Source organism: Pseudoalteromonas issachenkonii (assembly GCF_002310795.1).
GTDB classification, from domain to species: domain Bacteria; phylum Pseudomonadota; class Gammaproteobacteria; order Enterobacterales; family Alteromonadaceae; genus Pseudoalteromonas; species Pseudoalteromonas tetraodonis.
The window spans coordinates 346,029-403,699 of record NZ_CP011030.1; the positions used below are offsets into that span (position 1 = coordinate 346,029).

Sequence of the window (57,671 nt, forward strand, 5' to 3'; positions counted from 1 at the left end):
TTTTAATCAGGCTGATTATAAAACAGTGATTGATGAGATGCGTCAGCAATTAGAAAGTGTTAAATAATGAAATATGATGCAGCGTTTTTTGACTTAGACGGCACCCTAGTTGATAGCGTATACGACTTGTATATGGCTTTAAATTTAACACTTACCGATTTAGCGTTTCCAATTGTCAGTCAGCGATTAGTTGAAAGCTGGGTAGGTAATGGCATTGAGGTGTTAGTGAAACGAGCCCTTTGCGGCGATATGCAAATTAGTGAGCACCTCGATGAGGCTTTAAGCGAACGAGCTATCAATCTGTTTTATCAACATTACAGTGAGCAGGTCGGTGAATACAGTGTGTTATATCAGCATGTTGAAACTGGTCTTGCTGCTCTCAGTGGTATGCCTAAAGCACTTATTACTAATAAAGCACGCCGCTTTACTGAAATGCTTTTAGATAAGCTCGCTATTCGCAGTCATTTTGAAGTGATTGTTTGCGGTGACGACATGGCAAAAAAACCGTCACCTGAGCCGCTATTATTTGCTTGCGATGCATTAAATATAACGCCTGATAAAGCGATTATGATTGGTGATTCAAAGAGTGACATACTCGCAGCGCAAGCCGCTAACATTGACGTGATAGCGCTTACTTATGGGTATCACCAGGGAGAGCAGTTAGCGGATTATAATCCGCAGTACCTATGCGATAACTTCTTAGCTATAATACCGACACTAACACAGCGTTAAGCATTTTTAATTAAGTAAAAATAAAGGAAAATCATGAGTAAACCAGTAGTATTAAGTGGCATGCAGCCAACCGGTGGTATGACAATAGGCAACTATGTTGGCGCTATTAACCAGTGGGTTAAGCTACAGGAAGAATATGATAGCTACTTTATGCTTGCAGACTTGCATGCAATTACCGTACGCCAAGACCCTGAATTATTGCGTGATCGTGTACTCGATGGCGTTGCGTTATATACGGCATGCGGTATTAACCCAGAAAAAGCGGCGTTATTTGTACAATCTCAGGTACCTGAGCATGCGCAACTTGGCTGGGTATTAAACTGTTATGCGCAAATGGGCGAGCTTAATCGCATGACCCAGTTTAAAGATAAGTCGGCAACGCATGCTAATAATATTAATGTGGGTTTATTTGCTTATCCAGCTTTGCAAGCAGCTGACATTTTATTATACCAAGCTGATAAAGTGCCTGTTGGCGAAGATCAAAAGCAGCACCTTGAGTTAACGCGTGATATTGCTAATCGTTTTAACAATGTATACGGCGAGATTTTTACGCTGCCAGAACCTTATATTCCTGAGTTTGGTGCGCGAGTAATGAGCCTACAAGATCCACTGAAAAAAATGTCTAAGTCTGATGAAAACCCCAATGGCTTTATTATGATGTTAGACGAGCCTAAAAAGATTGAGAAAAAGCTTAAAAAAGCGGTTACTGATTCAGACGAGCAAGCACGCATTTATTTTGATCGAAGTGAAAAACCAGGCGTTTCTAACTTACTTACGTTATTAAGTGTTGCAACTAAGCGTCCAATCGAAGAGTTAGTACCTGAATACGAAGATAAAATGTATGGCCACTTGAAAAAAGATACCGCAGCAGCTGTTGTCAGCATGATAGAGCCAATTCAGGCTCGCTTTAAAGAAATACGTGAAGACCAAACATTATTAAATAACATCATGAAAATGGGGGCCGAGAAAGCCAGTGCCCGTGCTGAGAAAACATTAAAAGCAGTTTATGATGCGGTTGGATTTATTCCACGCCCATAAGCTTGTTTATTTGCAGATACAAAAATGCCGCTAATTTAGCGGCATTTTTTATATCACGCTGATTAACATTAAAAAGCCAAATATAAATAGAAGTGACATTGCTTGCTTGTCTGTTTTATCCATCAATCGGCCTCAGCAGTTGTTTTGGAAGTTGTATTGTTAATATCAACTAAAGATACTTGGTAGCCTTTATTCTCAAGTAATGTCAGTAAGCTATCTTCTCCGGCGAGGTGTCCTGCGCCCACAAGTACAAATTCACTTTTATCGTTTTTAAACATTTGTTCTACTTTAACTAGCCAGTTATTGTTTCTATCGGTCATTAATTGTTTATAAGTTGCAGGATCATTTTTTTGCATCGGTTCAAGTGCTACTGTATAGAGCGATTGTGTATCACCCTCACGCCAAGCTGAGAGTAATTTTTTAAACATCACACCGTAATTATCAAACCCAGCTAAATTATTTTTGATAAAGTCATTTTCGTTATGTTCACCCATAGTCTTAAATAACTCTAACTGAAATGCCATCGTCTCTAAGTGTTGTTGTTCTTTATTATCTAATGTCGCTTTTTTAGTAAAGTAAGCGTCAACGCCTTCACCCATTAAATTTTGTTTTTGCAACTCCATCGACATCAGCACAATACTAACCATTGCTGGGCGAAAGTTATCTAATTTAGTCAGATTTGCACCAAATTCAGCCAGCTTGTTTTCTAATGCGAGCTTTACCTCTGGAGTTAGCTTTTGGCTCAATGTTTCATTATTTTTATAGGATAGTGCGCTCAACATTTTCATTTGTGCTTGTGCATCGCTAGGATCAGGTATTGGTGCTTCTAATACAATAGTATCTGCTTGTTGATAGGCGTGGTTAAACTCCACTGGTAGAGGCATTTCTGATTTCGGTAAAATGTGTACTGTGCCGCCAATAAATAATGAGTCATTTCCTTTGCTTACCTGCCACACTGAGCTTTGTGCTTGCACAGTCGTTGCTAATAAGCAGCTACTCAATAATACAGTTGCTGAAAATACTTTTTTAGTAAATGCGTTCATAACACTTCCTTAATGAAATTTTATTTATTATTGATTGGTTAAAATAGTGCTTATATAAGTTGTTAGTGATGACGTTATTTTCGAAAGGTTGCTATCAATTTTTGCGTTCATCTTGTTTATAGAAGATTCAAAGTCGGCCGTTATTTGATTCTCTATACTAGTAAATAATGTTTCAGTGTTTACTTCATGCTTAATGAGTGAATCGGTGTTTGTAGCATAAATTATTTGATTGCTATTGGTGACTATTTCACCGGCTGCACATTGCCCTGAATTAGCTAATAGCGTGTTGCTTTTGCTTTCTGTAGCAACTGCAGAGGCTGTACTAAATACTGTTGCTAATATAATTACGGGTAATACTTTTTTAGTTGCGTTATTCATAATGAAACCTTTTTTATGTTTAAAAGTCAGCTTAATTAACATTTAAAAGTCGTGTTCAGTAAGCTGCTTGTTGATGACGTTTTAAAGAATATCGCTGAATTTACCGAGAGTCGCTTATCTAGTTGTGAGTGATTTATTTATAAGAATTTTTATTGTTTTTATTGTTTTAAATTAAAGTGTTAGCCTTAAACCTTATCTGCAGAAATAAGGTTTCTAATTCACCTAACTATATTAAAAAGTGTACCTGTGATAGGGTTAGTGAAAAATAAAAATACGTAAACACTATGAATTATCAAATCGGACCTTGGCAATTTATTAGTAATCGCTGTGTGATTACTTCAAACAACATGGAAAGGGAATTAGACCCACTTTTAGTAAAGCTATTACTGTATTTTATAGATAAGCCTCAACAAATCGTTTCCCGTCAAGCGCTAATAGAGAGTGTGTGGCAGCAAAGCTTTGTAGACGACAATGCCATTAATCGTGCTATTTCAGAGTTAAGAAAGCAGCTTGCTCACCCCATTGAAAAAGCGCCGCTTTTGAAAACGCATTACCGTAAAGGGTACAGTCTAACCGTCATACCAGAGCGCTTAACGCAAGCAAGCGTTTTTGAAGAGCCTGCAAACTTTTTGCCTGACTCACCGGATATTTCTGCAAAAAATGAAGAGGTAGTGACTGCAACTACTTCTCAACCGGTTCAAAGAACGAATAGTAAAAAGTTTTTGATCTATTCTTTAGTCGTCATTATTTTTATATGCTTTTTAGTATGGTTTGGGTTGTTTTTTATTAATGCACCTTCTAGCGAAAAGATTAAACAGATCACGGTAAATAAGGTAGCAAGTACGTGGAATATTGGCAGCGAGGTTCACCCCGAGGTATCTTCTGATAAACAGTTTTTAGCTTACACTAATATAGAACCTGAAAATGACGTAATGCATGCATTTGTTAAGCGTCTTTCAGATCAGCGAGAGATTGAAATTACCTATCCAGGCTTTCAGGTGTCTATTTTATCATGGCAGTTAAACCAGCACTCAGTGCTATTACAAGCTACCAATTTAAAGCAGCAAAAGTGCGAAATGGTACTTGTTGATTTAAGCCAGTTTCCTGTTATTGGGGAGGCTACCTCTATTAAAAAGTGTGACCTTAGATATACAGGTTATGCGCAAGTAGACGAAAGTGGTGAACATATTTATTACACCGAATATAAAAATGAGCATGAAGGTTCAGGTTTATATAAATTTGATTTAGAACTTAAAAAAGAATTCATAGTGATCCCACCACCAGGGGTAATGTATGGCGTAATCATGCCGCGTTTATCTCATTCTGGTAATAAAATAGCATATATACTTAGTCAAAAGGGTAAGCCTTTTTCTGTATTTAGTTATAACTTTGAGACCCATGAAACCAAGCGGTTATTTAAAGCAGAAAAAAGCACGATTAGCTTTGCATTTGATTGGCTTGCTGACGATAAAGGCGTGATTGTATTTGAAGGTTCTGAGCTTTCAACCATTATGTTTGATGAAAAAAACATTGTTAAACATACGCTAACAGTAACCCCAAAGATAAATCCTTATTATATAGCGGTTCACTCTGCCAATAGTCTTTTTTATTCAGAGAATAAAACCCAATCATACTCGCTAATTAAAGCAACAGACCCTTTTGGCGATACACCTAAGTATGAAACACTCTATAAAAGTGATAAAGACGACTACAACATTATTGAAATAGTTAATAAAGAAGGGCCTGCGCATGTTTTCGTATCTGAGCGTTCTGGCAGCAGTCAATTATGGCTCTCTCAAAATGGTTTTACAAAGCAACTTAGCTTTTTTAATTATGATGATGCCCCTTCGATTTTTGCATTAGGAATGCTCAGAGCTTCTCCCAATAAGCAGCGCATAATGTTCATAAAAAATAAAAGCTATTCACTTTATGACGTAAACGCTCAAAAATTTTATCCGTTAGAAGAATTTAATAAGCATAAAATAATAAGCTATATTTGGTCAAAAAATAACGAAAGCATTATTTATATTAAGCGACTTGGTTCAAAAAATATATTGGCAGAATTTAATTTACTCACCCGCGATACACGCGTGATAGAAGGAATAAAAGCGAATAAACTCATTTCAGATAGTAAAGGTAACGGATACGTAACTAATGATAATCAATTAATTCGCCTTTCAGATAGGCAAAGCTGGGAATTACCTAAAAATGCCAAAAAGTCAGTTGCATATGGCATTAGCAAAAACTATTTCTATTATTCAGATTCTATTTCTAGAATCGCTAGGCTAAATTTACAAGATCAAACCATACAAGATACACACGTGGACTTTCGACCTATTGGTTTTGAGGTAAACGAAAGCAATGAAATATTGTTTACGGGATCTAAGTATAAAGATATGCAAATAGTACAAATTAGTTGGGGCGAATAGCGCTATTCATTATGCCGAAAAAGCCAGCGCGCGTGCAGAAACTACATTAAAAGCAGTTTATGATGCGGTTGGGTTTATTCCACGCCCATAAGCGCGTTTATTTGCAGATACAAAAATGCCGCTAATTTAGCGGCATTTTTTATATTTTAATGTTTTGTAGCAGAAATACCGGCAGACTCACAGGCTCTAACTATAAATTGATAACCGTAAGGCATGCTTTGATCAGGCGTTATTTCAATAATTTCGTAATCATTGAGCTCGATTGACTTACTCTCTGTTGATTTCTTACAACGTGAATAACTGTCTGCTTCATAACTATAGGCAAACATGGCAATTAAGCGCTTACTACGTTCAAAGTAGCCTTTAGTATCTAAAAACTGCCTAACCGTTTGAGTGTTCTCATCTTCGCCTTCTAAGCGAATACCAAATGTTTTTGTCTGAGCGCCGTCATTGTCTGAAGAGGGGAGTTTTTTCTCTATTTGCTCACTCAATTTTTCTATGGCTTGCTCTTGCTCAGCGGGGGATTTATTTGCGAGCGATTGGCTATTTTCAAAGCTATTTACTATATCGTTTAATACTTTTTCAGGCGGTTTTTCATCAATAAATGCAATCAGACTTACAAACACTACCGTCGCTAAAAAAAAGCGGGTTAATGCAGTTAGAAGTGGTGAGTAGCTTTGGCTAATAAACTTTATGCGATCAGATCCAAATGGCTTGATTAGTAATAACACTATGATGTAAAAAGGCAAAATAAGTTGTAAGCCGAGCAGTGTTGCCAGAGTTATTCCTAGTGTCCAAGGCGGTAAATATAATAAAGTGGCAAAGTTATGAGTGTAATTAAAGTGATTAGCTGATACCTGAGTGACTTCATTTACAATGCCACTAGCACTTGCTAAAACAAAGTTAGCAATACTGGCATAAAATACCAAAATAAGTGCTTTACCGGCGAGTGAATTCCATAGTTGATTAAACTTAGGCCAAAATTCTATGATCAGCGCAATAATAGTAATAGTGGCACATAGCCACGTTATCTTAAAAATGGCTAGAGTTATAAACGCAAGCAGATAAAGTTTTTGCGCGGTGTTAAGGTTAAACCATATGCTTTTTATATGGCTAAGCAGTTTAACTTGGTGTGGTTGCCAGCTTTTTTGCTGTTGCTTAAACTGCTTATTAGCACGCCATTTTGCAATTTTTAAATACCTTAACACCGACTTTCCTTATCTAAAGCGTATTACCGTTATTTATTTAATAACGGTTTTAAGTAGTGCCCAGTATGAGAGCGCTGGCATTCAGCCACTTCTTCTGGTGTACCTGCAATCAGTATTTCACCGCCGCCAGCACCACCTTCAGGGCCTAAATCAACGATCCAGTCGGCTGTTTTGATGACATCTAAATTGTGCTCAATCACTACAATGGTATTGCCATGATCGCGCAGACGATGCAGTACTACTAATAACTGCTCTATATCTGCAAAGTGCAGGCCTGTTGTTGGCTCATCTAATATGTATAGCGTTTTACCGGTATCACGCTTAGAAAGCTCACGTGCTAACTTAATTCGCTGTGCTTCACCACCAGAAAGTGTTGTAGCGGCTTGGCCTAAGCGGATATAAGAAAGTCCAACATCCATTAGGGTTTTAAGTTTGCGTGCTATGGCCGGTATTTTATCAAAGTAGTCATGGGCATCTTCAACGGTCATATCGAGCACTTGGTTGATGTTTTTGCCTTTATATTGTACTTCTAAGGTTTCGCGGTTATAACGTTTACCTTTACATACATCACACGGCACATATACGTCAGGTAAAAAGTGCATTTCTACTTTAATAACGCCATCACCTTGGCATGCCTCACAACGCCCACCTTTAACATTAAAGCTAAAGCGACCTACTTTGTAACCACGTGAACGGGCTTCTTGAGTACCCGCAAACAGTTCACGAATACCGGTGAAAATACCGGTATAAGTTGCAGGATTTGAACGCGGTGTGCGGCCAATAGGACTTTGGTCAATATCAATCACTTTATCAAAGTGCTCAAGGCCTGCAATTGACTTGTAAGGGGCCGCTTCTGCAGTTGTGGCGCCATTAAGCTCAGTGTGAGCGAGTTTAAATAAGGTGTCGTTAATGAGTGTAGATTTACCTGAGCCCGATACACCGGTAATACAGGTCATTAAGCCAAAGGGTATTTTTAAATCAACATTTTTTAAGTTATTACCGGTAGCGCCAAACAGCTCTAACCATTTATCGTTAGTAGCATGGCGCTCTTTAGGTACTTCAATTTTACGCACCCCCGATAAAAACTGACCGGTAACCGAGTCTTTGCTCGCTAAAATATCATCGCGTGTACCTTGAGCAATAACATGGCCGCCATGGACACCAGCACCCGGACCAATATCAATAATATGATCTGCCGCGCGGATCGCGTCTTCATCATGCTCTACAACAATAACGGTGTTACCTAAATCACGTAAATGCACTAAGGTTTTTAATAAACGGTCGTTATCACGTTGGTGTAAACCAATAGATGGTTCATCTAAAACATACATTACACCTACTAATCCAGCGCCAATTTGACTCGCTAAACGAATACGCTGTGCTTCACCGCCAGAGAGCGTGTCGGCGCTGCGCTCAAGTGATAAGTAATTTAGGCCAACATTTATTAAGAAAGATAAACGATCGCGAATTTCTTTTAAAATCTTCTCCGCAATTTGGCCTTTTTGCCCAGTCAAATGCAAGCCTTCAAAAAAGCTCATTGCCTCACCAATACTCATATGTGTGATGGTTGGTAAGTTAGTTTGACCAATAAATACGTTACGTGCTTCTTGGCGAAGGCGCGAACCTTTACAACTAGGGCACGCTTGACTAGTTTGATACTTAGCTAGCTCTTCACGCACAGAGTTTGATTCAGTTTCGCGGTAGCGGCGGTTCATATTATTTAACACGCCTTCAAATACATGATTACGTGTAATTAAATCACCGCGGTCATTACGGTAATTAAATGCAATTTTAGTATCACCCGAGCCATCTAGAATAATTTTCTTATGTTCTTTAGCTAGTTCCTGATAAGGCACATCTAAATCAAAGTCGTAATGTTGTGCAACTGCTTGCAACATTTGATAGTAGTAAAAGCTGCGTTTGTCCCAACCTTTAATTGCACCGCCAGCTAAACTTATCTCAGGGTTATGAACCACGCGATTAGGGTCAAAGTATTGCCTTACACCTAAACCGTCACAGCTTTGACAAGCCCCGGCTGGGTTGTTGAACGAAAATAGACGCGGTTCAAGCTCTGTCATCGCATAGCCACAGGTTGGACAGGCAAAATTTGCTGAAAACAGCATTTCTTCAGCATTGCTATCGTCCATAAACGCAATGTTGGCAACGCCGCCTGACATTTCAAGTGCTGTTTCGAATGATTCCGCGAGACGTTGTTGCTGGCCGTCTTTGACTTTAAAGCGATCAACCACGACTTCAATTGTGTGCTTTTTATGTAGATCTAGTGGTGGTGGATCAGATAGGTCGCACACTTCGCCATCAATACGTGCGCGAATGTAGCCTTGGCTTGCAAGCTGCTCTAATAGCTTTACATGTTCGCCTTTACGGTCTTTAACAACAGGCGCCAAGAGCATTAACTTTGTGCCTTCAGGCAGCGCCAGTGCGGTATCGACCATTTGGCTGATTGTTTGCGCCGCGAGCGGTAAATCATGAGTCGGACAGCGAGGTTCGCCAACGCGTGCAAACATCAAGCGTAAATAATCGTAGATTTCAGTAATAGTTCCCACGGTTGAACGTGGGTTATGCGAGGTTGATTTTTGTTCTATAGAAATAGCAGGAGAAAGGCCTTCAATATGATCTACATCGGGCTTTTCCATTAATGACAAAAACTGCCTTGCATAAGCAGAGAGTGATTCAACATACCGGCGTTGCCCTTCTGCATACAGCGTATCAAATGCAAGTGATGACTTTCCTGAACCAGATAAGCCAGTAATAACAATTAGTTTATCACGTGGGATGGTTAGGCTGATGTCTTTTAAATTGTGCGTGCGGGCGCCTCGGACTTCAATGTTTTCCATGCTATCTCGTTTATTGCCAAAATTATTTGTTCAGTATCGCATAATACGCTGCAATATTAATCCTTGATCATCGAAAAAATCCTTAGTTATAGACGATTAATTATTGCCAAGCTTGTGATAGAATCCTTGCCTAATTTTTTAACACAGTAAGATCACGCATATAATGACCGCATCTTCACTTAATTCACGAGAAAAACGCGCTGCCGTATCGTTAGCGAGTGTGTTTGCATTTAGAATGCTCGGCTTGTTTATGCTGATGCCTGTTTTAGCTATTTATGGTCAAGAGCTTGAAGGCTTTTCACCTATCTGGATTGGTTTTGCAATTGGTGCGTATGGTTTAACTCAGGCCGTATTACAAATCCCAATGGGGAGACTTTCCGATAAAATAGGTCGTAAAAAAGTCATAGTCGGTGGTTTGGCGGTGTTTGCTTTAGGTTCGGTAATTGCCGCTTTGGCAGAGTCTATTCAAATGGTGACGGTAGGGCGTGCGTTACAAGGCATGGGAGCTATAGCCAGCGCATTATTAGCGTTTGCATCAGATTTAAGCCGTGATGAACAGCGCCCCAAAGTTATGGCGGTGATTGGCATGAGCATCGGCATGAGCTTTGCGTTTGCGATGTTATTAGGGCCGATAGTGGCAGCTTCATGGGGCATTGCAGGCGTATTTTGGCTAACGGCTATTTTGGCTGTGTGTGGTATTTTTATAGTCACTATGCTCGTTCCCAGTGCAATAAATAAAGCCCCTAAAGGCGATACGCTTGCCAGTTTTAGTGACATCAAAAAATTGATTAAACACCCACAGCTGGCACGTTTAAATGCAGGCGTATTATTGCTGCATCTAACATTAACGACTATTTTTGTAGTATTACCAAGCCAATTAATTAAAGATGGCTTAGTAGCCGAAAACCATTGGCAGCTTTATATTCCGGTTTTATTTTTGGCGTTTTTTTTAATGGTGCCCGTGATGATAGTGGCAATTAAAAAAGAGAAAGAAAAACAAGCCTTTATTGGTTCTGTTATGGTTTTAATAGTCAGCATGTTAAGTATGTCTATGTGGGCAAACAGCGTTGTTGGTATTGCGGTTTGTATGCTGTTATATTTTGTTGCGTTTAACTTTTTAGAAGCCACTATGCCGGCTCTTGTGTCGCGTATTGCTCCAGCAAGCCAAAAAGGCTCAGCCATGGGGGGGTATTCATCGAGCCAGTTTTTAGGCGCTTTTTTAGGCGGCATGCTTGGCGGGTATGTAGCACAAACAACTAGTACGCAAGCTGTGTTTGCGGCGGCGGCACTTGTTGGGGTAATATGGCTTATTATTGCGTGGAAAATGCAAGTCCCACCGAAAAGCAAAGTTATTAGTTTAATGACCCAATTAGATTCTGAAGAGCAGGCACAAACACTGGCTTCTCAGTTAGTTGCTTTACCCGGCGTAATAGAAGCAACCGTAGTTCGCGATGAAAGTCGTAGCTACTTAAAGATTAATGATAAAGAATTTGACCTAGACCAAGCCCGAAGAGTGGCTGGTTTAATCTAACGTTTATAGGAGATGGTTCCATGGCACGCGGTGTGAACAAAGTAATTTTGGTTGGTAATTTAGGGCAAGATCCTGAAGTTCGTTACATGCCTAATGGTAATGGTGTAGCAAATATTACCTTAGCAACTTCAGATAGCTATAAAGATAAAAACACTGGCCAAATGGTTGATAAAACTGAGTGGCACCGTGTGGTATTTTTTGGCAAGTTAGCTGAAATTGTGGGTGAATACTGCCGCAAGGGATCACAAATTTACGTAGAAGGTAAACTTCAAACCCGTAAATGGACTGATCAACAAGGCCAAGAAAAATACACCACAGAAATCGTTGTCGATGGCTTTACGGGTCAAATGCAAATGCTAGGTGCACGCGGTGGCGACCAACAAAGTGGTGGCTATCAAGGTAACCAAGGTGGTCAACAAATTAGTGGCTATCAAGGAAACCAAGGCGGGCAACAAAGCGGTGGTTATGGTCAAAATAACCAAGGCCAAAATAGCCAGCAAGGCAGTTATGCTCCACAGCAGCAATCTGCACCTGCTCAGCAGCCAGCACCGCAGCAAAACAACCAATACCAGCCACAGCAGCAAGGTGGTTTTGCACCACAACAAAATAGTGCACCACAACAGCAAGGCGGGTTTGCACCTAAGCCACAAAATGCACCGCAAGGTGGCGCATCAAACCCTATGGAACCAACAATCGACTTTGATGACGATATCCCGTTCTAATTTCTGATAAAACTGTTTTTGTAGATTTAAAATAGTTAAGAATCCCATAGCTCCTTATAAATATTAGCTTTCGCTATTTTTATAATGAAAAATGGGATTTTTTTTGTATATTAAAAAGTTGCCAATCGACTAAGTTATGCTAATATAAATTTTGTATGGTATAGGAGTGGTCGATGCGAGTTACAGACGAAATACTTTCAGATGGAGAGCGAAGGCCTCTTATCATTCACGATGACGGAACAGTCGATTTCTGGTCAACGCTTTACGTTACAGTAGAACTGCGTGCAGACGGTAAGCAAAACACGATAAAAAAAGAGTTATACAACATTGTCCTTTTGCATAAATGGCAGCACTCTACAGGGAGAAACCTACTCGCAGAATTCCGTAGACAAAAACTCCTAGATAAAGAAACTATACAGTCCATCAAGAATTTTTGTCGATTGTCAGCTAAGCAACAAAATCGCAAAACTGAAAAAGTAGTTCACTTTACACGTCTCGCTAGATCCGAATCACCGCTCAGTGTTGTTGATAAAAATTATCAACATCAGCGTATGACAGGCATTAATCGATATTTAAAGTTTTGTGCTTGGGAAATTTGCAAATTTAAACCCAATGCTAGTGACTTAGTGGAGCGAATCGATAAGATGGAGGCGCTTTTCAAAAGCCACTACCCAAAAGGACTGAGCAACCTCTCAAAGGTAACGCATGCAGAGGCCGCTGTTTTTGAAAAATTTCGACAAGTAATAAGAACTGATCACCCTGACAATCCATTTAAAAATTTTGATACACGATTGCGTAACTATCTGTTACTCGAGGTCTTATACTGGACTGGCTGTCGGCCATCAGAAGTTTTGTCATTAACACTCGACGACATTAATCATGACATAGAGATCCCGCAGTTGAAGTTCAAAAGGCGGCATGACGACCCAAGTGATCCTAGAAAAGTCCAGCCAACTCTTAAAACACAGGAACGCGATATTGAAATTCCCCCGGCCTTATACACAGATCTTGAGTATTACATCAGAAAAGTTAGACCAGCTTATAAATTAGCTAAGAGCCATCCATACATTTTTGTATCCCATAAGGGTGAAAGCTCTGGTTCTGCGATGAGTGACAAAAACTTTTCCTCGGGAGTAATAACGCCACTAAAACGCGTAGATGAAAGCTTTACAAATATTCAACGTAGAGGCTTCCGAATCTATTTCAACGAACGCTTTTCAGATCGCATTGATGAACATAACTCAAAAATATCACAGCAAATTCAAGAGGCTGAGTCGCGAGGTGAGGTCGAGACAGTAAAACGCTTGCGTCAACAGATAATTAAAGATGGGCACGAGATCGATACTCGGATGAGACTTATGGGACACTCAGATCCTAAAAGTGCTCGACCTTATTTGGATCGGCGTGTTACGAAGATCGCAAACAAAATCCACAAGCAAATGATGCATGAAACAAGCGCAACAGTTAAGGACATAGTAAATGCTAGACAAAAAGGTTAGCTTCCCCCTCGCCGAAGAAAAAAAAAGAACGAGTAAGATGGGATACGACTTTGATGTAACCCAGAGGACTTGGAAACTTGACACCTCGATCACTCTAAACTGGGGGCTTCTTCCTAACGAGTGTGTTTTGAGCTTTGTAGTTGGTTACAAAGAGCAAATGGCAGACTATGCATGTGAATTATCAGCAAGCAGCTGTTCGATTATTTTTAATGAAATACTCGCGATGCTTCGCAAAACTAAAAGCGCCGTCTTAGACCTCAGCACAGTCCAAAACTATTTAGGACAGCTAGATTCCACCAACGAATATAAACTCGGCGCGATAAGAGCCTTTTTGCTGAATTGGCATGATAAAGAAATTAATGGCATTGACGATAAACTCGCACCTTGGCTAGAGCAAATAACATTAAAAGGTATGGAGAAAGGTGTCCCAGTTGCCAAAGGTTGTCCCCACACTGGCGCATACAGTTTGCAAGAACAACAAGCGATACTTTTTTGGGGAGTGAATGCCTTTTTTGACGATCGGATGTCGCTTCGTGATTACACATGGCTTTTGTTAAATGTGTACCTAGGTGCTAGGCCAACTCAGTTTTGTCAGCTCATAGCTGGCGACCTAATAAAAATATCGAAAAATGGTACCACAGAGTACAAGTTAAACCTTCCGCAAGCCAAAAAGAACGGATCTACAAACTTTAGGGAGGTAATGAAAGAATGTGATATTGATGAAGATCTGGCGCTATTGTTTAGTAATCAAGCTAGTCGAACTTTGGAAATGATAGAGGCGCAACTAGGCAAACTGCCAGAAGAGCTAAGAGCAAAGATGCCATTGTTCGGTTTTCCAAAAGCAATTAAAAACCTATCCTCTGTAAGCGAACTTATTGAAGTAATGAACAAAACCCCAGATGCAATTCACTTGCCACGAAATGGTGCTACAAAAATTCTATTTCAAATTAGCAAAAAATGCATGGCCAAATCTGAGCGTTTAGATGGAGAGTTTGTCCACTTAACAGCAAGACGATTTCGCTACACAATGGGAACAAATGCAGCTCGCAGAGGGCTTAGTGCTTTCGCAATTGCTAAAATATTAGGGCACGGCGACATTCAAAATGTGAAAGTTTATACCGAGAACGTTAAGGAACTGACCGAGGAGATAAACGAGGCACTTGCGCCAGTATTAGCGCCATTAGCTCAAGCATTTGCAGGGACACTGATTGCAAATGAGGCCGAAGCGCTGAGGGCAAATGATCCTCACTCACGCATTCGCAATCAAGAAGGAGGTGGCGTTGGCAACTGCGGTACTTATGGTTTTTGCGCGAAAGGCGGTAGAGCATGCTACACATGTGTAAAGTTCCAGCCTTGGATTACTGGTCGCCATCAAGTTATGTTGAATGGAGTGTTAGAAGAACGTAAAAGGCTTAGCGAGAGAGGGGCTAGTAAATTTGTTATTCAATCGACTGATAGACTTGTGCTAGCTATCACCGAAGTTATACAACTCTGCGCCGAAGTTGAACCAAACGGAGTAGTCGGTGATGAGTAATGTAATCAAGATTTGGGAAGCCAAACAACAGCAGGATGGTAAGAAGAACCTTGAAGAATTTGTAAGGTTTGCAAAGGACGACTTGACGATTTATCAAGACCAAGGGTGGGACGTTGAAAAATGGAAGCCTAACAAAGGACAAACACTCGTTTTTGGCTTTCAAGCGGGTAACTATGCGTCAATTGAACCATTTGATAAGCCCTTTATGACCTTTGCTAAAGCGTTTATAAGGCAGCAGATGACTATCAAGGAGATCTCTTCCGCCCATTTGTGGATTGCAACGCTTCGTAAACTGTATCAAGTACTGCAAGAACAATATGTCGATTTGCCACCATGCATACTGAATGTTAATAACCAAACGATTAAGGGCGTTGAGCAAAAAATTAGAGACGATAATGTTGTTCCAATGCGTAAATATCATCTTGGCGGCAAGCTACAAGCACTTGTAACCTGGCTTTTAAAAAATAAAATTTTGCTAACGTTGCCAATATACAAGAGTCCATTCAAGAAACCTGCCAATACATCAGAGCAATTAGGGGAGGAAGGCGATAAGTTTCGAGAAGAACGCTGTCCCTCAATGCATGAAATGCTCTGTTTAGCCGATTGCTTCGCTAGAGCTAAAACTGTTGCAGATAAATACTATACAAGTGCATTAGTCTTACTTTGTTTTGCGCCCGCCAGATTTAATGAACTTGGAGGGCTTACCATTCATTCACTTCAGCAAGGCGATGAGGGTGATTGGTATGTAGTTTGGTTCGGTTCTAAAGAGTACCGTGATCACCGCAAGGGTGTGCCATCGTTAATGTTAGACACTGTCAAGTCAGCTTTTAAGAGATTAACTGATATAAGCGAACCCGCTAGAAAGGCTGCAAAGTGGGCGCATGATCATCCAGAAACTTTCTTTCGTCACAAACACTGCAAGACAGCGCCGAAGCATTTAGAGGATGCGCAGCTGTCACATAGTGAGTTTGCTTATGCAATGAATGTAGTTGGATCATTGCATCATACTGATAAAGATAAGTTAAACACCCCCACAAAATGGATTAATCAGCTTTTAGAAGATAATAGTTTAACCTATCGACGCCTGAATTCACTTGTGCACGAGAAGTACAAGAAAAAGGGATGGCCAAATAACCCTAAAAGTGACAGGCCTATTTGGGAAAACCTTTTACTTATTCGAGACCTTGAACTTAAACCAGCTTCGGCAACGAAGGATTTTAGTTGGGTGATGCCTTCCGTTGATACATTTAACGTTCAGACTACTCGAAAAGATAAAAAAATGAGTAATCTTTGGGAGCGATTTGAAATGATCAATGAAAATGGCAAGCCGTTATCATTAACGACTCATCAGTTCCGAGTTTGGTTAAATACTCATGCAAAAATAGGTGGTGTTGATGACTGGAAAATTGCGCAATGGTCTGGTAGGGCCGATTTAACGCAGAACGTTGCATATGATTTGAGAACCCTTGAACAAAAGGATCTTCTAAAAACAGAACTCATGGTAGCGAGCTATGAAGACAGCCCTAGTGCATTAGTGTTGCGAAAAGCAAGGTTACCCGTGCCGTTAAAATCTATTGGAGTTGATCGAGAAGGTGTCGCTGATTTTACTGGTATCGGATTTTGCGTTCATGATTTTGCTAGAACACCCTGTACTAAAGCTGGGGAGTGTGTGACCTGCAAAGAACATGTTTGTATAAAAGGTATACCAGAAACCCTTGAGGAGTTGGAGTTATTAGAAACAAATATAGCGGCTCAATTAGACCATGCGTTGAAGGAGGCAGCTGATGACACATTCGGTGCCGATCGTTGGGTAACACATTTGGGTTGGAAATTAGCGCATATTCGCACGCTTATTAAAACTAAAACAGATGATAATGTATTAGATGGGACCGTCATCAGAATTCCTGTGGAGCATGATCCATCACCAACTCGTTTAGCTTTAGCAGACAAGGGACTAAATACTGATCTTGATGGGAAACAATCTGAGAAAAAGGAAGATAAACTTTCCTCTAATATTAGTATGAGACAGCTTTTGGGGTTCAGCTAATGCCAAAAATAGTTATCAGTGACGATGTCCACAAATCGATACTTACTTTGCTTTCCTCGTGGAAAGGCAAGCTAACATGGAAACTGTTGTGCGAACGAATTACTAGAGAGTTAGGGCTAGAAAAAGAAGTGTCAAGGCATACTTTGTTGGCCTACAAAGACATAGAGATCGCATTCAATACCCGCAAAGCCATGTTGAAAGAAGCTCCTCAAAAGTATCATGGAACTGAAGATGATCAGCTAAAAAACGCATATAAGCGAATAGACGAGTTGGAAACAAACAACAAAAGGCTGCATAGCGAAGTTAGTGCTATGCGAGAACAAATTATTAGATGGATGTACAACCTTTATCAAATGGGGCACAACATGGATGAGATGAACGCAAAAATCCCAGAGAATGTTGACATTGAAGAGCTAAAAGACAGAGCATTGCCACGTAATGTAGATCCTGAAAGTTTAAACCGACCATTACCAAAGATAACACGAGCAGATGATAGAAAACGTAAACGAAGTCGCGACGATTAAGCTTAATTAGGCCGCAAATTGAAACTCTCTAGATGTTGTGGACTTAAAGGAATTAGTTTAAAGCGGCGTATATAAAACGACCGTTTAATTGGCGCACGATATTCAAAGCAAGCTATACCTTGCTGTTTAGTCGTTAGCTCTACTTAGAGCTGATAAAGAAGTTAAATATACGATCAGAATGAAGGCTTAATTCTAGTATTAAGATCAGAATAAAGGCTTCATCATGATCTTTCTTTACGAACTCGTCGAAGTAAATCTGACAAAGTCATTTCGACCGTTTAATTGGCGCACGATATTCAAAGCCAGTTATACCTTGCTGTTTAGCCGTTAGCTCTACTTAGAGCTGATAAAGAAGTTAAATATACGATCAGGATGAAGGCTTAATTCTAGTATTAAGATCAGAATCAAGGCTTCATCATGATCTTTCTTTACGAACTCGTCGAAGTAAATCTGACAAAGTCATTTCGACCGTTCAATTGGCGCACGATATTCAAAGCCAGCTATACCTTGCTGTTTAGTCGTTAGCTCTACTTAGAGCTGAAAAAGAAGTTAAATGTACGATCAGAATGAAGGCTTAATTCTAGTATTAAGATCAGAATCAAGGCTTCATCATGATCTTTCTTTACGAACTCGTCGAAGTAAATCTGGCAAAGCCATTTCGACCGTTTGTTTTACGCCTCCATTGCTTCATCGAAACTAATAAATAATATTGATTTAATGTAAAGTAGCTCGTAAAGTTATCTATGTAAATAAAACGTACCTTTTATTCTGGTGGTGGTTATGAAAATTGGCTATGCAAGGGTCAGTACAGATGAACAATCCGATGATCCGCAATTGGATGCATTGAATGAAGCTGGGTGCGAGCGAATATTTCGTGAAAAAATAAGTAGTAAGTCAAAGCTCCGTCCTGAACTTGCACGTATGAACGATACATTACGCTCTGGCGATATCGTTGTGGTTGAACGTCTTGATAGGCTTGGTCGTAGTCTAAAAGACCTAATTGAGCTTTTAGATGGCTTTAAATCGCAGCAGGTGAAGTTTATAAGTCTAAATGAGAGCATTGACACCACGACTGCCGTTGGTGAGTTAGCGTTTAATATGATCGGTTCTATTGCACAATTTGAACGCCGATTGATTTCCGAAAGAACAAAAGCAGGTTTAGATGCAGCAAGAGCTAGAGGTCGTAAAGGTGGGCGTCGGGTAAAACTATCGCCGTCAGATATTAAAAAAGCACAGGCAATGCTACTTGACCCTACCGTCACAAAAAGCGAAGTCGCAGAGCATTTTGGTGTGAGCCGGCCAACGCTTAATAAATCCCTGAGCACTGCACCTCCTCCTCAAGAACGCTCGTTATTTGAAAAGTGAACCTAATTACTTTTCAAAGGATAATTTTTAGGGCAAAGTTAGTTAACTTTGTTACTCAGTAGTATTAACAATTAATTGGGTTATTGACATAGATGTTTGAACAAACTTTTAAAAATATTGACGACATACTTCACAAGGACGCTGGCTGTTCAAGCGAACTAGATTATACAGAGCAAACATCATGGATGCTGTTCTTAAAGTATTTGGATGACTTAGAATTTGCCAAGTCGCAAGAAGCTGAATTAATGGAGCAGGAATATAGCTACATCATTGACGAAGCGCACCGCTGGAGCAAGTGGGCAGCACCTAAAAAAGTCGATGGCAGCTTTGATCATGACAATGCTTTAACCGGTGATGACTTGATGGAATATGTCGACGGCGAATTATTCCCTTACCTTAAAGGTTTTAAGCAACGGGCAGAAAGCCCCAATACCATTGAATATAAAATTGGTGAAATCTTTGGCGAGATAAAAAACAAAATTCAAAGTGGTTACTCGCTGCGTGATGCGCTGGAAAAAGTCGACGAGCTGCAATTTCGCTCTCAAGAAGCCAAGCACGAGTTATCACACCTGTATGAAGTGAAAATTAAAAATATGGGTAATGCTGGGCGTAACGGCGGTGAATACTATATAATGTCATCTACGTTTTTATCGAGCAAATGCCACCTAAAAACCGCCGCCTAAACTGTTACCTATATTTGGCTAAGAACTACCGTTAATATCATCTCAGTAAATCACTTTTCGAGTACGTTGAAGAATTAGCGGATCTCCCTTGCTAAAATTGAGGCTGCCTTTAACAATACTTCTCGCTCCTCAGATATTTCTTCCAACCTAGATTCCAGCTTTTTCATTAAGAACTTACTCTTTGAGTTGTTTTTCTCCTCCCTTTTTAACTTTATCCACCGATACAGAGTGCTTGAGGAAATACCCAGTTCTCTAGCTACTTCAGGAACTCTTTGTTCACGGTTCATTATTTTTTTAATCGCCAGATCTTTTGTATCTTGCGCATATGGCTTATTCACAGAGTGTTACTCATTATTAAACTTAGTATTCCTAAGTATACATGATAGGATAAAACTTAGAGAATCTAAGTATTATAAATTTACTTATGAATATTCATTGGAATTCATTAACCCATTGCCATACAGGCTTAAAGAAGCTCGGCTACGATCAAAACTTTCTCAGAAGTCGCTGGGAATTAAGATTGGTCTTGAGCCCAGTTCGGCGAGTGGACGTATGAACCATTATGAAAAAGGTAGGCATACTCCGGATTTACAAACTTTAAAACGAATAGCTGAAGAGCTGGATGTGCCGCTTAATTATTTCTTTTGCGAAACGGAGGAAATGGCCAATTTTGTGGTTATGTTGCATCAATTACCAAAAGAAAAAAGAGATAAGATCCTTGCAATAATGAGTGAAGAAATTGACTCGAAAGTCTAATCTAGTTTAGCGTTGCCCGCGCATCACTCATTCAAATACATTTCCGCCATATCATCTAATTTGGCTTTTACTTCTTTCCAATTCGGCATTACTTGGGTTAACAAACGCCAGAATCTTTCGCTGTGATTGTGCTCAGCTATATGGCAAAGCTCATGTAATATCACGTAATCAATGCATTCTTTAGGCGCTTTAACAAGGTGAGGATTGAGCATCAGGTTGCCTTTGGTTGAGCAGCTTCCCCATTGCTTTTTCATTGCCATCACACGAAAAGATGGAACGCCTGTTACCCAAGTAGCTTTCGGAAGTAATTCAGCTAGTCGCTCGTGGAAAATGGCTTTTGCTTTGTGTTGATACCATTTGTCGATTAGCGGTTTAATTTTCACCAACCGAACATCAATGTTTTTACTTACTTCATGCTTGATTGTGACGTTCAATTTGCCACGGCTTAGCTTTACGTTAGGTACTTGCACGGCATCAACAATTACCTTGAGTACATAGCGCTTACCTAAGTAAAACTGGGTTTCGCCACTCACGTAGCGCTTAGGTAAGACCGTAGTTTTTTGCTTAGCAAATTCATCAATGCTTTGCCAAATCCATCTTGCACGCTTATGCATAGCATCTTGAATCGCATCATCACTTGCATCATGTGGCACTGTAGCCACAACACGCTGATCAGGGTGAACCTTAATAATTACCTTGCGTGCTGTTTTTCTAGCATTATCAGCAGGCTTGGTTTTACGAATAACATCATAGTGAATGGTGTCGTTACCATAGGTAAAAACACCTCGCTCACTGGTTGTTGTTCTGATCTCAGCAGCAACGACTTGTTTACTCACTCTCTTTAGCCCCTTGCTAAGCCTAGTCGAGTGATCTTGAGCACTTCTTCAATCAACTTTTGAGCGTTATCAAGGCCAAGATCAGCAAATAACATAGGTAATAACTTCATGTGGATTGCATTTTCAATTTCCGCATGATTAATGGAATACTCAGCAACAGCCGTATTGACTACATCATCAATACTAAATGCCAAGGCAACCAACTTATCATTGTCCAATGATTTTTCATTTAAGAAGTTAGCATCAAATAGGTGCTTGAATAAGCCAAAGTAAGCTTGGGCATGTTTATTCAACTTGCCTGAGTCATCCACAAACTCATCAGGCATATCTACAATCTGTCGCTCTTTTACTTCCTGTTCAAAATCCGCGAAGAGGATGTATTGCTTAACAGGCGCATCAAACATTGCTTTGGCATCTTCAATCGCCTTTTTAAGCATATTAGAGAAATATTCTTGAGCATAAGGATCATCAGCTAAGTCTTGCTCGATCATCTTAGTGATTCGGCCTGTAATTTTGTCCGTTTGGTTACGAGCTTCGTCATCGCTCATATCCTGTGGCTTAACGTCTTTTCCTAAGTTACCAACTAAATAGGCACCATCAGGCTCTTTTACTTCAATACCAGCAATGTGCTTGTCTAGAAGGCTGCGAATATCTTCAGCATATTCATCGTAATTAATGGTTTCGTCAGCATCTTCACGCACTTGTTTACGTAAATCGACAAAGGCTTTTAGGTCACGTTTGTACAAGTCACGTTTGTTATCTAATGACTTATCTTCAAAGTAGGTTGCTGATTGCAATGCTACTTTCATACAGTTTGAAAATGCGGTCAGTACCGAATAAAAGTCATCACGCTTTTTAAGATTGGTATCGACAAGCTTGCCATCGACATCTTGCACCTTTGGTGCTAACGCTTGGCGAAGTGCTGGACCATCTTGCTTGTTTTTAACACCTTCAAATATCGCCCACAAATCAATGTGCAGCCCCGGAAGCTTTTTGTATTCCGTATCCATTCGGTTATACAAACCTTTTAGGTCATCAATATCAAAGCCGCCTTGGGTACGTTCTGCAAGGTCTTGATACTTTTCAATGGTGGTATCAAGCTCTTTTAAAATGCCTCGGTAATCGATTAAGTAACCGAACTGCTTTTTACTGTGCAGTCGGTTAACACGGGCGATAGCTTGTATTAGGTTATGCTCTTTTAGAGGCTTATCGATATAAAGTACAGTGTTCTTTGGCTCGTCAAAGCCTGTCAGAAGCTTATCTACAACGATCATGATATCTGGGCCATCATCTCTGCCGTAGTCTTCAATAATGGCTTTGGTGTAGGCTTTTTCATCCATTTTATTAACATTAGCCTTCCACCAATTTTGCACGATATCTTTACTCTCTTGATCAACAGCTTCGTGACCCTCACGAGTATCTGGAGCCGACATCGCCACAACGGATGTTACCGTACCAATTTTGTCCAATGCCTTCTTATAACGAATTGCAGAGGCTTTGGAATCACAAGCTAGCTGACCTTTTAAGCCCTGCTGTTTAAAGTTCTGGAAGTGGTCCGCAATATCGTATGCGATTAATTCAATGCGACCTTCGGTTTGGTAGATCTGACCTTTTTGAGAAAACTTCTTCTTTAAATCCGTTTTTTGCTTATCAGTTAATTTACTGGTACTGCGTTCAAACCATGCATCAATAGCTTTATCGTTAACGTTCAGCTCTGGAATGCGTTCTTCGTATAACAGAGGGGTAACAGTTTTATCTTCAACCGCTTGCTGCATGGTGTAAGAGTGAATGATCTTACCGAATTTGTTTTCGGTCTTATCGTCTTTTAACAGTGGCGTACCTGTAAAAGCAATATAGGCCGCTTTAGGCAGCGTCTGCTGCATACGGATATTATTTTCACCGTTCTGACTACGGTGGCCTTCATCCACTAAAACGATAATATTAGGACTGTCGTTGTAGCATTCTTTGTATTTAATCGCTGAGCCAAACTTATTAATGATCGAGAAGATAACTCGCTCATTCCCTTTACCGATTTGTTCAGCTAAACGCTTACCTGTAGTCGCCATTGCATCTTTTTTATCTCGGTCAGTTAATACACCGCCAGATGCAAAGGTACGGCTTAATTGATCTTCCAAGTCCACACGGTCTGTCACTATGATCACTCGGCATTGCGCCAATTCTTCTAGCCAAATAAGTGCTTTGGATAAAAACACCATAGTAAAAGACTTACCGCTACCTGTGGTGTGCCAAATAACACCGCCTTCACGAGCACCTGAATCATCAAACGTGTTAATTCGTTCAATAAGAGCTTTTATGCCAAATACTTGTTGATATCGAGCGACAATCTTTCCAGCTTTTTTATCAAACAAGGTAAACAGGCGAGTCATATCAAGCAAGCGCTCAGGGCGGAGTAAGCTGACTATAAGCCTATCTTGGTCGGTAACAGTTAAGTCGCCTGCTGCAAGCAATGAAAGGTAGTCATCTTTCGCTTTGACAGGGCGATGATTAAACAGCTTATTTAATTGTTCATCGCTAAGTTTATGATTTTTTAACCTGACAAATTCCGCTTCAAGTATTTGCTCCTCTTTCCACTTCGCCCAAAACTTATCTATTGTGCCGCAGGTAGCGTACAGACCTTCATGCCCATTTATCGCTAAGAGCAATTGGCTAAATGCATACAAGTGAGGAATTTCAGCCTGACCTTGATTGCGAATGTGCTGAGAAATCGCTTCAGCGTTGGTCGATTTACCTTCTTTATTTGAATCTGGCCGTTTCGCCTCAATCACTACTAATGGTAAGCCATTCACAAAGCACACAATATCGGGAATGCGATTGCCAGTGCCTTCGGCATTTTGAACCACTAACTCTTCAGTAAAATGGAATTGGTTATTATCAATATTATGCCAATCAATGAGTTTAATGGTGGGCGAGGCTTTTTTGCCATCTATGAATTCGGTAACGCTCACGCCATACATAAGCGCATTGTAGATTTTCTCATTAGCTGCTTTTAAACCTAAGTTCATAGCAGGGTTTAGTTCATGCATGACTTTATCAATAGCAGCTTCTGATAGTGTATGTTGCTTACCTGCAAATGAGAACGTCTGTTTCGCTAAGAAGGCACGCATTACAGGGAGTAAAATAACTTGATGGGTGCTTTTCTTTTCAATTGCAAGAGTGTTGCCACGTAGCGCTTCGCATTCACTTGGTGGAATAAAGGTGTAACCCAAGTTGGTTAACAATGTCAGTGCGGGTATTTTTGCGCTGAATTCTTCTTGAAATTTAACCGTTGTCATTGTGTTTAATCATCCTTAATGGGTTATCCCACGCTACTCGTGATTTGCATATCGCTGTGCGTATTACTTTGCTCAGAGGCAGACTCTAGCGTACGACCTTGGTGATCGTGCAGCGTTACCCCTTGTTCTGTTTTCCATTCAACCCAACCGTTAGATGAGCCTAGTAACAAAAAGCATGACGCACCGCTTGGCGTAGGGAATAAATAATCACGCTGAAATACAAAGCGACCACCTTGCTCTGCGATTACACCTTTAGCGAGTAGCTGGTCACGCTTATCATAAAACCGTTGTTCTGTTTTACGCTTAGTGGTCATAGGAGCGGAAGAGCTTTTTAATACCACCATGCCTTCGTTGGTATAAATGCCCTTAGCATCGACACCTGTGCGGCTGCAAGAAAATACCTGTTCAGCTTTAGTAGGTGATGTTTCTGTCAGTGGTTCAAAAATAGGATAGCCAAGGGTGGCCAATAACAAGCTACCAATTTCATGAATTTCATCGCAATCGGCCTTAAGTGGAACAGGTGTATGTGGCTTTTGCCCACCATTACCATTGAGTAGTTCATAACGCTGGCAATACTTTGCTTTTTCTATCGACAGTGATTCTAAATACAGCACATGGGTTTGGGTTAAGTTATTGGTGAGTGACACCAATACCAGTGCTCGCTCCCAATCTTTCTTTTCGTCTTTATAGTGCTGCATCAATCGGCTGCCAACATCACCCGACTGACCAATATACAATTCATCTTTGCTATCACCAGAAACCAAGAAATAAAGCCCAACCTGCTTGGCTTCTGGCATTTTTACAAATTCAGCAATATCACTGCGAGGCACTTCAATTAAACGGATAATCGACGTGGTTTGCTCGGCAATACGAATACCCGCAGGGTCACCCGTAGGTAAAAATATCTGAATAGTACGAGGTCGTTTTTGTGTGATCATGCGACCTCCTTGTCATCCAATTTAACCCTGCGCTTGCCTGTTAACAATTGCTGCATCAACGCTTTCTTTTCTTGTTTTAAGTCAGCAAGCTGTTGTTCTAATAGCTCTACTTCTCTATCTGAATTTGTTAGTACGGCAGCTATTCTTTGTTGTTCCTCTAATGGTGGGAGTGTGAAGTGAGCTTTATTTATTCCACCAATAGATAAACCAAATCGTGTTGCTCCTGTAGCTAAAGTAAAGAAATAGTATCGTGTTTTTTGCATCGAAAATAAGTAATTGAGGTACGCCCCCTCAACTAATTGACTGTTTGGGCGGATAATTGCCAAATGATATCCACAAACAGTACCACCTAAATCTTCACTTACTAGAGCTGGTATTGCTATGTCTCCCGGAGTTTCGGAGTCTTTAGTAATGATGACATCGTTAACTTGCAATGTGTATTTATCTATCTCAGACTGTTTAGCTGTAGCCTTCATAAACTCTATTGAGTTAGTAATTCTAGTGTTGTAGTAAACGTCAGTGTAATTGCACAATTCAACTGGAATTTCACCTTCTACAATCTTCTTATCAACAGGACTAACTATTATTTTTGCAATATCGTGAAGGTAAAGGTCTTCCCACTCACCCTCAAATGGTTTACCTGAATCATCAAGTAGGCGTTTTTTGCCAGTGAGCAGTTGTTGCATAAGGGCTTTTTTCTGCTGCTTGCTGTTGTCGATTATGCGCTCGGTGGTGCTAATCGCTTTATCCCATGTGGATATGATTTTGGCTATTTTGCGTTGTTCTGGGAGTGGGGGCGTTAGCACTTTATATGCATTGAAATAATCAGCAGTGACACGCCTATGACCTGCTGAACCTTGCATATTATTTTCACCTCTGACTCTAAGTTCCTTAGCTCTGGTAAGGTAATATATAAATTCAGGGGATGTGTTTTCCTTAGCTCTCAGCACATGAAATTCAGTGCTCCCAAAGCCTACACCGTTAGTAAGCCCATGAACTAGCGCCCCTTTTCCATTTTCAAAACAGGGCGTGATCTTAGCAACCAATACATCGCCATCCTTAAACGAGGTAAACCCCTTAGATACTTCTTCATATTCTCTCGGTAAATGAGAAATTAGCTGGCCTTCCTCTGATAATTGGTTCATGGCAATAAAAGAAACTTTGCCATTTTCAGGCTTCTTTATCTTTTTAGGATTGATATCGCATAACTTTCCTAAGCTTGTTAATGTCCATCCATTAGGCACCATAACCCAACTCCTTTAAGTAACTTTCCATTTCCGTTTCAAGGGTTTGCAGTTCATTCTTCAGTTGAACACGCTCAGTGCGTACTGCCACTAAATCAATCTCTGCTTCTTCTTCAAAGGTATCAACATAGCGTGGAATGTTTAGGTTAAAGTCGTTTTCTTTGATTTCATCAAAACTGGCTAGATATGCGTATTTATCAACGCTTTCACGAGCCTTGTAGGTGTCGATGATCTTTTGAATGTTTTCTTCGGTTAATTGGTTTTGGTTTTTGCCTGATTTGAAATCACGGCTGGCATCAATGAACAACACATTGTTGTCTGTTTTGTGCTTTTTAAATATCAAGATGGCGGCTGGAATACCCGTACCAAAGAACAACTTTTCTGGCAGGCCAATAACGGTATCTAGCAAGTTTTCTTCAATCAGTTGTTGACGAATTTTGCCTTCACTAGATGCTCTAAATAACACGCCATGCGGCACGACCACGCCCATGCGACCTGTTTCGGGTTTTAGCGTTTCAATCATGTGACTGATAAACGCATAGTCGCCTTTGGTTTTCGGTGGAATACCTCGTCTAAAGCGCCCATATGGGTCGTTGCTGGCATCATCATGTCCCCACTTATCTAATGAAAATGGCGGATTTGCCGTCACTACATCAAAGTGCAATAAGCCGTTACCGTCTTTCTCTTTTAGTAGTGGGTTACGAATGGTGTCGCCCCATTCAATGCGGTGGTTATCTTCACCGTGGAGGAACATGTTCATTTTGGCTAATGCCCATGTTGAACCTATTGCTTCTTGCCCAAATAATGCGTATTTCTTTGAGCCAGAGTTTTTACGCACCATAGCGCCACATTTAAGTAATAATGAGCCACTCCCAGTACATGGGTCGCAGATTTGATCGCCTTCAACTGGCTCTAAAACCGTTGCTAAAAGAGTTGATACCTCTGGCGGGGTATAGTATTCACCAGCGGTAGCGCCACTACCAGCGGCAAAGTGTTTGATAAGGTATTCGTAGGCATTACCGATGATATCTAAGCTACCCACACGCTCTGAGCTCAAATCTAAAATGTCTTTACCAAAATCTTCCAGTAAGTGACGAAGTAAGTCGTTCTTTTGTTTTTCTTGGCCTAATCGATCAGTGTTAAAGCTGATGTCTTGGAATACGTTTTTAAGCTTGCTGCCGTTGGCTTCTTCAATTGCATGTAAGGCTTTATCGATTCGCTCACCATTGCCTGCTTCATAACGCTTTTCATATAGATCCCAAAAGCTTGCGCCCTCTGGCAGTACAAAGCGTTGCTTCGACATCATGGCGTGAATAAGCTCAGGATTATCACCATACTGAGTAACTAGTTTGTTGTATTCATCTTTATACACATCAGAGATGTACTTTAAAAACAGCATGGTCAGGATGAAGTCTTTGTAGGTATCGGCACTGATCACACCACGGAAGGTGTCACAAGCGGCCCATACAGCTTTGTTGATATCGTCCTGATTGATTTGAACATTGTTTTTCATGTGTATCTATTCCCAAATTTTATTTAATTTTTCTTCGGCTATTCAGTAATCAAATGCCTAGCTCTTGCAATGCAATGGCTTCTAATTGTTGTTGCCGATTTTGTATTAACTTTTTCAGTGTCTTTTGCTCTTTTACGCCACATTGATGTAGTGCAGTGAGCCGGTTTTGCTTTTCAATCTCTAGTAGCTTAATTGGTACGCTTTCTAAAACCTGCCTTCGAATACTCAAATACATAGAACCTTCAGCGGTTGTTTTAAAATAGCGCTGTGCAGGTTGTTGATTTAATTGCCAACACAGAAAGTTAGGTGAAATTAAAGCACGATATTCAGGCTTCAATCGCACTAGAAAAAAGTGAGGCGAGCAGACCGTTTGCTCTTTTATATTTTCAACTAGAACACAGTGGTGTTTTGCACCTTTTGCTATAAATAGCACATCTCCGTTTTGTAACCAGTCGGGTTGCTTTTTAGTTTTTAAGTGAGTTTTAACAATACTATCGTGGTTAATTTCGCCCGTTGCCTCGGTATCCCTAACCTGGATGACATTGACTGTCCCATCCGCGTATTGCTTGATTGAGCCTCTGAATGGATGCCCCAAGCGAATATCAGCGAGTTCATGGAGTAGTAAGCTCTGTGCAACGTGCTTTGTTTGCGCTTTCATAAGGTCTCAGTTTTACCTTTACCAACACTTTTTCATCTTCTAAAAGCTTTCAAAAACGCGCGGCTTGATTGTTCTAAGTTGCGCAACTTTTTGTCTCTGATGGAAGCTTCATTCGTCTTGCAATGGTGGATTATCTTAAAGCATACGTCAATTTATTTTTGCAGTAACGGCATACTGCAATTTTGTGTTTGACTAAAGCAAAACTTGCCGCTATATTTTTTGCAGTATTTAAATGGAGCAGTTTATTTGAGTGTAATCTACCCTAATATTGTTAATCGAACCGTTAATCTAGGTAGTCTGCCTTACATTTCTGATGTTAATGAGCAATGTTATCGCGAAGTTTTGTTTCACGAGGACCGTTTTATTGAGCGTTTTCCAAGAGTGTTATCGCTTAATAGGCTACAGGATGCTCTTGAAATAAATTTGTTCCTTGAGCACAGGTATAAAGGTTTATTCATGCCTCCTAAGCGAGGCGGAAACAAGAATCCACTTGGTGGTGTGTCACTTGTAACCGTGCAGTCGTTAGCGAATTCTATGAGTTTATTCTTGCAATGGGTTGAGAAGAATAATGTGGACTGGCAAGAGGTTTATGCTGTGAGTGACAGCGATAAAGCAAAATACTGGTTGCCTGTTTATCGCTATCGCAAGCATCTAATAGAGCAAGTGATTTCAAAGGGTATTGAGCGAGATACTGCAAACCTGTACATCAACCATGTGAGGCAGTTTTACGAGTGGGCAAGAAAGCAAAATAGAATTGATAAAGTGCCATTCAAATACAAAACCAAGATTATTAAGAAAAAGCGTAAGGACGGCGGTTTAGACTTGCTATTTACCGATTACGGTAGCGATGAAAAAGGGTTTACCATTACCACCACTGACTTACTGATCCCTAAAAAGTACAAGCAAAAGAAACCAGGTGATGCGGGTTTATCGCCTTATAGCAAAGAGGAACTTAAGCTGCTCTATGCTAGCAGAGAGCTCGCAAAGCAAGGTGCTAAATTGCGAGTGGATTTAGCAGTGCAATGTGGCTTACGTGCAGAAGAAATAGCGACTTTTAGTGCTAGTCATGTTGTTGATCCTGCCTTGGGTAATAAAGCAATTTATTACTTAACCATAATCGGCAAGTACGATAAGGAGCGATCAATAATGGTGTCAAAAGGATTGATGGCATCACTTTGGCAATATCGTAACGGCAAAGAACATCAAGATAGATTAGCTAAGTGGCAGCTTGAACATGGTAACTGTGATGATGCTCCACTGTTTCTTAATCGCTCTGGTGATTTCATGTCTCGTAAATCTATAGGCAATGTGATCTCAAAAGTGCGTAAGGAATTAGCGCCATTCGGGAAAACACTAAAACGTGATTTTCATGATTTACGCTCAACATTTGCCACCAATCTAGCGGGCTTCCTTATCCACAAAAATTTACCCATTGGATTTGTGCAATACAAGTTAATGCAGTTAATGGGCCATGCAGATTTTTCAACGACTCAAAAGTACATCAATTTCGCTCGTTCATTAACGTTTGATAAGCAAATGGCAAGTTGGGTAGATAAGTTATTTGGAGAACTTGTTGAGCCTTTACAAGAGGCGGCATTTAATCCTGGTTTTTCAGGAGAAGTAAATGCTTAATGGTGTTCTAAACTTTTCTCGCTTAGAAACTCAGTTGAGTGACAATGTGACTGCTGAAAGCAGTAAGCGCGTAAAATTACATATCCAATTTTTTAAACGGATACTGATGCGATATGAAATTTTACATAGTCATTGTCATAGGCTGGTTGAGGACATTAACTCGTTAATCGATAGGGATTATTGGCTCAAGTTAGAGGTAAAGGCAGCTTATCTTGAGCCTAAAGATGACGTCCTATTCAGACGTTGCTTATTTCATTTTGCCAGTACGGTAAGTGAAGTAAAATCCAGACCTAGTAGTGTATTTGTTTTTGATACTAACATTGATCTATTAAATTGGTATCGAAAAAACTTCGAGTTAGGAAGTGAATTACATGAGGCTTTAACTAACTGGAACTTGGAGTCTGGTTTAGCTGGTAGTACAACTAGGTTCAATGCACAGAAAGCGCTGATGTGCTTACATCTCTTGTTTGATAAAGCACCGAAACTAGCTGATTTAATATCAAAGCATGGTTTAAGTTGGTTTAGATCGAGTCAGCACTTTAAAAATGTCTTTCATGAACACCCAATAGAAGATCGGAACAAAGTTCTTCAATCAGCTTTACTTTCAGTGCTTAGAGTAAATTACCCAAAGCGCTTTTCAACAGTCAAAATTGCAATCAACAGAAAGTCTATTGACGTAACTGATTTGGCACAGTCAGAACCGGTTTTAATCAAACAACTTCAGGCCGTTGCAGATTCTGAAAAGTTTAAGGGAGACTTAGAGCATAGCATTGAGGCTATGACCAGGCGGTTTTTAGCTATTGTTACTAGCATCCGTCGGTTTTCTGAGGAAAAACCTGATGCATTCAAAGAGCATGGACTCGATAACTTTAAGGCAAATAATTTTTCGCTATTGAAAGAAGCTAAAGCTGCCTTAAGGAAAGACCAGTTTTCAGAGCTTTTACTGGTGGTAGAGCAACATTTAGGCGAGAAGATACACCGTCATGACTATATCGCTCATTTATTGCCGTTTTATTTTAAACGATACGAAAGTTTCCGATGCATCGACTATAGTGAGGTTGCTTTAACTTGTCCTAGCTTGATGCTCGAAATTGAGCAGTTGCACCGATCAGAAATAGCGTTATTTCCTGAAAAAAATTATAACATCGAAACTCTTCATACTAGATTTTCTAAACTCAAGCGCCTGATAGTTAATTATCTGATTCCAAATTATAAAAAAGAAGTTTTAGAGCATGGGTTTCTATGTTTAGGCATGGACCAGAGTTCTATCCAAAAAGCTATATTTGAGCAACTACAAGGTGCAGTTAAAAGTAAATCTATAAGTATTCGTAGTGGTGCATCATATACGGAAACAATGCGATGGCTTATGACTATTACAGGCCAAGAGACGATAGAAGCTTTTAAAATATCTTACAAAAGGCATCAGCGTCACGCTAGGAGGTTAAGAATTGAAGACTTATACAGCGACAGTGAGTTGAGAGAACTCATATTCTTTATTGAGAAAGGGATTAATGAGGCTCAGAGCTCCAAGCAGTTACTGGCCTTATACTTCGCTCGGATTCAAATTAAAAGCTGCTGGAACACATCGCCAATGGTTGATATTGAATTAAGTGATATTACCGATGTAGCCCTACCGACTGCACAAAAAAGTATAACTTTACTGCTGCAAAAGCCAAGAAAAGGGTATGACATTGATACTTACTCTTTGGATGGACGAGCTGTAAACAGCGTAATGCGTGATATTTTATTTGTTAGAGATACTATTACTAAAGATTACCGAAACCTCGCAGCTCCTGCTGTGCAACCGTTCTTATTCATTACCAAAGAAAAAACAAATGTAAGCCGAATCAAAAGTGGAACCATTGTTTCATACATCAAGGCGTTATTGAAAAGGTTAGGCTGCCGCGTTGCATATAACTCTATGCGGATTCGAAAAAGTGGTGCTAACCATATTTATCGCGATGTGGCTAAGCAAATGCGAGCTTATGAGGCAGTGAATTTGCATACGTTCGATACTTTCATCAAACATTATCAGCGAATTAGTGAGCAAAAGTCTCAAGAAACGTTACACACAGCAGTTGATGTGATGCAACGTTACTTTACTGGCAGAGAAATAGATTCTGAGATCCGAGTGCTAATGGTAGATGATGCTAGCACACAAAAAACACCTTCTGGACAGTGCTCATCGCGTGGTAATGATGAAGAAGCTAAGCAATATAATAAAACGCACCGACATCTTCAGCAGTCAAAAAGCAACGCATGGTGTAGCGACTTTCTAGCTTGCATTTGGTGCAAACACTTTAGAACAGTTGCTGATCCTGAGCATGTATGGCAGCTATTAAGTTATAAAAAATATGTGCTTTCGGAGATGTCCGCCAGTATTTCCGATATTGATAACAACGAATTTCAGCAAGAAGCAATAAACACATTACAACAAAGAGTTGACGACATTCTAGTACAAGTAGCTAAAAGAAGTCAGATTGCACTAAATAAAGGTGAGGAGCTACTGATGAATAAAGGCATGCACCCGTTTTGGGAGTTTGCAATTACATCAGCTAACAGCTTGAGGGGGATAAATGTCTGACACTTTCACTGCTATAAATCATTGTTTGAAAGTTGACGGTCTCATCCACTTACTCCCTTATGATGAGAAGCGGGTAGAATTACTTTCTTCAATATTGCTATGGAGTTTTATACGCCTAAATAAGGAACAAAAAACACTTTTTGGTGACGACTCTTGGCTTTCTGAAGGTAATAAATTGTCGGTTACTTTTAATGGCGTCGGGGCAGAATTTCAATATCAACTGAAAGCTTTAACACTTGGTATGTATACTCAAGGATCAGGGCAAGGAATGGACCCCCTTAGCTGGGAGACTATTCGAAGAAATATCAGTAATTTGAAACGACTTGCTAAATGGCTTGAGGGGTATGGTATTAAGAGTTTTTCTGTATTGGGCTCCCTACCAGAGCTTCGTTTACGCAACATAATTATTGAGCTTGTACGGGTCTCTAACTTGCAGAAGCACCCTTCGTTTGCTCAATCATTGCTAACAGCTCTTTACTGGTTGAAACGATATTCTGTGGTTAAAAATGAGCTGTTTTTTGACTTAACCAATGAATATCTTATGCCATATACGTTGCTTAAAAAACAGCGCAGAAACAAGCATTCTATCATCCCAATACAAGTCATGAAGCAAGCGCTAAAACTATGTGAAGTGCATCTTAATGCCGCTGAGCAAATTATAGATGATTGGTACTTGCTTCAGACCCAACTCAATAATTCTATTTCTACGCTACCAAAAACAGATTTTAAAAAATCTACTCATATAGATGGTCTGAGTAATTATGAATCATCGTGGCTAAACGAAAATCACGAAGCAATAAAAAATCTTCGTAAATATACGTTTGTTCTAGTAATTAGTTATACAGGAATGCGTTATAACGAAGCTTTGGCACTTAACGATGATGCAGCTATTGAGCGTAATGGCAAATATTTCTTAAAGTCCTTTTTATCTAAAACTACTGATGAAATACAATGTTTAGAGTGGATAACCAATGAAGTTACCTACCGCGCTGTAAATCTACTCTCAAAGGTTTGCTCTATCTATCGCCAAAGAGCAGAATTACTTCTTAGGCATCATAGCGATGTGTTACCAACGAAAAGAGCTATTAACCTAGAGTTTGGACTCAAGTCTAAAACTCTATTTGGAACAATACCACACAAAAAAGCGTGTGAATTTTCTTTAAATACTAAATCTGGGAAAAGCTCATTCAATAATTTTAATAAGCTTTTTAGTATACGCCTTAGTCAACAAGATGTTTCAGAGCTGGAGCGTATGGACTGTAATTATCAATCAGTTGGCTCAAACCATAGAAATTTCAAAAAGCCTTATGCAGTGGGTGACTTGTTTAATTTCACCGCTCACCAATTTAGACATACATTCGCTTGGTTTATCGTTGCTAACCGTCTCGGAGATCTAGATGACATTAAATATCAATATAAACACCTCGAAAATATGATGACGTTGGTTTACAGCCAGCGAGGTTATGAGTCTATGGAGGAATTGATTGGACTAACTGATAGTTTCTCAGAATTTATGATTTCACAAGCGATGGAAGATATGGTTATCGCAGCCAATGATGGCAGATTAGCAGGAAAAGGCGGCCAAAATTTTATAGCCAAGTTGTCAGAAATTCTTGCAGATGACCTAACCACTGGGAACGCGCCACACTTTAAAAATATGGAAGAGTTGATCACATTCGCTGCTAAGCATACCAATAATTTCAGGGGTGTATCACATGGGTATTGCACTAAGGGTGGGGAGTGCAAGGTTCGCAATGCCGCAGATCCTAGTCATTGTGTAAATTGTGATAGCTACATAGCAACACCTAGACACTTGCCGCATTGGCTGGTTGTTAAAAAACGATGTGAATCGCAACTAGCTACATTTGAGAGTTTTCCGGGAGAAATAAAGCAAAGGTTTAACGCTTTTAGTACAGCATTAAATGACAATCTTGAAGCTGCCAATGTCATCATTGACCAGTTAAAGATAAAAGTGAAGGAAGCCTAATATGAGTGAATCAGTTGAGATCTCAATGGCTGACAAAATTGATAAGGCCTTGTCGGAAATGACAGCCAATAACGAAAAAATTAATGTTAGCCAAGTAGCGAAAAGATTAGGTGTTTCAAACTCTGCAATCTACAAGTTTAACCCTGAGAAAATCCCAGATATTAAGACTGCGCAAAAGCGTCAGAAACATAAAGCTGAGTCGATTACGTTAGGCACAGAAAATGAAAAGCTTAAGAAAGAAATTAAGTCATTGAAAATTTTAAACAGTCAACACAAAGCATTAGCTGATGAGTACAAAGTTAAGAATGAGTCGTTGTGGGAACATATTCAGCAAATTTATAACATGTACGATGAAGTGTTAGCTGAGCGAAATAATTTTGCAGAAAGGCTTAAGCACATAAACTAACAGTTTAGTTTTTTCAAAATAATCGTAGGATATTAATAATGAGCAAAAACACGAAAAAAACATCAAAAGATGTTGCTTCGAAAGCAGCAAAAGTTCTGACTGATCCAAACGCATCTAAGACTGCAAAAAAATTAGCGGGATCTGCGCTATCTCAGAAAGGGACGACCAAACAAACAGGAGCTGATATGGAAGACTTTGCATCTAAGGTTTTGCAAAGTGATAAGTACAGTTCAAATACAAAAGAGCTTGCCGGATCAGTACTATCACAATCTAATAAAAAGCGGTGACTCCACTTTTTCTGATTGGGGTCCAATGACCTTGAGATTAACAGCAAAATCAACTCGTATGTTGCAGGTAAACTTATTTCGCCTTTTTGATATCCCTGCGAACGTGAGCTTTGCTAAATATAAAAGTGATTTTTATTTTTTAACCCAAGTAAGGAAAGCAGTAATTGGCAAAATTTGACTATTCTGAATTTGATTTGGAAGTAGACGAATGTTTTGATACTAGAAAGGACTTCGATCCTAAGACTACTCCCTATGATATTGAGCAACACATACAAAGAGCAGTGGATGGTATTATAAATGAGTGTCCAGATGTAGATTGGAATGAAAACTTAATTACTTACAAAATAATTGAAAGCGTACGAGATATTCTCTTAAATTATAAGGTCCCTGGCTTGGGGTATGAGTTGTCTGAAAGTAAGTTTAATCTTGAAGCATATAAGCTAACAGGCCGTGCAGAAAGCTTTCATGGCGATATTGCTTTTATTATAACTAGGCGTTTCTCAAAGTATTCTAGGCCAATATCGGGAGTTGCATTTTACGAAGCAAAGGCATCTAGTATTGAAAGGCAAAGTAAAAAGGAATACCCCGCGTTTTGTACTAACCAACTTCGAAGACTAGTAACCCACACGCCAAGGTTAAATTACCTTATTTTAAACAAAGAAGGTTGTCGAATAGGTGGTGATAATTGGCCTGCTATTGATGAGCGTGATCGAGACCCTTGGGATTTTACTCATAAGCGAGTTAATGCTGCTGTGATAGATGCTAATTTTTTAAAGAACAATAGAAATATTGAATTTGCATTGAGGACCATAGGATTATCATTTGGTAGCCACTTTGTACAAAGAGTTCTTTCTGGAAGAGATTTGGACTACTCACGTTCAGTGGATAAGACGATTCGCCGTTGGCTTAAATACACTAGAAAATCTTCCCCATTAATTATCTCAGTATCAATTCTTGACTCATCAGGTGAGCACTTTGACACACAGTTAGAACTTCCTGGCTTTGAAAAAATAGCACTTAAAAACTATGTTAAAGCCTTAGAATAGGATTGTGGCCAGTAACTTTTTGCAGAACTAAGAATTTAAAATAGAGGCAATTAATAAGCAGACTTTCGAAGGATTACTTTGATACAAAGAGTAAGTCGAGAGTCTGTTTATTGCATAGTTCTTAACGCTGATTTTTGACAGTTACCTAATAAACTAATATATAGAATATTAATAAATTAAAGTACATTCGCCGATACTTAAAGGAACTGAAACATATGGATTTGTTTGACATGCTCTCTATTAAATTAACTTTGCCAAAGAGAAGCGCTCCAACAGAAAAAATAGGTGGTAATTCAATTTACAAATTGCTTTTTAGGCAAACTAAAATAAAAGCAACGGTCAAAAAAAGTGAATTCCCTGGATATTTCGAGTTAGAGACGGGATTAACTCCCCCCTTAGACGTTATCTTTTTAAAAGATCCCAATTCTAGGGGGAAATGTCCTAATGACCTCACTTCATTGAAAGCAAAAAAAACTTTTACACTTGCAAGTTGGGATGAAGAAAACGAATTACTCTGGGAGAATTTTCCCGATACGTACTCTTCCACTGACCCAAATGAAATCAACTCTTCATGGCAGGGGCAATTTCTTTTTAAAGAGGAGGACTTCAAAAAAGGGTTAACTGGCTTAAGAAAACCTCAGCTGGGGGCGCTGCATGCATTGTCTGGATATTTTTCTACAGATCAGGCGATCGAGCCTGCCACGGTGGTGCTACCGACTGGTACTGGTAAAACGGAAACTATGCTAGCAACATTGATTTACCAGCGTTGTAACAAAGTTTTAGTAATTGTTCCTTCAGATTCACTTCGAAATCAAATATCAGAGAAGTTTATTGAGTTAGGTTACTTACCAGAGCTTGGGGTGGTTAGTTGTGATATTGCTCTTCCTAAAGTAGCGGTCATTAAAAAGGGACTTCACCTGATTGATGATGTTTACAATATTGCTGCAAAGTCTAATGTGATTATCGCAACGACCAGCGTTCTCTCTGCCTCTTCTGAACTTGCTCTCAATACCCTCTGTGGAAGTTGTTCTCATCTTTTTGTTGATGAGGCGCATCACATTTCAGCTAATTCATGGCAGTCAATTAAACAGAGGTTTGCTGATAAACGTGTGGTTCAATTTACTGCAACACCATTTAGAAATGACAAAAAGTCACTTGGTGGAAAAATTATATACAACTACACAATGGGAGAGGCTCAAAGGGCTGGATATTTCACTAATGTTAATTTACTAGCGGTAGAAGAATATTATGCCGACTTGATGGATAGAGCAATTGCGGGTAAAGCAATAGAGCAGTTAAAATCTGACCTGGATAATAATTTTGACCATCTACTCATGGCGCGGACCAGTAGTAAAATTAGAGCGGAAGAACTCGCGCAAATTTACCAAGAAATAGCATCAGAGTTTCATCCTGTAGTTGTGCATTCGACCTTTTCAAAAACCTTAGTAAGGGAGCGCCTTGGAATGCTTCTTTCTAGAAAATCTAGGATTGTAATTTGTGTTGATATGCTAGGTGAAGGTTACGATCTGCCTAATTTAAAAATTGCAGCTCTGCATGACCACCATAAAAGCTTAGCTGTTACTCTGCAATTCATAGGTCGCTTTACACGAGTCAATCACGCACAAAAATTAGGTAACGCCAGTGTAGTTATGAATGTCGCAGATCCCAATGTAGAAGGCGAACTTCAGCACCTTTATTCTATAGGGGCCGATTGGGACACTGTACTTAGACGCCTTTCTGAAAACCGAATCGCTAAAGAAGTTCGTTTGCAGGAGGTGGTCGATGCACTGAAAAACAAGGGAGATTTACATGATCAAATCTCCCTTTGGAATTTAGAGCCTACTTATACTGCAATGCTATTTAAAACTTCTTGCGAGCAGTGGGAACCCGAACAATATTTAGAAGCCCTTCCTAAATTTGAGGAATCGTGGCATGCAATCGGAGAAGAGGAAAACTTACTTGTTGTACTAGCTATTCAGGCAACTTCTGTACGTTGGGGTAACTATCGAGAGCTGAAAGATACAAACTATAAAATCTTTATTGCTCACTGGGACTCGGAAAGAGCAGCGTTATTTGTATTTTCAAATGATTATAAAACCTTTCGAGTCGATAAATTAGCAAGTGCTATTTGTAATAACCAGTGTGAATTAGTCAGTGGTGACAAAGTATTCAACGTCTTCAATGGTATAGAATATCCACTTGCCAGAAATTTAGGGGCTTCCCAAATTGGAGCTATAAGCTTTACTCAGTATTTTGGACCTAACGTAACCGAAGGTCTAACAAGAATTGAAGAGTCACAATCTCATCTAAGCAATATAGCTGCTCTAGGCTATGAATCTGGAGAGCGCGTCATTTGGGGATGTTCACAGAAAAAAGGCAAAGTTTGGTCTCCTCAGAAGGGTGGCGGTATTACGGATTGGTGTGATTGGGTAAAAAAGGCTTGGGATAAAATATTTAGCTCAGAACCAGATGCAAACAATCTCACACGTAATTTTTTACGACCCGTACCTTTGGTTGAACCTTATCACTCTTACCCAATTTCAGCTCAATGGGGAGAGCATTTACTCACTGCATTTGAAGATAAGATCACTTTTTACTTTGGAGAAATATCAGCCCACCTATACTTGGTTGAAGTGGCTACTGATGGGATTTTTGAGGACCAAAGTGTAAGGCTTATATTCTCCTGTGACCATACAAGCTCAGAATACAAGCTTTGTTTGTCAGCTGAAGATTTACCAAAAGGTTATGCTTACCAACTGATTTCTGGTCCTGAAATATTTATTCAACGCGGTCTAGACGAACCTATAGCTTTAGTGGAGTACATGGAAGTTGACCCTGTGATGATCCACTATGCGGATGGTTCATTTTCATACAATGCGCACATAGTCCATGTTAGCCAAGATATCGGTCTATTTGAAAGGGAAGATATTGTCGGTATTGATTGGACTGGAACAGATATACGTAAAGAATCTATGGGTTACGGCAAAGATCAGGATTCAATACAATGGCGATGGTTTAATGAAATTGAAGATGATTACGATGTCATTATTAATGACGATGGTAAGGGGGAATCGGCGGACTTAATAGGGTTAAAAATTTCAGACAACAGTATTTTTTTGACGTTAATTCACTGTAAGTATTCTGGCTCAGATGAACCAGGCGCCAGGTTAAAAGATTTGTACGAAGTATGTGGACAAGCTCAACGTTGTATTCGATGGAAGCACCTAAACTTGTCCTACTTATATCACCACATAAAACGACGCGAAGAAAAATGGCGTCAAAGAGGTTATTCTCGTTTTCTCAAAGGGAGTATTAGGGACCTAGCTGCAATTAAAGAACGCTCAAGAACCACTCGGACAAGGTTTAATGTTACTATCGTCCAACCAGGGTTAAGCCTTACTCAAGTCAATGATGAGGGCCTAAAACTGTTAGGGAGTACAGCTCTTTTTATTAAAAAAACAACCACCGCCGATTTAGCTGTGTTTGGTTCGGCTTAATAGATGATAGTCAATTTCTTCGTTGTTGATGTGCATCGATTCCGGTAACAAGATTCAATCATCTCGTTTCATTTCACTGCAAATTCAAAGCTCATTTCTTAAAAAACTGTTACCACTTACTAAGCCAGTAAATACTGTGTGGTAACAGTTTTCCTTTTCTTGAAAAAGACATTATTTTCACACCGCGCCCGCTAATCCGCGCCATGATAGACGTGATAAAACCGCAAATTGGTGAAACTATTTACGATCCAGCGGCAGGGTCTGCTGGCTTTTTATGTGAAACCTTTGATTATTTGCGCAAAGGGGGTGCTGAAAAACGCCAACTTAAGTCCAGCGATTTAACTGTACTTCAAGAAAGCACCTTTTACGCAAAAGAGAAAAAGTCTCTGGCTTATGTGATTGCTATAATGAACATGATTTTGCACGGTATCGAAGCGCCAAACGTTATTCACACCAATACCTTAGCTGAAAACCTGCAAGACATTACCCCTAACAGGCAACACGATATCATATTGGCTAACCCGCCATTTGGTGGTAAAGAGCGCCCTGAGGTACAGCAAAACTTCCCGATTAAAACCAGCGAAACCGCCTTCTTGTTTTTGCAGCACTTCATTAAATCGCTTAAACCTGGTGGCCGCGCTGCCATCGTAATTAAAAATACCTTCTTATCTAATACCGACAAAGCGGCCATTGCCTTACGAAAAGAGCTGCTTGAAAACTGTAACTTACATACCATTTTGGATTGCCCCAGCGGAACATTTATTGGAGCAGGCGTTAAAACCGTGGTGTTGTTTTTCACCAAAGGCGAGCCTACTCAAAGCACTTGGTTTTATCAGCTCAATGTCGGACGTAATATGGGCAAAACCAATCCTCTCAATGACAAAGACTTAGCAGAGTTTGTGGAATTACAGGCCAGTTTTGCCGATTCTGAAAACTCATGGAAAGTAGCCACTGACGAGCTGGATAACAGCATTTGGGATTTATCGGTCAAAAACCCTAATGCTAAGCAAGAAGCCCCATTGCGTGAACCAAAAGCCATTATCGAGGAAATCATCGCGCTGGATAAAGAGAGCGAGGCGATTTTGGGTAGTATTCAGGAGCTTCTATGAGCACAGATTGGATTACTGCAAAGTTAAAAGATTGCTTTAACTTAAAAAGTGGTGATGGTTTGACAGCAAAAAAAATGGTGCCGGGTGATTATGATGTTTTCGGTGGTAATGGTGTTGCTGGCAAGCACAATGACTTTAATTTGTCGGGCGACAATGTAATCGTGGGCAGAGTCGGAGCACTGTGCGGTAATGCTAGACATATCACTGAGGATATTTGGCTTACAGATAATGCGTTTAGAATAACTAAACCAATGTTTGAATTTGACAATAAGTTCTTAACGTATTTACTCAACTATAAAAATTTAAGGAGCCTAGCTAGGCATGCTGCTCAGCCAGTAATTTCTAATTCATCACTCGCTGATTTAGAGTTAAGTTTTCCGAATTCTATTGAAGAGCAAAAACGTATTGTTGCCATTCTCGACCAAGCCTTTGCCGATATTGAAAAAGCACGCACTACCGCAGAGACAAATATGAAAAACGGCCGTGAGTTATTTGATAGTTATTTACAAAAAGTTTTCAGTCAAGAAGGTGAAGGTTGGGAAACTATACCACTTCAAAGCTTGTCAAATATTATCAATGGTTATGCGTTTAAAAGCGGAGATTTTTCGCCTCAAAACGAGGCTAAGTCTATAAAAATAACGAATGTGGGCGTTTATGAATTTGTTGAAGAAACGTCCAATTTCCTTCCAAAAGAATTCACAGAAGAGTACAAGCGATACAAAGCATTTGAGGGTGATTTAGTAATAGCCTTGACGCGTACGATTATATCTTCAGGGCTTAAAGTTGCTGTTGTTCCAGCAAGTTATGATGGAGCTTTGGTTAATCAACGTGTTGCTGCCGTGCAAGTCAACGAACAATTATTACCCAAAGAAATCTTGCAAGCATTCCTTTCTACGAAAATTGCAACTGATTATGTTAAGGCTAATGTTAATGAACTGATGCAACCTAACCTATCTATTAAGGACCTAAAAGCATTTCCAGTGCCAGTTCCACCGAAAGGTAGTCTCGAAGAAATATTAAAGGGTATCGTGTTAATAAAAGAGAAAACATCTCGACTTTCAAACGTGTACCTTCGAAAAATTGAAGTATTAGACGAACTAAAAAAATCTATCCTCCAAAAAGCCTTTACCGGCCAATTAACCAAAAGCAAAGGAATTGCCGCGTGACATTAACCTCGAAGACTAAAGCCAATCGCAACGAAGCGGACACCCGTGCCGATTTAATTGATCCTCAATTGAACAATGACGGTTGGGGCCAAGTAGAGAAAAGCTTTATTCGACGGGAAGTGATTTGTCCGGGGCGTATACTTACTGGTGGTAAACGCAGCCAACCTGTAAACAGCGATTATGTATTGGTATACAAAGGTCGCAAACTTGCGGCAGTGGAAGCGAAAAAAGAGGCATTGAGTTATACCGAAGGTGTGCGCCAAGCTAAAGACTATGCAGAGCGCCTGCAATGCCGCCTAGCCTATGCCACTAATGGTCATGACATCTATCAGATTGATATGCTCACCGGTGAAGAAAAGTTGGCTGAGCGGTACTTATCACCTGAAGAACTTTGGTCGCTCACCTTTGCTGAGCAAGACAAGACTGCACCTGATTACAAAAAGATGTGGCGTGAACGTTTTGCAAATATACCCATGGAGTTTAAAGGGGATTGGGCGCCTCGTTATTATCAAGAAAATGCCATTAACAATGCGCTTGAAGCCATTGCCGAGGGTAAACAAAAAGTATTACTTACTTTGGCCACAGGCACAGGTAAAACCTGTATTGCCTTTCAAACAGCGTGGAAGCTATTCCAAAGCCGTTGGAGTTTATCAGCGAAAAAAAGCCCAGACCTAGCCAAACGTCGCCCCCGCATTTTGTTTTTGGCTGACCGTAATATACTAGCAAATCAGGCATTCAATGATTTTGGTCCTTTCGGTGAAGATGCGTTAGTGCGCATTAACCCTAATGAAATTCGTAAAAAAGGTGCAGTGCCGAAAAACGCTAGTGTGTTTTTTACTATATTCCAAACCTTTATGAGCGGCCCAAAAGACGATGAAGGCAATGAAACTCCATACTTCGGTGATTACCCGCCCGACTTCTTCGACTTAATTATTATAGATGAGTGTCATCGTGGCGGCGCGAACGATGAAGGTAACTGGCGTAGAATACTCAAGCATTTTTCGCCTGCGGTTCAGTTAGGCTTAACTGCCACACCAAAGCGCACAGATAACGTAGACACCTATAATTACTTTGGCGAACCAGTTTATAGCTACACCCTTAAGCAAGGCATCAACGATGGTTTTTTAACTCCGTTTAAGGTTTATCCAACTGTCGGTACTATGGACGAGTACGTATACACACCTGGCGATGGAGTAGTGGTGCGCGGTGAGCCTGAGCCTGGCAGAGTTTATACTGAGGGCGACTTCAATCGTATTATTACCATCCCAGAACGTGAACAGAAGCGTGTTCATTACTGGATGGATCTATTTAAACCCAATGAGAAAACCATCGTCTTTTGTGCCACCCAAGAGCACGCTGGCATGGTGCGCGACTTTATCAATCAGTATGCTAGGCAAAAAGGTTGGACGACCAACACTAACTACTGTGTTCGAGTAACTGCCAATGACGGTGCAGCCGGTGAAAACGACCTAAAAACATTTCAAGATAACGAAAAGACTATCCCCACCATTCTCACTACATCACGTAAGCTTTCTACAGGTGTCGACGCCCGTAATGTGCGCAATATTGTGCTAATGCGCCCGTGCAATAACATGATTGAGTTTAAACAGATAGTTGGCCGTGGCACCCGTATGTATGAAGGCAAAGATTACTTCACTATTTATGACTTTGTAAAAGCTCACCACAACTTTGCCGATCCCGAATGGGACGGTGAACCATTACCCCCAGAAAATATTTGTGAGGTCTGCGGTGATTCGCCTTGTAGCTGTTTAAAGGTGCCTTGTGAAGTGTGCGGATTTAGCCCCTGCACTTGCCCTAAAGAGCCTTGCGCTGACTGCGGAAGTGAGCCTTGTATTTGTGAGCAACCGCCTTGTGGTCTCTGTGGCACTTCTCCCTGTGTATGCGAGTCTGTTGAATGTCCAGAGTGCAACAACACGCCATGTATATGCGATAAGTCAGAAAAAATTACGATTAAACTTAGTGATGGTAAAACCCGGCAAATTAAACATATCTCGTCAGTTATGTACTGGTTTGGTGATAAGCCAATTACAGCTAAGGAATTTGTCGAACGGCTTTTTTCAGACCTGCCGCAGTTTTTCAAAGACGAAGACCAACTGCGAGAAATATGGAGCGACCCAACAACCCGAGAACAGTTACTTGAAAGCCTTGCAGAAGCCGGATACGACGAAGACAAGCTCGACGGTATGAAAGAACTAATAGATGCCAAGCAAAGCGACGTGTACGACGTACTGCGATACGTCGCGTACGCAAGAGACGCTATTAGCCGTGAAAATCGAGTAAGCACCACCAAACCAAAAATTAATACCGCCTTTGGTAATTACAAGCAACAAGAATTTATCGCATTCGTTTTAGATAAATACATAGAAGACGGTGCCGGCGAATTAGCCACCAGTAAAATGCGCAGTTTGATTGAGTTGAAATACCACACCATTGGCGATGCAGTGCAAGAGTTCGGTACCACCGCTGCAATTCGAGAGACTTTTGTTGGGTTTCAGAAATATTTATACGAGTAACATTGGAAATAATCTAATAGGGATATGTATGGCATTTAAAAAACGAACGAACAAAGTGACAGCATCTGCAAGTCCAGATCAGCTTTTCAGAGAACTTCCACGACGAAAATATCCTGATGTGCTTCCTCATCAACAATCAATAATGCAGCGCTACGCAGACGAAGCTGTAGACATGCCGGATGTAGCCTTGCAGCTACCAACAGGTAGTGGTAAAACTTTGGTTGGGCTTCTGATAGCTGAATGGCGTAGAAGAAAATACGGTGAAAAAATCGTTTATATTTGCCCTACAAAGCAACTTGTGAATCAAGCAGTTGAACAAGCTGACATGAAGTATGGTTTATCGGTCCTCGGGTTTACAGGTAGTGCTCGAAATTATGATCCAAGCGCAGTTGCAAAATATAAACAGGGTCACTCCGTGGCCGTAACTACCTATAGCAGCATCTTTAATACAAACCCATTTTTCGAAGACCCTGACATTATTATTATTGATGATGCTCATGCTGCTGAAAATTATGTTTCTAAGTTATGGTCTTTGGAAGTTGAAAGGCTTAATCCAAATCATAAGGCTACTTTTGAAGCATTATGTGCTGTGATACGACAATATATTGATGGTACAAATTTTTCTAAATTAACTGGTAACTGGGATAGTCCTGTTGATAGGAGCTGGACCGACAAAATACCGATTCCAGTTTTTCAGCAATTCAAAGATAAATTAGTCAATATTCTTGATGAATACACTCGTGAAAATGACCTAAGGTTTTCTTGGGCTATGTTAAGGGGGCATTTAGATGCCTGTAATATGTATTTGTCATCAAAAGGTGTTCTTATACGACCACTGCTGCCCCCTACATGGGCGCACAGCTCGTTCAGTGATGCCAAGCAGCGAATATTCATGTCCGCAACTCTAGGTGAAGGTGGTGATTTAGAACGTTTAGTAGGACGAAAAAATATTCACCGCTTAGCGACACCTGACGGTTGGGATTCACAGGGAGTTGGCCGTCGATTTTTCATGTTCCCTTCTTTATCACTGAAAGAAGAAGACTGCGTTAATTTTAACATTGAACTATTTAAAAAATCACCAAGAAGTTTAGTGTTAGTCCCAAGTGAATCGTTAGGTACTCTGGTTAAAGATACCGTTACTGAAAAGACCAAACTAGCCGTTTTTAGCGCGGATGATATTGAGGAATCAAAACAAGCGTTTGTAGCAGTAAATGGGGCTGTATCAGTAGTTGCTAACAGGTACGATGGAATTGATTTTCCTGGTGATGAGTGCCGTCTACTTGTTATTGAAGGATTACCAAAGACTGTAAATAGCCAAGAGCAGTTCTTAATGTCAAGAATTGGCGCGAATAATTTGTTTAACGAGCGAATTCAAACAAGAGTGATTCAGGCAATTGGTCGCTGCACAAGGTCGCTGGAAGATTATTCTACAGTTGTGGTTATGGGTAGTGAACTTGTCGATTTTTTAGCAGATCCCAAAAGGCGAAAATATTTTCATCCTGAGTTACAAGCAGAGTTAGAGTTCGGTGTAGAGCAATCGATAGATAATGACTTCGATGGTTTACAAGAAAATTATGAAATATTCATAGAGAATGGTGAAGATTGGGAGGATGTAAATGCTGAAATAGTTGATATAAGGGCCCATAAAATTAAAGAGCGCTTTCCTGGAATTGATGAATTAGAGCAATGTGTATCATTCGAAATCGAATATGTGAAGGCCCTTTGGAACAATGATTATGAACTTGCCTTGGGTAAATCAGAACAAATACTCGGGGTATTAGCTGCGGCAGAATTAAGAGGTTACCGGGCGCTTTGGGAATATTTAGCTGGATCTGCGGCGTATTTAGCAGACCTCAATGGTATTGAAGGTTATCAGGTTAAACTTAGAGAGCATTACACGAGAGCTAAAAATGCTGCCAAAAATGTCCCTTGGCTAGTTGGCTTACATCGCTATGCAAATATGCCTGTAGAAAGGACTGAGCAGGACGCGATCGACGGCAGAATAATGGCTCAGGTAGAAAACATCGAGACATTGCTGACCTCATTTGGCTGTATGCACGATAGAAAGCTAGTCAAGCGTGAAAAAAGCATTCGTGAGGGGCTAAACTCGTCAAATGAGTTTGAAGAAGCGCATCGTTTGTTGGGGGAGCATATAGGATTCGATGCAAGAAAAGTAGAAGTCGATGCTTCCCCTGATCCTTGGTGGCAGGTAAATGATATATGCTTGGTATTTGAAGATCATGCCAACGCTGAATCTGATACTTTGTCAGCAACTAAAGCAAGGCAAGTATGTTCTCACCCAAACTGGATGAAAGACAATGTTGAAGGATGTAAGGGGGATGATGTTAAAATCATCCCAATCTTGGTATCACCAGTAACCAAGATAAAAGTTGGAGCTGCACCACACTTAACTAGTGTTAAATATTGGAACTTAGAAGAGTTTAAGAAGTGGTCAGAATCTGTGCTTGAGTTTATTCAAGAACTGAGACCAACCTTTCAAGAACCTGGTGATCTTGCTTGGAGAGCTGAAGTGGCAGAAAAAATAGTGGCGGCGAAGTTAGATGTGTCTTCAATTGTGACTATGCTTGAAGCAAAACCGTGCCGAGATATACTCACAGTGGTAGATTAAGCTGCTGCATGGTAATTCGATGTTGCCAGTGAATATAAAATATTATCACTCAACTCCATTAAATTTTGTATGGTAAAGAGTATTAAGTGGTATTGAAAAACGTTTATATATACAAAAATAATTTTAATGTATGTTAAACTCACTTGATTTTGTACTTAATGTTTTGTTTTTAGTGAGTTTTAAATTGTTGTGTTTATATTTTTGTTGGTTATTACCGTTCTAGACAAAGACAAAACGTCAAATGTTGAAAAAAAATATAGAAAGCCGCTATTAAGCGGCTTTTTTTATTAAAAAAATGACCGTATTCCATTTCTACAGTTTTTAAATCTGAATAAACACTTCCTAAAGTAAACATATGAATGTGTAAAAAGCACTGTGATATTGGTGTTTTTATTTTTTGAGCCAAGCCCTCCTTTGTTCAAACTAATATATAAATAATGACAGCTGTTTAGTTAACTAATTGAAGGCTAAATATAATGTTTATAAACATTAAGTACTAACTTTTAAACCTCTGCTAAACTTTTATTATTGGCTTGTACAATTGCAAATAGTAGACAACACTTTAATAACTTATTTGATGTGCCGGTGGGTTATGAAAGCCAGTAAATTTCACTTTACCAATTATTCAAATGCCTTGTTTTATGCTCTGTGTATCGCCTTGCTAGTGATTATTAATAGCGGTTTAAGTTTGGTTTTACAGCATCAAAACGAGCAAGTTGGTTTAAAGCTAGCAAAGCAATTGCAACAGCCATTGGCCAATGAAAAACAACTTATTGCAAATACGCCTTTTACGCTCGCCCCTAATAAAAACTCTATTTATATAGAAAAACAAAAACATTATTTTAGCGCTAACTCAAAAGGAATTTTGCTCTACTCATGGCCAGTTTGGTATAGCTATAGCTATTTGTTTTTAATAATAAACGCGGTTCTTTTGCTCGCTATGCTTTGTATTCGACGTTTTAAAAAGCCTAAAACAATAAAAAACAGCACAATGACCTCTAAACGTCAGCAGCACTTTAATAATAAGAAAGTACGTTATGCACCCAAAGTGAGTTCTTTACAGCTCGCTCCCATAGCGACAACTAATGTGCAGGAAGCAATTAAATATAATGTATTTGCACTTATTCAGTGTGAATGCCATTTTGATGCAAACACTGACTTACAAGCGACTCTTAAAGTCTTATTGGCAAAAGACTTTATTAATACGACTGAAATATCCGTTAAGTTATTAACTGCAGGCAATTTCGCTTTTACTCTCAAAGGGATTGATGCAATTGATAAACTCAATTGCGCTAAATATTTACATCAATGCATTGTAAGTGCCGCTTATGTATTGGCGCCAAGAACTGCACAGAGGCATGTAAAAGTAGGTTTATGTACTTATTATTCCGAGGCTGATCAGGTTATGGTGTATCAGTTGGCAAAGTCGGCACTTACTCTTTCACAGCAAAATCGAGTTAAGCATTATCACCAATTAGCGTTAAATTATGGTCATGTTCAAAAGCTCGATAGACACTCAATATCACAACGAATTAAAAAGCAAAAATTGGCTATTTTATTTCAACCAGTATACGAGCTCGATAGTGGCGCTATTATTAAGCATTACGTATCAATTAAAAGTAATGACAGGGGAAATAAACAATTACTTAATCAAGAAAGTATCAGTCAATTTTATAACGAAGGTGAGGCGCTATTGCACGATCAAGCGGTAGTTATGCAAGTAAAAAAACTATTGCTTATAGATAACTCATCGTCAGTTATCAGTATTAAGTTACATCCTAAAAACTGGTTTAATAACGAGTTTTGGAGCTGGTTAACTGCTTATATCAATGACTTAAAAAACCAACATACACTGCAATTTTCGATAAATGAATCAGAATTCTTAAATAATCAATTACGTTTGCAAGGCGCTTTTGCAGCAATAGCGGCACTAAACTGCAATATTGTAATTGATGATGTGAGAAGCAGTAAAAATATTTTTAAGTTTACGCTTAATAAACAAATATCAGGGCTTAACTTAGCTTCTGAACTTGTCCATGGGATAGAGCGCAGTAATACACAACAAAAATACGTTAGGGGGATTGTGCATATAAGTAGATTATTGAGCTTGTCAGTATTTGCACTTGATGTAGAGACGCCTCAGGAGCTACAACTTTTAAAAGTAATAGGCATTAGCGGCGCGCAAGGAGGATATTTTTCTAAATTACTCCCCAATTATACTCAAGTCGCATTTCACTAATGCTAAGCAATTAACAAGTTAAATACACTCTACACTAATTTGCGATATTTTAGCCCTTCTAAACCTTGCAACCCACCAGTATGTATTGCAATAATTTTGCTGTTAGGGGCAAAGTAATCATTATTGATGAGCTGCCAAAGTGCGTACATCATTTTACCGCTGTAAATAGGCTCCAAGGGTAATTGATGTTGATGCTGCATGTGTTGGCAAAACTGCCATAACTCAGCTGTAAAACGACCATATCCACCACCGTGAAATTGCGTAAGTAGTTGCCAGTTATTTTGTGATTTTGCTTTAGGGCTAAGAGCGCGTATTTCGTCCCGCAGGTAGTCGGCTTGCTTTAAAACAGCAATCCCTAGTAGGTTGATTTTATTTGAGCTGCCCTCTATCAATCCAGCCAAGGTGCCGCCACTGCCAGTTGGACAGATTAAGTAGTCGTGCTCAGGTAAACTCTGGGCAAGCTCTTTACATCCCTCTATAGCAAACTCGTTAGTGCCTCCTTCAGGTAGAATGTATGCGTTTGGAAAGCGTGCCTGTAATGCGGCTAAATAGGCTTCATCATGTCGTTGTTTGTACTCTATACGATTGACAGCATGTAACTGCATACCACATTGCTGTGCAAATTTTAGAGTAGGATTATTTAGATCAAGCTGTGGGCCGCGCACAATTGCGTGGGTTGTTAAGTTAAACTCTTTACCAGCAACGGCGCACGCATGAATGTGATTTGAAAAAGCACCACCAAATGTAAGTAATTCAGATTTACCCAGTTGTTGCATACGAACTAAATTGTATTTGAGCTTTCGCCATTTATTACCGCTGATAAGTGGATGCAATAAATCATCGCGCTTAATAGTTAAAGTTATTTTCTTGTTTGTTAGTAATTCACTGGTAATTGTTTGTAAATAGCTATGTTCATTAATACTGAATGGTATTGGCATTATCACTCTTTTTCATTAGTTACATGATGAATGTGCTGTGTAATAGCGTTATTTTGACTCAGTTTTTATTACTTAAGCAAACTAAAAAATATGAATACGCGGCTAAATTGGCATCTTAATAGCGTAAAATGCAGATAAATCTCGGTGTTGTTAAATAAATTAGCTATTTAGTACAAATGAAACGGTTATTTACTGGCATGAAACGGGATAATAGTTGTAAACTGAGATAATAAATGAACAAAGCTTGTGTTTTGTGCTTCAAGTACATAGCATAAGGTTTTATTATAAAAAATAATAATAACCAAATAATTGCCGCTTTTTTGGGACTGGAATATATGCGAATTGCTCCTTTATCTCTGTTAATTTCTGCTAGCTTTTTTGCAAGCACAGTATTTGCACAAGATACAACTACTGTAAACAGAATTGAATCAGAGATTAATACGAAACAAACAGAATACACTCGTTCAACGACGATGCTCGACAAATATTTAAAAGAAGAGAATCAACTTCAAACACAACTTGAATTGCTCAGAACGCGTTCCACACAGCTTGATAAAGAAAAAAACCAAGCGTTGGATGCGATGAATGATATGTATCGACGTTTAATTGATAACCCGTCGCTAGACATTACCTCTGCACAATCGCGTTATCAAAAAGCCGTTGTTGATCAAGAACAAAATAAAAATGATATTTCTATGCAATTGGCGGCAATTGCATCCCATCTAAAAGATATTGAGCAAATTCGCGCTGATAAACATGCACTTCAAAACACGATTGAAAGCTTAAAAGTGCAATATACCACGGCGCGTGTAGAGCGATTACGCAATGAATTTACCCGAGAGGGTACGCTTGAAGTTGACCATACCATTAACTGTAAACGCACTGAAACACTGGCGGCATGTGAGCAGAGCGGTCAGCAAATAGGGCTGAAAAAGGCAACTAAACGTTTTTTAGATCAAATATTTGAAAATCTTACAGAAAAACGTCTTGTTGAACCTAAGCGAGACATGGCTGGGGCACAAGTACAAATTTTAAGTAGTCACGTGATTAAGAGCGCATTTAGCGGGCAAGGTGATTACAACGTCAATTTAAGCGTTACTATGCGCGGAGATGTAAACAGCAGTCGTTTATGTCACTTACTTAGTGTGAATAATAGTTTTTGTTTAGAGTATGGTACCCCGCTGGCAAATACTTATCAGCCAGCTTATAGCACTACTTTCTCTGATAGTCAGTTAACATTCAGCGATAATGGGGATAATAAAGCCGCTGCCGTTGTCGCTAAAACAGTTAATAAAAAGCCTAAAGTGGTCGCTGAGAACAAGAAAGATCAATTAGTTCAGTTAACCTTACGCTCTAATGTACACGGCGATGAAGTATTTATTAATGATATTCGAGTAGGTTCTACTCGTTTGGTGACGAACTTACCACGTGGTTTGCATAAATTAGAAATACGCAAAGAGGGTTACATCCCTTATAAAGCGCGAATTGACTTAAAGAAAACGCGAACGCTTTTTGCTCAGTTGGAAAAAAAGTCAGAGTCGATTGCTGCACCGACTAAAAAGCGAGAGCAAATAATACAAGCAGATTGCCCAAAAGGAATGGAAGTTGATACACGCCCACCTATGGTGGACCCATCAGCAGTGATGATCCCCGTTGGCAAATTTAAAATGGGTGATATAAACGGCAATGGGCTTGAAAATGAACGCCCCGTGGTTGAAAAAACGATTAGTGAATCTTTTGCTATGCAGAGCAAAGAAGTGACTGTTGGCGCATTTGAAGCGTTTGTAAACGAAACGCAATATAAAACCGAAGCTGAAAAAGGCAAAGGTTGCGCATATTACCTCAACGGCGAACCTGTTTGGGAAGCAAGCTTAAATTGGCGTGCTCCAGGATTTGAGCAAACCAATGAGTTTCCTGCTGTGTGTTTGACAAAAAATGATGCTATTGCTTACGCTGAATGGTTTTCTGATAAAACAGCGCAAACGTATCGTTTACCTACTGAGGTTGAGTGGGAATATGCGGCGCGTGCAGGCACTGAGACAGAGTACCCATGGGGTAACGAAATTGGTAAAAATCTAGCTAACTGTGGTTGGTGTGGTAGCGAGTGGTCGAATAAACGCACGGCTCCTGTAGGGTCTTTTTCTGCAAATGCATTTGGCTTATACGATACTGTAGGCAATGTATGGGAATGGACTAGTAGCACAGGGAATAAAAAAGATGCCGTTGTTCGCGGAGGTGCATGGAATTTTGCCCCTAGCCTTGCTCGTGCATCAACGCGTTTAATTTTAGCGCCAGATTTTAGAGCTAATTATATTGGCTTTCGCTTAATGAGCGAACGATAATATTTAATGGGGAAGCGGTGCTTCCTCTTTTTAATGATTAAAAAGACGGCTGCGCTTTATATTGCTCATTGTGTTGAGAATGTTAAAGTAAGCGCAACTACAATAAGAACGAATTTCAAAGGTCATCCAGCCTCATGTTTAAAAAACTCCGTGGTATTTTTTCAAACGATCTATCGATCGATTTAGGTACAGCCAACACACTAATTTATGTAAAAGAAGAAGGTATTGTATTAAATGAACCTTCAGTTGTTGCTATTCGTCAAGAACGTGCTGGTGGACCTAAAAGTGTTGCATCTGTAGGTACAGAAGCTAAGCAAATGTTGGGCCGTACGCCAGGTAATATAAAAGCCATACGTCCAATGAAAGACGGTGTGATTGCTGATTTTTATGTTACTGAAAAAATGTTACAGCACTTCATCAAACAAGTGCACAATAATAATTTTATGCGCCCAAGCCCACGCGTGCTTATTTGTGTTCCTTGTGGAGCTACTCAAGTTGAAAAGCGTGCAATTCGTGAATCAGCGATGGGTGCAGGTGCTCGCGAAGTCTACTTAATCGAAGAGCCAATGGCAGCTGCAATTGGTGCCGGTTTACCGGTGTCTGAAGCAACGGGTTCTATGGTGGTTGATATTGGTGGCGGTACAACAGAAGTCGCTATTATTTCACTTAATGGTGTTGTGTATTCATCATCAGTACGTATTGGTGGCGATAAGTTCGATGAAGCCATTATTAATTATGTGCGTCGTAACTTTGGTAGCTTAATCGGTGAAGCCACCGCTGAGAATATTAAACACCAAATTGGATCGGCATTTAAAACAGACGAACCAGTAGAGATCGAAGTGCGTGGTCGTAACCTTGCAGAAGGCGTTCCTCGTTCGTTTACGCTTAACTCGCATGAAATCTTAGAAGCATTACAAGAGCCACTAATGGGGATTGTAAGCGCTGTCATGGTGGCGCTTGAGCAGTCTCCACCTGAGCTGGCATCTGATATTTCAGCGCATGGTATGGTGTTAACTGGCGGCGGCGCATTACTTAAGGATTTAGATCGCCTGCTAATGGAAGAAACGGGCATTCCAGTGGTTGTTGCTGATGATCCACTTACGTGTGTTGCACGTGGCGGCGGCAAGGCCCTTGAAATGATTGATGTGCACGGTGGTGACGTTTTTAGTTACGATTAATGAAATCAATGTTTGAAAAAACGGTTTCTTTGCAACTGCGACTTTTTGTCGCAGTGCTTTTGAGTATCGTATTGATCCTTGGAGACAAGTACACGCAAGGTGGCGAGAACATTCGTACTAGTTTGAATACGTTGGTCAGTCCACTTATTTATGTTGCTAACCTACCTTACGAAGTATTTAGCTTTAGCGCCAAAAGTTTGCATACCCGTGAGCAGTTACTAACCGAAAACGAAGCACTCAAAAAGAAGCAAGTATTGCAAAGTGAGCAAATCCAGCAGTATGAGTTTTTAGCAAAAGAGAATCAAAAACTTCGTGCATTACTTGGCTCTTCCTCTAAACACACCAATCGTAAAATTATTGCTCAAGTACTTTCTGTTCATTCAAATCCTTATAGTCACCAAGTGGTGATAAATCGGGGAACCACCGATGGTTTAAGCGAAAGCCAAGCGGTGATTGATGATATGGGGTTAGTCGGGCAGTTGACTAAAGTCGGTTCAACAACCTCGCGAGTGCTGTTAATTACAGATACTACCCATGCAACACCGGTGCGTATATTACGAAACGATGTGCGCACAGTGGTTGAAGGTATCGGTAAAATTAACGTGCTAAAGCTATCACATGTGCCGCATAGCTTAGATGTGCGTATTGGTGATGTGCTGGTGACCTCTGGCCTAGGAGGGACCTTTCCTGAAGGTTATCCAGTTGCGGTGATCACCGAAATAACTCGTGATGAAGGCCAACCTTTTGCGCAAGTATTTGCTGAGCCGATAGCTCAATTAGATCGAATTCGGTTATTAGTGGTGTTATGGCTAAATCAGCAGGAGTTGATGGGTGATGATTAACCGTCATATGCTCTTAATCGCATTAAGTATTTTCTTTGCATTAGTAATGGCGCTAATGCCGTTACCTTTTTCACTTGAACCATTTCGTCCTGATTGGGTGCTGTTGGTGCTTATGTACTGGTCTTTAGCTTTACCGCATAGACTAAATATAGGGACTGCTTGGGTTGTTGGGTTATTAATTGACTTAGCAACAGGCTCCTCATTGGGTGTTAATTCCTTAACTTATTCAGTGTGTATTTTTGTTACTGCAAGTAACTTCCAAAAAATTCGCAATTTTTCATTGTGGCAACAAAGCCTACTTATAGGCTTGTTCTTAACGCTTTACCACTTAATGCAGTTTTGGTTAAATCACTTTTTACTTGGCGTTTATTTTAGCCCACATTACTTATGGCCTGTATTAACAGGCATGTTGAGCTGGATATGGGTATTTTTATTACTTCGAAAATACCGTAGACATTTTAGGATCAGATAATGACTTGCGCAGTATATTTAGCCTCCGCGTCTCCCCGTCGTAAAGAGCTTCTAACCCAATTGGGTATTGAATTTTCACAGTTTAGTGTTGATGCCGATGAAAGCCAGCTTGCTAATGAGTGCCCGCATGACTATGTAGAGCGTTTAGCGCGTTTAAAGGCGCAAATGGGCGTAGAGCAAGGTTATACTGACCGGCCTGTGCTAGGTAGTGATACTGTGGTGGTGATGGATAACCAATCATTATGTAAGCCACGAGATAAAGACGATTTTACTCAAACCTTAAAGCGCTTATCAGGGAACACGCACCAAGTGTTAACTGCCATCGCTTTTGCTACATCAGATAAAGTACTCAGTTGTGTGGTCAGTACAGATGTCACTTTTAAAACACTCAGTGATGAAGAAATACATGCTTATTGGCAAACGGGCGAGCCTCAAGATAAAGCCGGTGGTTACGGTATCCAAGGGTTAGGTGGGCGCTTTGTAACGCATATTTCGGGTAGCTATTTTGCCGTTGTCGGCTTACCTTTATATGAGACAGAACAATTATTAAATATATTCTTAAGAGGGTAGCATGAGTACAGAACTACTGATCAATGTCACGCCAAGTGAAAGTCGCGTTGCCCTAATCGAAAACGGTGTATTACAAGAAATTCAGCTAGAACGTATTGGTAACTTAGGTATCGTGGGTAATATTTACTTAGGTAAAATAAGCCGCGTGTTACCAGGTATGCAAGCCGCTTTTGTTGATATAGGCCTAGAGAAAGCCGCCTTTTTACACGCTTCAGATATCGTTAATAGTGCCTCTATTGTTGAGGGCGTTGACGACGAGCCGATTAAAAAAGTCCAAGATATTCGTGAGCTTGTTCGCCAAGGTCAGTACATTATGGTGCAAGTGGTTAAAGACCCTTTGGGTAGCAAAGGGGCACGTTTAACCACTGATATCACGATACCTTCACGGTATTTAGTGTTTATGCCTGATGCGACACATGTTGGGGTGAGTCAGCGTATCGAAACGGAAGAAGAGCGTGCAAGGCTGAAAAAAATTGTAGCCGAATACGGCGATGAAAACGGTAGTTTTATTGTCAGAACAGCTGCTGAAGGCGCAAGTGAAGCGGAGCTGAGACACGATGCAGCTTTTTTAAAAAAGCTCTGGGATAAAATTGTCTCTAGACGTAGAAAAACAAGCAAAGCCAGTATCTTGCATGAAGATCTTACACTTGCCTTTAGAACGTTACGTGATTACGTAGGTGAAGATATGGAGCGCATTCGTGTTGACTCTAAGCTTACCTACCAAGAGCTTAAGTTGTTTACTGAAGAGTTTGTGCCTTTGTTATCACAAGTGCTTGAGTATTACCCAGGTGAGCGCCCCATTTTTGATTTATTTGATGTAGAAAGTGAAATTCAAAAAGCACTGCATCGTAAAGTTACTTTAAAATCGGGTGGTTATTTGATCATAGATCAAACTGAAGCGATGACCACTGTTGATGTAAATACAGGCGCTTTTGTTGGTCACCGTAACCTTGAAGAAACTATTTTTAATACCAACGTAGAAGCAACCTCTGCTATTGCTCGTCAACTAAGGCTGCGCAATTTGGGCGGTATTATTATTATCGACTTTATTGATATGGTAAGCGATGAGCATAAACGCCGTGTAATGCACTCATTAGAATCTGCACTCGATAAAGATCGTGCCAAATCTAATATCAATGGTTTGTCGGCATTAGGCTTAGTTGAAATGACCCGCAAACGTACCCGCGAAAGCCTAGAACATGTATTGTGTGATGTATGCCCAGCATGTTCAGGGCGAGGCTCACAAAAAACAGTTGAGACAGTCTGCTATGAAATTCTTCGTGAAATAGTACGTGTTAATCGCGCTTACGATGCAGATAAGTTTGTAGTGTATGCTTCGCCTGCAGTTTGTGAAGCGCTATTAAATGATGAGTATCATAACCTCGCCG

Annotated in this window: 43 protein-coding genes (2 of these 43 cut by a window edge); 31 read left to right on the forward strand and 12 right to left on the reverse strand. The window is 40.0% G+C overall.

The features are described 5' to 3' along the window. The 3 genes in view from rpe to trpS are tightly spaced (at most 33 nt apart) and all read left to right on the forward strand, a layout consistent with a single transcriptional unit that may run on beyond the window. Window positions 1–67, forward strand: partial view of a ribulose-phosphate 3-epimerase gene (gene rpe, locus PISS_RS01575; protein ID WP_016900317.1) — the 3' end only. Its footprint begins 617 nt before the window's first position; 67 of the gene's 684 nt are visible here — the last part of the coding sequence; its start codon lies beyond the left edge, outside the window; the stop codon is at window positions 65–67. After that, complete coding sequence (locus tag PISS_RS01580; RefSeq protein ID WP_058154065.1) at window positions 67–732, forward strand: phosphoglycolate phosphatase; 666 nt, start codon at window positions 67–69, stop codon at window positions 730–732. The genes rpe and PISS_RS01580 overlap by 1 nt, the downstream gene beginning before the upstream one ends. Window positions 733–765: 33 nt before the next feature. After that, window positions 766–1,770 (forward strand): tryptophan--tRNA ligase, encoded by a 1,005-nt coding sequence (trpS, locus tag PISS_RS01585; protein WP_058154066.1) that lies wholly within the window; start codon window positions 766–768, stop codon window positions 1,768–1,770. A gap of 122 nt (window positions 1,771–1,892) precedes the next feature. Here the strand turns inward: trpS and PISS_RS01590 are convergent, their stop codons facing one another. Then, window positions 1,893–2,813: a TraB/GumN family protein gene (locus PISS_RS01590; RefSeq protein ID WP_058154067.1), complete on the reverse strand. Its 921-nt coding sequence runs from the start codon at window positions 2,811–2,813 to the stop codon at window positions 1,893–1,895. A 27-nt stretch (window positions 2,814–2,840) separates the two neighbouring features. Further along, the gene (locus PISS_RS01595; protein WP_058155446.1) at window positions 2,841–3,191 is read right to left on the reverse strand and encodes a hypothetical protein; all 351 of its coding nucleotides are present in this window, start codon (window positions 3,189–3,191) and stop codon (window positions 2,841–2,843) included. A 284-nt stretch (window positions 3,192–3,475) separates the two neighbouring features. Between PISS_RS01595 and PISS_RS01600 the strand changes: the two genes are divergently transcribed. Beyond that, the gene (locus PISS_RS01600; RefSeq protein WP_058154068.1) at window positions 3,476–5,620 is read left to right on the forward strand and encodes a winged helix-turn-helix domain-containing protein; all 2,145 of its coding nucleotides are present in this window, start codon (window positions 3,476–3,478) and stop codon (window positions 5,618–5,620) included. A 146-nt stretch (window positions 5,621–5,766) separates the two neighbouring features. Here PISS_RS01600 and PISS_RS01605 read toward each other — a convergent pair whose 3' ends face one another. Both PISS_RS01605 and uvrA read right to left on the reverse strand, forming a co-directional pair. Beyond that, entirely contained in the window at window positions 5,767–6,828 is a 1,062-nt protein-coding gene (locus PISS_RS01605; RefSeq protein ID WP_058154069.1) for a hypothetical protein, read from the reverse strand. Window positions 6,829–6,857: 29 nt separating this feature from the next. Continuing rightward, complete coding sequence (gene uvrA, locus PISS_RS01610; protein WP_024602149.1) at window positions 6,858–9,683, reverse strand: excinuclease ABC subunit UvrA; 2,826 nt, start codon at window positions 9,681–9,683, stop codon at window positions 6,858–6,860. Between the two features lie 163 nt (window positions 9,684–9,846). Here uvrA and PISS_RS01615 point away from each other — a divergent pair, with 163 nt between their 5' ends. The 8 genes from PISS_RS01615 to PISS_RS01650 all read left to right on the forward strand — a co-directional run bounded on the left by PISS_RS01615 (window position 9,847) and on the right by PISS_RS01650 (window position 19,588). Further along, window positions 9,847–11,214 (forward strand): MFS transporter, encoded by a 1,368-nt coding sequence (locus PISS_RS01615; protein WP_024602150.1) that lies wholly within the window; start codon window positions 9,847–9,849, stop codon window positions 11,212–11,214. A 20-nt stretch (window positions 11,215–11,234) separates the two neighbouring features. Continuing rightward, a complete protein-coding gene (ssb, locus tag PISS_RS01620; RefSeq protein WP_058154070.1) occupies window positions 11,235–11,936 on the forward strand; it encodes a single-stranded DNA-binding protein in 702 nt (233 codons plus the stop codon). A gap of 173 nt (window positions 11,937–12,109) precedes the next feature. Next, window positions 12,110–13,435, forward strand: a complete 1,326-nt coding sequence (locus PISS_RS01625; RefSeq protein ID WP_058154071.1) for a site-specific integrase — start codon at window positions 12,110–12,112, stop codon at window positions 13,433–13,435. Next, window positions 13,416–14,969 carry a site-specific integrase gene (locus PISS_RS01630; RefSeq protein WP_058154072.1) on the forward strand — a complete coding sequence of 518 codons (1,554 nt, stop codon included), beginning with the start codon at window positions 13,416–13,418 and terminating at the stop codon, window positions 14,967–14,969. Before PISS_RS01625 ends, PISS_RS01630 begins: the two co-directional genes overlap by 20 nt. Beyond that, entirely contained in the window at window positions 14,962–17,016 is a 2,055-nt protein-coding gene (locus tag PISS_RS01635; protein WP_096040823.1) for a hypothetical protein, read from the forward strand. Before PISS_RS01630 ends, PISS_RS01635 begins: the two co-directional genes overlap by 8 nt. 86 nt (window positions 17,017–17,102) lie before the next feature. Further along, a complete protein-coding gene (locus PISS_RS01640) occupies window positions 17,103–17,540 on the forward strand; it encodes a hypothetical protein (RefSeq protein ID WP_232311329.1) in 438 nt (145 codons plus the stop codon). Between the two features lie 780 nt (window positions 17,541–18,320). After that, entirely contained in the window at window positions 18,321–18,905 is a 585-nt protein-coding gene (locus PISS_RS01645; RefSeq protein ID WP_058154076.1) for a recombinase family protein, read from the forward strand. Window positions 18,906–18,997: 92 nt separating this feature from the next. Beyond that, a complete protein-coding gene (locus PISS_RS01650) occupies window positions 18,998–19,588 on the forward strand; it encodes a type I restriction-modification system subunit M N-terminal domain-containing protein (RefSeq protein WP_232311330.1) in 591 nt (196 codons plus the stop codon). Between the two features lie 74 nt (window positions 19,589–19,662). Here the strand turns inward: PISS_RS01650 and PISS_RS01655 are convergent, their stop codons facing one another. Next, the gene (locus PISS_RS01655; protein WP_058154077.1) at window positions 19,663–19,926 is read right to left on the reverse strand and encodes a transposase; all 264 of its coding nucleotides are present in this window, start codon (window positions 19,924–19,926) and stop codon (window positions 19,663–19,665) included. 97 nt (window positions 19,927–20,023) lie between these two features. Between PISS_RS01655 and PISS_RS01660 the strand changes: the two genes are divergently transcribed. After that, window positions 20,024–20,344, forward strand: a complete 321-nt coding sequence (locus PISS_RS01660; protein WP_058154078.1) for a helix-turn-helix domain-containing protein — start codon at window positions 20,024–20,026, stop codon at window positions 20,342–20,344. A 23-nt stretch (window positions 20,345–20,367) separates the two neighbouring features. Here PISS_RS01660 and PISS_RS01665 read toward each other — a convergent pair whose 3' ends face one another. Genes PISS_RS01665 through PISS_RS01690 form a run of 6 tightly spaced genes read right to left on the reverse strand, consistent with a single transcriptional unit; the run spans window position 20,368 to window position 28,826 of the window. Continuing rightward, window positions 20,368–21,180, reverse strand: coding sequence for a M48 family metallopeptidase (locus tag PISS_RS01665; RefSeq protein ID WP_083494645.1), 813 nt, complete (start codon window positions 21,178–21,180; stop codon window positions 20,368–20,370). A 5-nt stretch (window positions 21,181–21,185) separates the two neighbouring features. Continuing rightward, window positions 21,186–24,473 (reverse strand): type I restriction endonuclease subunit R, encoded by a 3,288-nt coding sequence (locus PISS_RS01670; protein WP_058154079.1) that lies wholly within the window; start codon window positions 24,471–24,473, stop codon window positions 21,186–21,188. Window positions 24,474–24,496: 23 nt separating this feature from the next. Further along, a complete protein-coding gene (locus tag PISS_RS01675; RefSeq protein ID WP_058154080.1) occupies window positions 24,497–25,411 on the reverse strand; it encodes a GIY-YIG nuclease family protein in 915 nt (304 codons plus the stop codon). Next, entirely contained in the window at window positions 25,408–26,658 is a 1,251-nt protein-coding gene (locus PISS_RS18815; RefSeq protein ID WP_058154081.1) for a restriction endonuclease subunit S, read from the reverse strand. The genes PISS_RS01675 and PISS_RS18815 overlap by 4 nt, the downstream gene beginning before the upstream one ends. After that, entirely contained in the window at window positions 26,648–28,168 is a 1,521-nt protein-coding gene (locus PISS_RS01685) for a type I restriction-modification system subunit M (RefSeq protein WP_058154082.1), read from the reverse strand. Before PISS_RS01685 ends, PISS_RS18815 begins: the two co-directional genes overlap by 11 nt. 49 nt (window positions 28,169–28,217) lie before the next feature. Next, window positions 28,218–28,826, reverse strand: a complete 609-nt coding sequence (locus PISS_RS01690; RefSeq protein WP_058154083.1) for a restriction endonuclease subunit S domain-containing protein — start codon at window positions 28,824–28,826, stop codon at window positions 28,218–28,220. Window positions 28,827–29,282: 456 nt separating this feature from the next. On the opposite strand from PISS_RS01690, the gene PISS_RS01695 reads away from it, so the two are divergent. From PISS_RS01695 to PISS_RS01750, 12 genes are all read left to right on the forward strand, one after another. Next, a complete protein-coding gene (locus tag PISS_RS01695) occupies window positions 29,283–30,458 on the forward strand; it encodes a tyrosine-type recombinase/integrase (RefSeq protein ID WP_058154084.1) in 1,176 nt (391 codons plus the stop codon). Next, window positions 30,451–33,042 carry a hypothetical protein gene (locus PISS_RS01700; RefSeq protein WP_058154085.1) on the forward strand — a complete coding sequence of 864 codons (2,592 nt, stop codon included), beginning with the start codon at window positions 30,451–30,453 and terminating at the stop codon, window positions 33,040–33,042. Before PISS_RS01695 ends, PISS_RS01700 begins: the two co-directional genes overlap by 8 nt. Beyond that, the gene (locus tag PISS_RS01705) at window positions 33,035–35,029 is read left to right on the forward strand and encodes a hypothetical protein (RefSeq protein ID WP_058154086.1); all 1,995 of its coding nucleotides are present in this window, start codon (window positions 33,035–33,037) and stop codon (window positions 35,027–35,029) included. The genes PISS_RS01700 and PISS_RS01705 overlap by 8 nt, the downstream gene beginning before the upstream one ends. Before the next feature lies 1 nt (window position 35,030). Continuing rightward, window positions 35,031–35,435 carry a hypothetical protein gene (locus PISS_RS01710; RefSeq protein ID WP_058154087.1) on the forward strand — a complete coding sequence of 135 codons (405 nt, stop codon included), beginning with the start codon at window positions 35,031–35,033 and terminating at the stop codon, window positions 35,433–35,435. Window positions 35,436–35,473: 38 nt separating this feature from the next. Beyond that, window positions 35,474–35,722 (forward strand): hypothetical protein, encoded by a 249-nt coding sequence (locus PISS_RS01715; protein WP_058154088.1) that lies wholly within the window; start codon window positions 35,474–35,476, stop codon window positions 35,720–35,722. 164 nt (window positions 35,723–35,886) lie between these two features. Continuing rightward, window positions 35,887–36,768, forward strand: coding sequence for a hypothetical protein (locus PISS_RS01720; protein ID WP_058154089.1), 882 nt, complete (start codon window positions 35,887–35,889; stop codon window positions 36,766–36,768). 215 nt (window positions 36,769–36,983) lie between these two features. After that, entirely contained in the window at window positions 36,984–40,265 is a 3,282-nt protein-coding gene (locus tag PISS_RS01725) for a DEAD/DEAH box helicase (protein ID WP_058154090.1), read from the forward strand. Between the two features lie 173 nt (window positions 40,266–40,438). Next, window positions 40,439–41,374: an HsdM family class I SAM-dependent methyltransferase gene (locus PISS_RS01730; protein WP_257720502.1), complete on the forward strand. Its 936-nt coding sequence runs from the start codon at window positions 40,439–40,441 to the stop codon at window positions 41,372–41,374. After that, window positions 41,371–42,540, forward strand: a complete 1,170-nt coding sequence (locus PISS_RS01735; protein WP_058154091.1) for a restriction endonuclease subunit S — start codon at window positions 41,371–41,373, stop codon at window positions 42,538–42,540. The genes PISS_RS01730 and PISS_RS01735 overlap by 4 nt, the downstream gene beginning before the upstream one ends. After that, a complete protein-coding gene (gene hsdR / locus PISS_RS01740) occupies window positions 42,537–45,074 on the forward strand; it encodes an EcoAI/FtnUII family type I restriction enzme subunit R (RefSeq protein WP_058154092.1) in 2,538 nt (845 codons plus the stop codon). Before PISS_RS01735 ends, hsdR begins: the two co-directional genes overlap by 4 nt. Before the next feature lie 28 nt (window positions 45,075–45,102). After that, window positions 45,103–47,703 (forward strand): DEAD/DEAH box helicase, encoded by a 2,601-nt coding sequence (locus tag PISS_RS01745; protein WP_058154093.1) that lies wholly within the window; start codon window positions 45,103–45,105, stop codon window positions 47,701–47,703. 592 nt (window positions 47,704–48,295) lie between these two features. Next, window positions 48,296–49,942 (forward strand): EAL domain-containing protein, encoded by a 1,647-nt coding sequence (locus PISS_RS01750; protein WP_058154094.1) that lies wholly within the window; start codon window positions 48,296–48,298, stop codon window positions 49,940–49,942. A 29-nt stretch (window positions 49,943–49,971) separates the two neighbouring features. On the opposite strand, the gene PISS_RS01755 is transcribed toward PISS_RS01750, so the two are convergent. Then, complete coding sequence (locus PISS_RS01755; RefSeq protein ID WP_058154095.1) at window positions 49,972–50,880, reverse strand: 1-aminocyclopropane-1-carboxylate deaminase/D-cysteine desulfhydrase; 909 nt, start codon at window positions 50,878–50,880, stop codon at window positions 49,972–49,974. 335 nt (window positions 50,881–51,215) lie between these two features. On the opposite strand from PISS_RS01755, the gene PISS_RS01760 reads away from it, so the two are divergent. From PISS_RS01760 to rng, 6 genes are all read left to right on the forward strand, one after another. Next, entirely contained in the window at window positions 51,216–53,222 is a 2,007-nt protein-coding gene (locus PISS_RS01760) for a formylglycine-generating enzyme family protein (protein ID WP_028834499.1), read from the forward strand. Window positions 53,223–53,356: 134 nt separating this feature from the next. Further along, complete coding sequence (locus PISS_RS01765; protein WP_013463921.1) at window positions 53,357–54,400, forward strand: rod shape-determining protein; 1,044 nt, start codon at window positions 53,357–53,359, stop codon at window positions 54,398–54,400. Next, the gene (gene mreC, locus PISS_RS01770) at window positions 54,400–55,242 is read left to right on the forward strand and encodes a rod shape-determining protein MreC (protein WP_016900309.1); all 843 of its coding nucleotides are present in this window, start codon (window positions 54,400–54,402) and stop codon (window positions 55,240–55,242) included. The genes PISS_RS01765 and mreC overlap by 1 nt, the downstream gene beginning before the upstream one ends. Next, the gene (mreD, locus tag PISS_RS01775) at window positions 55,235–55,714 is read left to right on the forward strand and encodes a rod shape-determining protein MreD (RefSeq protein WP_016900308.1); all 480 of its coding nucleotides are present in this window, start codon (window positions 55,235–55,237) and stop codon (window positions 55,712–55,714) included. Before mreC ends, mreD begins: the two co-directional genes overlap by 8 nt. Further along, the gene (locus PISS_RS01780; RefSeq protein ID WP_058154096.1) at window positions 55,714–56,283 is read left to right on the forward strand and encodes a Maf family protein; all 570 of its coding nucleotides are present in this window, start codon (window positions 55,714–55,716) and stop codon (window positions 56,281–56,283) included. Before mreD ends, PISS_RS01780 begins: the two co-directional genes overlap by 1 nt. Before the next feature lies 1 nt (window position 56,284). After that, on the forward strand, window positions 56,285–57,671 hold the 5' portion of the coding sequence (gene rng / locus PISS_RS01785; RefSeq protein WP_013463925.1) for a ribonuclease G. Its footprint extends 86 nt past the window's final position; only the first 1,387 of its 1,473 coding nucleotides appear in the window; its start codon is at window positions 56,285–56,287; the stop codon falls past the right edge of the window.

Excerpts from the sequence above, each read along its gene's own strand:
- PISS_RS01580 (WP_058154065.1), top strand. The coding sequence starts at position 67 with ATGAAATATGATGCAGCGTTTTTTGACTTAGACGGCACCCTAGTTGAT.
- trpS (WP_058154066.1), top strand. The coding sequence starts at position 766 with ATGAGTAAACCAGTAGTATTAAGTGGCATGCAGCCAACCGGTGGTATG.
- PISS_RS01590 (WP_058154067.1), bottom strand. The coding sequence starts at position 2,813 with ATGAACGCATTTACTAAAAAAGTATTTTCAGCAACTGTATTATTGAGT.
- PISS_RS01595 (WP_058155446.1), bottom strand. The coding sequence starts at position 3,191 with ATGAATAACGCAACTAAAAAAGTATTACCCGTAATTATATTAGCAACA.
- PISS_RS01600 (WP_058154068.1), top strand. The coding sequence starts at position 3,476 with ATGAATTATCAAATCGGACCTTGGCAATTTATTAGTAATCGCTGTGTG.
- uvrA (WP_024602149.1), bottom strand. The coding sequence starts at position 9,683 with ATGGAAAACATTGAAGTCCGAGGCGCCCGCACGCACAATTTAAAAGAC.
- PISS_RS01615 (WP_024602150.1), top strand. The coding sequence starts at position 9,847 with ATGACCGCATCTTCACTTAATTCACGAGAAAAACGCGCTGCCGTATCG.
- ssb (WP_058154070.1), top strand. The coding sequence starts at position 11,235 with ATGGCACGCGGTGTGAACAAAGTAATTTTGGTTGGTAATTTAGGGCAA.
- PISS_RS01625 (WP_058154071.1), top strand. The coding sequence starts at position 12,110 with ATGCGAGTTACAGACGAAATACTTTCAGATGGAGAGCGAAGGCCTCTT.
- PISS_RS01630 (WP_058154072.1), top strand. The coding sequence starts at position 13,416 with ATGCTAGACAAAAAGGTTAGCTTCCCCCTCGCCGAAGAAAAAAAAAGA.
- PISS_RS01635 (WP_096040823.1), top strand. The coding sequence starts at position 14,962 with ATGAGTAATGTAATCAAGATTTGGGAAGCCAAACAACAGCAGGATGGT.
- PISS_RS01645 (WP_058154076.1), top strand. The coding sequence starts at position 18,321 with ATGAAAATTGGCTATGCAAGGGTCAGTACAGATGAACAATCCGATGAT.
- PISS_RS01650 (WP_232311330.1), top strand. The coding sequence starts at position 18,998 with ATGTTTGAACAAACTTTTAAAAATATTGACGACATACTTCACAAGGAC.
- PISS_RS01670 (WP_058154079.1), bottom strand. The coding sequence starts at position 24,473 with ATGACAACGGTTAAATTTCAAGAAGAATTCAGCGCAAAAATACCCGCA.
- PISS_RS01675 (WP_058154080.1), bottom strand. The coding sequence starts at position 25,411 with ATGATCACACAAAAACGACCTCGTACTATTCAGATATTTTTACCTACG.
- PISS_RS18815 (WP_058154081.1), bottom strand. The coding sequence starts at position 26,658 with ATGGTGCCTAATGGATGGACATTAACAAGCTTAGGAAAGTTATGCGAT.
- PISS_RS01685 (WP_058154082.1), bottom strand. The coding sequence starts at position 28,168 with ATGAAAAACAATGTTCAAATCAATCAGGACGATATCAACAAAGCTGTA.
- PISS_RS01690 (WP_058154083.1), bottom strand. The coding sequence starts at position 28,826 with ATGAAAGCGCAAACAAAGCACGTTGCACAGAGCTTACTACTCCATGAA.
- PISS_RS01695 (WP_058154084.1), top strand. The coding sequence starts at position 29,283 with ATGCCTCCTAAGCGAGGCGGAAACAAGAATCCACTTGGTGGTGTGTCA.
- PISS_RS01700 (WP_058154085.1), top strand. The coding sequence starts at position 30,451 with ATGCTTAATGGTGTTCTAAACTTTTCTCGCTTAGAAACTCAGTTGAGT.
- PISS_RS01705 (WP_058154086.1), top strand. The coding sequence starts at position 33,035 with ATGTCTGACACTTTCACTGCTATAAATCATTGTTTGAAAGTTGACGGT.
- PISS_RS01710 (WP_058154087.1), top strand. The coding sequence starts at position 35,031 with ATGAGTGAATCAGTTGAGATCTCAATGGCTGACAAAATTGATAAGGCC.
- PISS_RS01715 (WP_058154088.1), top strand. The coding sequence starts at position 35,474 with ATGAGCAAAAACACGAAAAAAACATCAAAAGATGTTGCTTCGAAAGCA.
- PISS_RS01725 (WP_058154090.1), top strand. The coding sequence starts at position 36,984 with ATGGATTTGTTTGACATGCTCTCTATTAAATTAACTTTGCCAAAGAGA.
- PISS_RS01735 (WP_058154091.1), top strand. The coding sequence starts at position 41,371 with ATGAGCACAGATTGGATTACTGCAAAGTTAAAAGATTGCTTTAACTTA.
- PISS_RS01745 (WP_058154093.1), top strand. The coding sequence starts at position 45,103 with ATGGCATTTAAAAAACGAACGAACAAAGTGACAGCATCTGCAAGTCCA.
- PISS_RS01750 (WP_058154094.1), top strand. The coding sequence starts at position 48,296 with ATGAAAGCCAGTAAATTTCACTTTACCAATTATTCAAATGCCTTGTTT.
- PISS_RS01755 (WP_058154095.1), bottom strand. The coding sequence starts at position 50,880 with ATGCCAATACCATTCAGTATTAATGAACATAGCTATTTACAAACAATT.
- PISS_RS01760 (WP_028834499.1), top strand. The coding sequence starts at position 51,216 with ATGCGAATTGCTCCTTTATCTCTGTTAATTTCTGCTAGCTTTTTTGCA.
- PISS_RS01765 (WP_013463921.1), top strand. The coding sequence starts at position 53,357 with ATGTTTAAAAAACTCCGTGGTATTTTTTCAAACGATCTATCGATCGAT.
- mreC (WP_016900309.1), top strand. The coding sequence starts at position 54,400 with ATGAAATCAATGTTTGAAAAAACGGTTTCTTTGCAACTGCGACTTTTT.
- mreD (WP_016900308.1), top strand. The coding sequence starts at position 55,235 with ATGATTAACCGTCATATGCTCTTAATCGCATTAAGTATTTTCTTTGCA.
- PISS_RS01780 (WP_058154096.1), top strand. The coding sequence starts at position 55,714 with ATGACTTGCGCAGTATATTTAGCCTCCGCGTCTCCCCGTCGTAAAGAG.